This is a genomic window from Saccharopolyspora ipomoeae (assembly GCF_029952525.1).
GTDB lineage: Bacteria > Actinomycetota > Actinomycetes > Mycobacteriales > Pseudonocardiaceae > Saccharopolyspora > Saccharopolyspora ipomoeae.
Map to the genome: position 1 here is coordinate 1 of NZ_JASAOF010000032.1, position 57,671 is coordinate 57,671.

Consider the following 57,671-nt stretch of genomic DNA (forward strand, 5'->3'; position numbering starts at 1 on the left):
GAGTTCTCAAAGAACACACCCACACCATCCCTCACCACCCATTCCAGGGCCGCAAGATCCGGGGAGTCATTTCCTCGTTCTTGTGTTGATTACTCTAGCAGGCCCTCATTTCGGCGCTTTCAGGGGGGTCCCCTTTGCGATCTCGCCGGAAGAGCGAGCCCGTATTCGAGTTATCAACTGCCGGTTGGAGCAGGACCGAAGCCCTCGCCACTTCCAGCGACCGCCTTACGTTACCCGGTGCGCTTCGCGGTGTCAAACCCGCCCGCCCCGAACCGGTCTGCGCTGTCGCGGTGGTCCGAACCGAAGTCCGGCGCTTCGCGGCGCTCCCGGTGCCGTTCGCCGCGAGTGCTTCGCGTCGTTCGGCTTTCCGTGCGACGAAGAGAAAGTTACGCACACTCTGCGTCAAAGTCAAATCGCCTGCTCAGGCCTTGACGCCACCCGTTCGGCGCAGTGTCGATCACTTCTGCTTGGGCCGCAGCCAGAGCCGCACGGTGCTGCCGCTGCCCGCCGACTTGACGGCTTCCAGCAGGTCAGAGGCCTCGACCGGGCGGTTGCGGCCGACCGGGACGAGCTCGTACCCCCACGTGCCGAACTCACGGAGAGCAGCGGCCGGATCATCGCCCAGGGCGCTGATCGCGTCCGGTGTGAACGAGCACACGATCGAGGGACGATCGCGGCGCAGCATCCGGACCAGGCCGCCGAGAACCCGGTGCACCCGGCCCCCGACGTCGACGTGCACGACCGAGAGCTTGAGGTCCTCCAGCGAGGCGTGGTTCTCCAGCTCCTTGTCGAGCCGGAACGCCGGGACCTTCTCCTGCGGTTGTTCTTCGCCCTCGGCCGCGATCGGCTCGACCGACACGCCGCCGGCGAGTGCGGGCTCGGCGACCAGCTCACCCGGGCCGTCCCAGGCCGCGCCCTCGATGAGGAGCAAGCGGTGCGCCCACGCCGACGGGACGTTCATCTCGACGTTGTGCTTGAGCAGCGCGCGGGCCTGGGCGCTGGGCTCCACCGCGACGACCGCCCCGCTGTTGCCGAGCCTGCTGAGCACCCGAACGGTCTGGTAGCCGACGTAGGCTCCGACGTCGAGGAACACCCCATCGGGTTCCAGCAGCGAGTCGATGAGCGCGGAGACCTCCGCGTCCCAAGCCGGGTTCGACGACAGCCACGGCAGCATCAGCGGGTCGTCGGCGGGCAGGCGCATCAGGCCCGCGTCGCAGAGCACCGGCGTGGTCGTGCCGTCCCCGCTGCCGGTGGCGCGTTCGTGCTCGCGCAGCAGGATCCGCTGCAGCACGTCGGTGCGCTGCAGCGCGCTGGCCGCGTCACCCGCCGCGCTGCGGACACCGGCTTCGAGGTCGCGGTCCGGCTGGCGCGCTTCCATCGCGTCCATCCGGTCGAGCACCTTCTCCAGCGCGCCGGTCAGCCCGTCCATCCGCTCGGCGAGGGCGTCGACGCGCTGGTCCGAGCCGGTCACGTCGACCGGGACGCCCGACTCCTCCAGGCGCCGGAGCCTGCGGTGCTGGTCGGCGAGGTCGGCGCGGGCGCGGACCAGGCCGTCGTCGGTGCCGACGAGCTGGGCCCCGAACTGGTCCTGGCGGCGCAGCAGCTGCGCGAGCTCGGCGCGCATGGACTCGACGTCGCCGTCCCCGTCGGCCTCGTACTGGCGGCGCAGCAGTTCGCCCGCGGTCTGCTCGACGCCGTCGACCAGCGAGCGGAGCACGTCGCGGATGTGGTCGTCGTAGTGGCTGAGCGCGCGCAGCACGGCCTTGCGCAGGGCCGGCGCGATCGAGCTGCTCCCGCTCTGGCCGACGTCCGGGGCGCGGTGCAGGGCGTGCCGGGCGACGAGCAGCGGGCGCAGCGGGTCGTCGAACTGGCCGTGCTTGTCCCCCGCCCACTTGGTGCGCCAGTTGCGGTAGGCGTGCTCGACGCGTTCGCGCAGGCGGGCTCCCGCGCGCGCGACGGTGTGGGTGCCCAGCAGCGTTTCCCGGGCGGCGACGCCGAACGCCGCGGTGCCCTCGGGGTCGTCGGCGGCGTCCCGGATGATCTCTGCAGCCGCCTCGACGTCCGGTTCCCCGGCGCCCTGGCAGGGCACGAGCCGGGCGCACCGGGCGCCGAGCAGCTCGGCGACCGCGCCGTGCTCACCCGCGATGACCGGGACGCCGTGGGCGGCGACCTCCAGCAGGCGCAGCGCGTGCTCGTCGCCCGCGTCGCCGCGGTGCAGCGAGACGAAGCAGTCGGCGGCGGCGAGCAGCTTGTGCAGGTCGACGTCGGTTTCGACGAGCCTGATCCGGGAGTCCGAGGCGGTGGCCAGGCGGAGCCGTTCGGCGGCCTCCGGGTGGCGGGTCGCGCCCGCCACGCCCACCAGCAGGCGCACGTCGTCGCGCTCGGCGAACGCGGTGAGGAACGCCGAGACCAGGCCCAGCGCGTTGTCGGCGCGCTCGGCTGCGTGGTCGACGTGGGCGGCGAGGACGAACTCGTCGGACAGCTCGAACCGCGCGCGGGCACCCTTGCGGGTCGGCAGGTCGATGCGCTCGCGCTCCGGCGCGGGCAGCGTCACCACGCGGGTCCGGCTGCCGGTGCGGCGCACGGCGCTGCGGCTGCTCTCCGACAGCACCCAGGTCTCGGCCGCGTCCGCGTCGGTTCCTCCCCCGGTGTGCACGTCGATGACGTAGCGACCGGCGGGGACGGCCAGGCCGGGCGAGCAGCGCAGGACCACCGGGTAGTAGGCGGTGTCGGCCGAGGGCAGGCCCGAGGAGCCGACCGCGGTGCGCATCAGCTCGGCGAGCGGTCCGCTGCCGAGCACCGCGACGCCGAGCTGGTCGACGAGCGCGAGGTCGCCGCCGGTCCTGCGGTGCACGGCTTCGGCGGGCACGCGACCGCTGGCCACTCCCACGCCCGCGCACCACTCGTGGAACGCCTCGGCGTCCGCGCCGAACGGGTCCGGGTAGTCGCGGCGCAGCAGCTCGTCGTCCGCCCACACCGCGGCTGTCCAGCGGGAACCGCCGGAGGTGCGCTGCCGGTCGTCGGCCGGGGCGCACGCCCACTCCTGGAACGGGGCCGCGCCGTCGGGTTCGAACGGGCTCGGCGGCGCGTCGTCGCGGAGCCAGGCCTCCAGGTACTGGCGGCGCAGGCCGTCGGGCAGGCGCACGCCGTCGGCGAGTGCGTCGAAGGGGTGCGGTTGCTCGCGGCTGTAACCGGAGTCGACCAGCGCGGTGCGGTAGTTCGCGCACAGGCCCGCCAGCACCGGGTTCTCGGACAGCAGCAGTCGCGGGTTGTCGGCGTAGTCGGCCGAGAGCAGCCACGGGCGCTGCGGCTGGAACCCGTCGAAGTGCACGCTGCGCAGCGCCGATCCGTCCACGCGGTGCTCGCCGTCGGCGAGGTCGAGTTGACGCTGCGCGGCGTTGAACACCGACAGGCCCACGCCTGGATCGCGGATGACCTGGTGATCGACCAGGGCGGGGGCGCCGTCGAGGACCGGGGCGGTCATCGTCGGGTCGGCGCGCAGCTGCTCGATCCAGGTGGTGAGCAGGTCCTCGGCACCGGGCCGGACCGCGAAGGCGCTGGAGTCGAAGGTGCCGGATTCGGCCAGGTCGGCGGGTCCGGGGCGGAGTCCGTCTGCGGCCAGCGGGTGCAGCACCCGCGGCACCAGGGCCACCGGGCGTTCCGGGGTGAGGCCGGTGAGCAGGTCGTCGAAGGGGCCGAAGATCTGGACCCACGGTTCGAAGTGCACGACGGTCGAGCCCGAGCGCAGCAGGTGCTTGAGCAGGCGCGGGCGCAGCACGCCGCGCAGCTGCTCGGCGGTGCAGCCGATGGCCAGGCGCGCGAACTCCTGCGGGTCGACGCCGATGTCGGCGATCGACAGCGCGTCGGGCTCGTCCCGCACGGCCTCGGGCTCGTCGACGAGCAGCAGCACGAACCCGGCGCCCGGGTGGTGCTTGCGGAAGGTCGTGCGCAGCACGCGCGCGGCAGGGAGCTGATCGCGGCAGGCCAGGGTGCAGCCGAGCAGGGTTAAGGACGACGGCTGGGCGGCGGCCGGCTGCTCGGCGGGCCACTCCGGTTCCAACGACTCGGACGACTGCTCCAGAACGCCCGACTGCAGCTCGACGGCAGTTTCGCCGGAGCGCGTTTCGTCGTGCTCGGGGTGCGGCTGCGAATCAGTCACAGCCGCAACCTATCGCCCCAACTTCGAAGGGAGAACTCTGTGGTCCTTTTGCTTGGCGGTGCAGGCAGGGGAACCTGAGCGGCGCTGTGGACTCCGCGCGCCACGACTTATGTATGTCCAATACACATCGTCGCGGCGTGCTCGCCACAGCACCGCTCAGAACCCCCGGCGGTGCCAGCTGCTCAGGTGGGGCAAAGAGAAACCGGCTCCGCCGGTTGCCTGACGGACGGTTTCACAGCACCGGGAGCATCGAGGAGAGCTCGTACGGGGTGACGCGGCTTCGGTAGTTGTTCCACTCCTCGCGCTTGTTGCGCAGGAAGAAGTTGAACACCTCCTCGCCGAGGGTTTCCGCCACCAGCTCGGAGTTCTCCATCTCGCCGAGCGCCTCGGTGAGGTTCTGCGGCAGGTTGGCGTAGCCGGCGGCCTTGCGCTCGTGCTCGGTGAGGCTCCAGACGTCGTCCTCGGTGGCCGGCGGGAGCTCGTAGCCCTTCTCCACCCCGCGCAGACCGGCGGCGAGGATCACCGCGTAGGCCAGGTACGGGTTGCAGGCGGAGTCGGGGTTGCGGACCTCGACGCGGCGCGACGAGGACTTGCCCGGCGAGTACATCGGCACTCTGACCAGCGCGGACCGGTTGGCGTGGCCCCAGCAGACCGCGGTCGGGGCTTCGCCGCCGACGACGAGCCGCTTGTAGGAGTTCACCCACTGGTTGGTCACGGCGCTGATCTCGCGCGCGTGGTGCAGGATGCCCGCGAGGAACGCCCGGCCGGTCTCGGACAGCTCGTAGGGGTCCTCCGGGTGGTAGAAGGCGTTCTGGTCGCCCTCGAACAGGCTGAAGTGGGTGTGCATGCCCGAGCCCGGCTGCGCGCTGAACGGCTTGGGCATGAACGAGGCGCGCACGCCCTGGGTGATCGCGACCTCCTTGACCACGTACCGGAACGTCATGACGTTGTCGGCCATGGTGAGCGCGTCCGCGTAGCGCAGGTCGATCTCCTGCTGGCCGGGCGCGCCCTCGTGGTGGCTGAACTCCACCGAGATGCCCATCGCTTCGAGGGTCTCGATGGCGTTGCGGCGGAAGTGCGGGGCCGCGTCGTGGCTGGACTGGTCGAAGTAGCCGCCGGAGTCGGCGGGCTCCGGCTCGCTGCCGTCGCCGGGAAGCCCCTTGAGCAGGAAGAACTCGATCTCGGGGTGCACGTAGCAGGTGAATCCCGATTCGGTGGCGCGCGCCAGGGTCCGGCGCAGCACGTGTCGCGGGTCGGACCAGCAGGGCGAACCGTCGGGCATCTGGATGTCGCAGAACATCCGGGCCGAGTAGTGCTCGCCGTCGGCGGTTTCCCAGGGCAGCACTTGGAACGTGGTCGGATCGGGCTTGGCGACCATGTCGGACTCGTAGACCCGGGCGAAGCCCTCGATCGCCGAGCCGTCGAACCCGATGCCCTCGGCGAAGGCGCCCTCCAGTTCGGCGGGCGAGATCGCCACCGACTTGAGCATGCCGAGGACGTCGGTGAACCACAGCCGCACGAAGCGGATGTCACGTTCCTCCAGGGTGCGGAGCACAAACTCCTGCTGGCGGTTCATGCCCCGCACTCTAACTTCCTGGCCTCGTGCTCGGGGTGATCGGCGTGGCCGGTGACCGGCCACGCCGAGGCGGTCACCCGAAGCCGAGCGCGGCGACCATCAGCGGCAGCACCAGACCGATGACGACGGCACCGGCGGCGTCGAACACCGCGCCGGAGCGGATCATCTTGGTGATCGGCACCGCGCCCGAGCCGTAGACGACGGCGTTCTGCGGCGTCGACACGGGCAGCATGAACCCGAAGGACGCCGCGAAGGTCGCCGCCAGGGCGGGCACGAACGGGTTGGTGCCGGCGGCGAGGGCGACCGGGATGACGATCGGGACGACCACCGAGGCCGCGGCCGTGTTGGAGGTGGTCTCCGACACCAGCACTGCCAGCACGATCGCGAACAGCGTGATGGCGACGCCGCTGGTCAGGCCCAGCGTCCCGGCGGTGCCCTCGCCGATGGTCCGGGCCAGCTCGGTGTCGGCCAGCAGCGAACCGAAGATGATGCCGGTGCCGAACAGCACCACGGTCCCCCAGTCGATGCGGGAGGCCTCGGTCCAGGTGAGGGTGAAGCGGCGCTGGGACCAGTCGGTCGGCAGCACGAACAGCAGCGCGGCGCCGAGCACCGCCACGATGCCCTCGTCGAGCCGGTCGCTGACGGCGTCGTAGGCGGCCGAGTCGTTGCCGGCGATGAGCGCGACGAAGCCGGGCGTCACCCACAGCACGACGGTGACGGCGAAGGCGATGAGCGTGTTCTTCTCGGCGCGGGACAGCGGCCCGAGCTTGGCGCGCTCGCCCGCGACGTAGTCCTCGACCCCGGTGAGCCGGTTGATCTCCGGGCGGTTGAGCAGCAGTAGCACCACGGCCAGGACGGCGAACATGAGCAGGCAGACGGGCGCGGCCATCGCCATCCACTGCAGGAACGAGATGCGCTGGCCGGTGACCTCCTCGATGAGGCCGCGGCCGATGAGGTTGGGCGGCGAGCCGATCGGGGTGAGCAGACCGCCGACGCTGGCGCCGTAGGCGAGCATGAGCATCAGGGCCACGCCGACGCGCAGCCGCAGCGGGTCGAAGGGCTGTCCTTCGGGCAGTTGCGCGCGGACGAGCTCGGCGATGACGGCGAGGATGCCGACCGCGGTGGGCAGCAGCATCGCGACGGTGGCGGTGTTGGACACCACCGCCGACAGCACGGCGGTGATAGCGCCGAAGGCGACGATGACCCGCCAGGCGCTCTTGCCGACGCCGGGCAGCGACAGGATGGTGAAGGCGAAGCGCCTGGCCACGCCGTGCCGCAGCATCGCCTGGGCGAGGATGAACGCGCCGATGAAGGTGAACACCGTCGAGGATCCGAAGGGTTCGAGCACGTCGTCGGGCGGCATCACGCCGAGCAGCACCACCGCCGCGACGCCGATCAGGCCGCCGACGGGGATCGGCACCGGTTCGCACACCCACAGCACGATGACGCCGAGCAGCACGGCGGCGAGCTTGTGCTGGGCGGGTTCGAGCTGCGTCGGCAGCAGCAGGAACAGGACGGTCAGCGCCGGGGCGAGGAACAGTCCGGTGGTGCGGCGGGCGCGTTCGAAGCGCTCCTCCGCCGGGGAGAGGACCTGTTCACCGAGGCTCTTGTACGTGCTGCCGGACAGCAGCACCGACGTCACGCTCTGCTCCGCGGGCTTCCCGCCCGTTTCGTCCGCATGGTCCATGCGGCGACGATAGGCGGGATGTGACCTGATTCACCACAGCCGTGATCAGGAGAATCGATCAACCCGAGCAGCGGGTCCCGTCCTTCGGGACCTCCAGGTCCACGAGGTAGCTGGTGCCCGCGTCGTCGACGCAGCTCACGCCCTGCAGGAACACCGTGTGCTGGGTGCCCTCGTAGGTCAGCAGCCTGCCGTGCAGCGCCTGGGCCAGCTGCACGCCCGCCTGGTACGGCGTCGCCGGGTCGGCGGTGGTGGAGATGACCAGGACCGGCGGCAGCGCCCCGACCTGCGGCTGGGTGGGCTCGCCGGTGACCGGGACCGGCCAGAACGCGCACATGTCCCGGGCCGAGCTCGGCGGGTTGCCGTCGTCGAGGAACGGGGCGGCCTCGCGGTAGCGGCGGTCGGCGGCCCGGACCTCCTCCGGGTCCATCACGCGCTTGTCGTCGACGCAGTGGATCGCGTCGAAGGCGTCGGTGGTGTTGGTGTAGCTGCCGTTGGCCTCGCGGCCGAAGTAGCTGTCGGCGAGGCTCAGCAGGGTCTGACCGCGGCCCTGCTGCAGCTCGGCGAGCCCGGTGTCGAGGGCCTCCCACAGCGACGGCGCGTAGAGCGCCTGGATCGCGGCCATCGTGGCGTCCGAATAGGACAGCTCGCGGCCGTAGCCGGCCTGGACCGGCTTGTCGACCAGCGGGCGGGTGAGCTGCTGGAACCGGTGGACCGCCTGCTTCGGGTCCTGCCCCAGCGCGCACGTCGACTGCTCGGCGCACCAGCGGGCGAAGTCGTCGAAGGCGCGCTGGAACCCGGCGCCCTGCGCGACCAGCGCGTCCACTGTGGTCTGGCCGGGGTCGATGGCGCCGTCGAGGATCATCGCGCGGATGTTGCCGGGGAAGCTCTCGGCGTACTCCGAGCCGATCCGGGTGCCGTAGGAGTAGCCGAGGTAGTTCAGCTTCTCCTCGCCGAGCGAGGAGCGCAGCACGTCGAGATCCCGCACCACGTCGCGGGTTCCGACGTTGGCGAGCATGTCCGCGCCGGTGCGCTCGGCGCACTTGGCGGCGTAGTCGCGCTCCTCCTGCTCGGATTCGGCCACACCGGACGGTGACGTGTCGGCGTCGGAGTCGAGGCGTTCGGCGTCGCGCTCGGAGTCCGTCAGGCAGCGCACCGCGGGTTCGGAGGCGCCGATGCCGCGCGGGTCGAAGCCGACCAGGTCGAAGCGCTCCCCCACCTCGCTGTTGGCGACGCTGCCCGCCAGGCTCGCCGCCGCGCTCATGCCCGACGCGCCCGGACCGCCCGGGTTGACCATCAGCGAGCCGATGCGCGCCTGCGGGTCGCCGGCCGGTTTGCGCAGGACTCCGATCCGGATGGTCTTGCCGTCGGGGTGCGCGTAGTCCATCGGCACCTCCAGCCGTGCGCACTCCAGCTCCGGGTCCTGGAAGGCGGTGCGGTCGGCGGACGAGGTGGCGTAGTCGGAGCAACGGCCCCAGTCGATCGCCTGGCCGTAGAAGCGGTCCATGCCGGTGGGGATCGGGCCGACCGGCCCCTTGCGCTCCTGGTGCGGTTGCAGGGGCTGGGTGCTCGGGGCGCCGCAGCCTCCGGCGGCCAGCACGAGCAGGGCCATCGCGGTCAGCACTCGAAGTCGGCGGGCCATTCGGTGATCCTGACATGAACGTGCCCGTGTGATTCACGTCGGGCTGCGGCACACCACCCGGGTGGGTGCGCGAAGATGGGCGCATGCCCCAGCTGCGGATCGCACTCGCACAGGTCAACACGTGTGTCGGCGACATCGTCGGCAACAGCTCGCTCGTCCTGGACTGGACCCGGCGCGCTGTGCAGGACGGCGCCCACGTGGTGGCGTTCCCGGAGATGACGCTGTCCGGCTACCCGATCGAAGACCTGACGCTGCGCAAGTCGTTCGCCGCGGCGAACCGCGAGGCGCTGGAGCGGCTGGCGCTGGACCTGCAGGCCGAGGGGTGCGGTGACGCGCTGGTCATCGTCGGGCACCTGGGGCGCGACGACGAGGGACCGCGCAACTCCGCGTCGCTGCTCTACGGCGGCGAGGTCGTGGCGACCTACAACAAGCACCACCTGCCCAACTACGGCGTGTTCGACGAGGCCCGCAACTTCGCGCCCGGTTTCGACCTGCCGATCGTCAAGCTGCACGGCGTGGACGTCGGCGTGGTGATCTGCGAGGACATCTGGCAGAACGGCGGTCCGGTCGCGGCGCTGGGCAAGGTCGGCGTGGACCTGGTCGTGTGCATCAACGCCTCGCCGTACGAACGCTCCAAGGACGACCAGCGGGTGCCGCTGGTGTCGCGGCGCGCGGTGGAGGCCGGAGTGCCGCTGGCGTACGTGAACCTGGTGGGCGCGCAGGACGAGCTGGTCTTCGACGGCGACTCGCTGATCGCCGACGCCGCGGGCGAGATCATCGCGCGCGGGCCGCAGTTCACCGAGAACCTGCTGATCACCGACCTGGACCTGACCGCGGGCGGGCACACCTCGACGACCGTTCCGGCCGAGCCGGGCCCGATCCGGATGCCGGCGTTCGACGTGCACCGCTTCGTGCTGCAGCCCGAACCGCTGCCGAGCTACGAGCCGCGACCGCTGCCGCCGCCCTCCGAGCCGCTGTCGGAGGAGGCCGAGGTGTGGGGCGCGCTGGTCACCGGCCTGCGCGACTACGTGCACAAGAACGGCGCGCGGACGGTGACGTTCGGGTTCTCCGGCGGCATCGACTCGGCGGTGTGCGCCGCGCTGGCCGTCGACGCGCTGGGGCCGGACTCGGTCTACGGCGTGTCGATGCCGTCGGTGTACTCCTCCGAGCACTCGCGCTCGGACGCCGCCGATCTGGCGCAGCGGCTGGGCTGCCACTTCGAGACGCACGCGGTCGCCGACATGGTCGACACCTACGTGCGGCAGCTGGAGCTGACCGGGCTGGCCGAGGAGAACGTGCAGGCCCGGGTGCGCGGCGTGCTGCTCATGGCGCTGTCGAACCAGCACGGGCACCTGGTTCTGGCCACGGGCAACAAGACCGAGCTGGCGGTCGGCTACTCGACGATCTACGGCGACGCGGTGGGCGCGTTCGCGCCGATCAAGGACGTGCCGAAGTCGCTGGTGTGGAAGCTGGCGCGGTGGCGCAACGAGGCCGCGGAGAAGCGCGGTGAGGTGGCGCCGATCCCGGAGAACTCGATCAGCAAGCCCCCGTCGGCGGAGCTGCGGCCGGATCAGACCGATCAGGACTCGCTGCCGGAGTACGACGTGCTGGACGTGGTGCTCGACGGGTACGTCGAGGGCGACAAGGGCTACCAGGACCTGGTGTCGGACGGGTTCGACGCCGAGCTGGTGGAGCGGGTGCTGCGGATGGTGGACAAGGCGGAGTTCAAGCGCCGTCAGTACCCGCCGGGCACGAAGATCTCGTTCAAGGCCTTCGGCCGCGACCGCCGCCTGCCGATCACCAACCGCTGGCACGAGATCGCCCCGTAGGGGGTCTCGCGTCGGGTGTCTTGGGACCGCGGACGGTTCTAGCCATAATCGCCCATGATCAATGTCCGTTTTGCCGGGACAATTGTGGCTAAAACCGTCCTGCTCCAGCACCCGCCACCCGAACGGGTGCCGGGATGCCGGGCCTAGACTCGCCGGGAGTGGTTCCGGGGGATTGCGCGAGCGGGGTTCCGGGTTCGTCTCAGGTATCGGAGGCCGGCTGTGTGGGTTGTGCACGGGTTGTGCGACTCCGGGGGCCGGCTGCTGGTCTGGGCGGAGGACTCGGAGCTGCCCGCTCGGATTCCCGGGCGGGCTCCTGCCGGGGTGTTGGGGCATCCGTTCGCGGTCCCCGCTCACGAGCTGATCGACGTCGTCGACGGGGTCGCGGCCGCGAGCGTCGAGCTGGCGCTGCCGTCGTTCGCGTCGGCCCCGATGTCCTCGCCCGAGCTGGTGCGGGATCCGCTGACCGCCGGGAGCGCGCCGCGCGGCAAGCTGCGGCTGCGCCGCTGGCAGGTGCCCGCGGTGTCGCTGTACCCGGACGACCTCCCGGCGCTGCTCGGCGCCGAGCTGCCCGGCTGCCGGATCGGCTCCGACCTGCGATTCCTCGGTGAGCTCACCGACTTCGCCGACGACCTGATCACCGGCGGGCGCGTGCTGCCGACCCTGGTCTTCGAGGGCGATCGGCCCGCCGCTCGCTGGATCCCCGCCCTGTCCGGCTCGGACTCGGCGCGGTTCGTCGCGCTGCGCGACGCCATGCCGCACGCGCTGCGCGCCGCGAACGACGACGCACCCGAGACCGTCCTGCGCACGACGCTGAACGCGCTGGTCGACGACCGGGCCCGCAACCGGCTCGAAGCGGACCTCACCGACGCCAGGGGCACCGCGGCGGCCTGGCTCAACGCCCTGACCGGCGAAGCGCACTTCGACGGCGACCGGGCGCAGCTGCGCGCGCTGGCCCGCCGGCTGGAGACCTGGCACACCGGCGTGCCCGGGCAGAGCCCGCTGCGCACCTGCTTCCGGCTGCACGCCCCCGAGGACGACGACCCGGACTGGATCGTGGAGTTCCTGCTGCAGTCCGTCGACGACCCGGGCGTGCTGATCTCCGCGCAGGACGTGTGGGCCGACAACACGCAGGTGCTGCGCCGCTGGGTGGACCAGCCGCAGGAGCTGCTGCTCGCCGAGCTCGGCCGAGCGAGCCGCATCTGCCCGGAGCTCGACGGGGCGCTGCGCTCGTCGCACCCGAGCGAGCTGGTGCTCGACACCGAGGGCGCCTACGAGTTCCTCAGCCGCGCCGCCCACCTCGACCAGGCCGGGTTCGCGGTCCTGCTGCCGTCCTGGTGGGGCCGCAGCCAGCGGGAGCTGGGGCTCAAGCTCAACGCCACCAGCGCCGGGACCGCGGGCGCGGTCACCAAGGAATCCGGCATCGACAAGAACGCCCTGATCGACTACCGGTGGGAACTGGCGCTGGGCAACGAGACCCTCTCGAAGGAGGAGCTCGCCGAGCTGGCCGCCGCGAAGGTGCCGCTGGTGCGGATGCGCGGTCGCTGGGTGCAGGTGGACCGCAAGCGGCTCGCGGCGGGCCTGGCGATGCTGGAGCAGGACGCGACCGGCCGGATGAGCGCGCTGGACCTGATCAAGCAGGCCGGTGGCGAGGGCGAGCAGCAGCCGCTGCCGGTGGTGGAGGTCAACGCCACCGGATGGCTCGGCGACCTGCTGTCCGGTCAGGCCGACCAGCACCTCGAACCCGTCGACCCGCCCGCCGGTTTCGGCGCGACGCTGCGGCCCTACCAGCGGCGCGGGCTCGCGTGGCTGACGTTCCTGAGCCGGTTGGGTCTCGGCGGCTGCCTCGCCGACGACATGGGCCTGGGCAAGACCGTGCAGCTGCTCGCGCTGGAGGCGCTCACCCGCGCCGAGCGGTCGCGCCCGCCGACGCTGCTGGTGTGCCCGATGTCGGTGGTCGGCAACTGGCAGCGCGAGGCCGAGCGCTTCGCGCCGGGACTGCGGGTGCACGTCCACCACGGCGGCGGGCGGCTCAGCGGCGAGGACCTGCGCGACGAGGTGGAGCGCTACGACCTGGTGATCACCACCTACCCGCTGGCGGCGCGAGATTCCGAGGCGCTGCGCGAGATCCGCTGGGAGCGCGTGGTTCTCGACGAGGCGCAGAACATCAAGAACAGCAATTCCCGCCAGGCCAAGGCGGTTCGCGGCCTGTCGGCACGGCAGCGGCTCGCGCTGACCGGCACCCCCGTGGAGAACCGGCTGGCCGAGCTGTGGTCCGTGATGGACTTCGCGAACCCGGGAATCCTGGGTTCCCTGAGCACTTTTCGCGCGCGCTACGCGGTTCCGGTGGAACGCGACGGCGACACCGACGCGGCGGCGAGGCTGCGCCGGATCACCGGCCCGTTCGTGCTGCGGCGGGTCAAGACCGATCCCTCGGTCATCTCCGACCTGCCGGACAAGATCGAGATGAAGCAGTTGTGCAACCTCACCACCGAGCAGGCCACGCTGTACCAGGCGGTGGTGGACGACATGCTGGCGCGCATCGCCGACAGCGACGGCATGGAACGCCGCGGTCTGGTGCTGGCGACGATGTCCAAGCTCAAGCAGGTCTGCAACCACCCGGCCCAGCTGCTCGGCGACGGTTCCTCCCTGGCCGGGCGCTCCGGCAAGCTCGCGCGGTTGGAGGAGCTGCTCGACTCGGTGCTGGCCGAGGGCGACAAGGCGCTGGTGTTCACCCAGTTCGCCGAGTTCGGCGGGCATCTCGTGCCGCACCTGTCGGCGCGCTTCGACACCGAGGTGCCGTTCCTGCACGGCGGGACGCCGAAGAAGGCCCGCGACGCGATGGTCGAGCGCTTCCAGGACCCCGACGGGCCGCGGATCTTCCTGCTCTCCCTCAAGGCAGGCGGCACCGGTCTGACGCTGACCGCCGCCAACCACGTCATCCACCTCGACCGCTGGTGGAACCCCGCGGTCGAGGACCAGGCCACCGACCGGGCGTTCCGCATCGGCCAGCGCCGGGACGTGCAGGTCCGCAAGCTGACCTGCATCGGAACCCTGGAGGAGAAGATCGACCGGATGATCGAGGACAAGAAGGCGCTCGCGCAGCTGGTCGTCGGCAGCGGCGAGAACTGGCTGACCGAGCTGTCCACCCAGCAGCTGCGCGAGCTGGTCACGCTGGACGCGGAGGCGATCGGTGCCTGAGCAGTGGAAGTTCGACCACCGCGGCCCGATCCGGGTCGAAGGCGGCATCAGGGCGCGCAGCAAGCGCGGCACGATCGCCCAGACCTGGTGGTCGCAGCGGTTCATCGAGGTGCTGGAGTCCTTCGGCATGGGCGGCCGGCTGCAGCGCGGCAAGAACTACGCGCGCTCCGGTCAGGTGCTGAACCTGACGCTGTCGACCAGCGTCGTGGTCGGGCTGGTGCAGGGCTCGCGCGCCGAGCCGTACCGGGCGCGGATCGGGATCAAGGCGTTCAGCTCCCAGCAGTGGGCCCACATCGAGCGGGAACTGGCAGGTCAGGCGCTGTACGCGGCGAAGCTGCTGGCCGGTGAGATGCCCACCGATCTGGAGGGGGTGTTCGCCGAGCTCGGGCTGGAGCTGTTCCCGTCGACGATGCGCGAGCTGACGATGGACTGCTCGTGCCCGGACTGGGAGATCCCCTGCAAGCACCTGGCCGCGACCTGCTACCTGCTGGCGGAGTCCTTCGACGAGGACCCGTTCCAGATCCTGGCGTGGCGCGGCCGCAGCCGCGAGGAACTGCTCGACCGGTTGCGCGCGCTGCGCGGCACCCAGCAGGTCGTCGCCGAGGAGAGCTCCGGGGAAGCCCCGCTGTCGGAGCACCTGCACGACTTCTGGACCAGCCCCTCCCCCGCCCGCACCCCCGAGGCTCCGGTGTCGGGGACCCCGGTGCTCGACGAGCTGGAGCCGCTGCCGGTGACGGTGGGCGGCACGCCGGTCACCGACCTGCTGCGCCCGGCCTACCGCGCGTTCCGCGGCTAGGGAGCCGTTGAGCGATGCGGCGGGCCGCATCCTCCGCCACCACCCTGGCAGCTCGCACCGCCAAGCAGAGCAACTCCCAAACAGCCGTTGAGCGAGGTCGGGGAGGAGAGCACCCCCAGGTGGCTCCCCTCCCCGCCGCGGCACGGCTCCCACGCGCTCCGTCCGTAGGACGTCCGCCTCCCCGCGAGGTTGCGCGCCCGCTTTTCCCGTTTTTGCCGTTCCTCCGATCACCGGGGGCTGGCTTTCCGGTTCACGGCGGGATATGTCTTGTCCCGCACGGAGAATCGGAGGGCGCATGCGCTGGGTGAAGTTCGGCATCGGGTTGGTCATCGCGGCCGTGACGGTGGGGTGCTCGACTCCCCCGCCCGCGCCCCAACCGGCCCCGGACCGGCTGCAGGACGTGGCCCGGCGCGGTGAGCTGCGGGTCTGCAGCACCGGTGACTACCGGCCCTTCACCTACCGCGACGAGCGCGGCGCGTGGAGCGGCATCGACATCGACGTCGCCCACGACATGGCCGCGAAGCTCGGCGTGCGCGCCACGATCGTGCCCACCACGTGGAAGACGCTGATGGACGACTTCGCCGCGCGGTGCGACATCGCCGTCGGCGGGGTGTCGGTGACCCTGGAGCGGGCGCAGAAGGCGTTCTTCAGCTCGACGTTCGGGGTCGACGGCAAGACGCCGATCACCCGCTGCGAGAACGTCGCCCGGTTCCAGACGCTGGAGCAGATCGACCGGCCGGGCGTGCGCGCGGTGGTCAACCCGGGCGGGACGAACGAGAAGTTCGCCAAGCAGAACCTGAAGCAGGCCACGATCGTCGAGCACCCGGACAACAACACGATCTTCCAGCAGATCATCGACGGCCACGCGGACCTGATGATGACCGACTCCTCGGAGACCCGCTGGCAGGCGCGGCAGCACCCGGAGCTGTGCTCCGTGCACCCGGAGCAGCCGTTCACCTTCGCCGAGAAGGCCTACATGCTCCCGCAGGGCGACGTGGCGTTCCAGCAGTGGGTGAACCACTACCTCGACATCGCCCGCAACGACGGCACCTACCAGCGCTTCGCGCAGCCCTGGCTCGGTTGAGCCTGTGATGTGAGCCCGCAGTCATCGCCTCCCCGAGTTCGTCGTGCGAGGCTGGAAGGGCAACCATCCGCAACTACCCGGGGACCCGCACGGGCCTCGAGGGAACAGGACGGTCAACGATGACTGCTGCCCAAGATCAGGGTGCCCAGGACAAGGGCGAGACCGCGGCCCCCTACGGATCGGGGCCGACCCGCCGCAAGGTGCGCATCCACCACCTCCAGCAGCTCAAGGAGCGCGGCGAGCCGTGGCCGATGCTCACCTCCTACGACATGTACAGCGCCCGCATCTTCGACCAGGCCGGGATCCCGGTGCTGCTGGTCGGTGACTCGGCGGCCAACAACGTCTACGGCTACGAGACCTCGCTGCCGGTGACCGTGGACGAGATGCTGCCGCTGACCCGCGCGGTGACCCGCTCCGTGGAGCACGCGCTGGTGGTCGCCGACCTGCCGTTCGGCTCCTACCAGGCCTCGCCGCAGCAGGCGGTGGAGACGGCGACGCGGTTCATGAAGGAGGGTCGCGCGCACGCGGTGAAGCTGGAGGGCGGGCGCCGCTTCGCCCCGCAGATCGAGGCGCTGACCGCCTCGGGCATCCCGGTGATGGCCCACATCGGCTTCACCCCGCAGCACGAGCACGGCCTCGGCGGCTACCGGGTCCAGGCCCGCGGCGACCAGGCCGACCAGCTGCTCGACGACGCCCTGGCCGTGCAGGAGGCCGGCGCGTTCTCGGTGGTGCTGGAGATGGTCACCGCCGAGGCGGCCAAGCGCGTCACCCACGAGCTGCGCATCCCCACCGTCGGCATCGGCGCAGGTCCGGACACCGATGCGCAGGTGCTGGTGTGGACCGACATGGCCGGCATGAACACCGGCCGCACGGCCCGGTTCGTCAAGCAGTACGCCGAGCTCGGCAAGATCCTCGGCGGCGCGGCCGAGGAGTTCGCCGCCGACGTCCGGGGCCGCACCTTCCCCGGCCCGGAGCACTCCTTCCACTGATCACCGCGCGAGGAGCCGGGACGTGCTGGGCACGTCCCGGCTCTTCAACGCTTCGGGCAGCTCAGCGAGCCCGGTGGGCGAGGACGTCGGCGTGGCAGGGTTTCGGGGCGCACCAGCAGCCCAGGGCTCTGCCCGCGAGCTCCCCTTCGCGGAGGCGCTTCAGGAGACCGGGTTGGTCGTCGAGCCACTGCTCGTAGTGGCGGACCATCGCCTCGCGGTCGGTCTTGGCCTCCGAGACGAACGGGCTGGCGAAGTCCGACTGCGGCCAGCCGTGCCGGGGCCCGGAGTGGCCGACGTAGGTCAGCAGGTCCTGCTCGACCAGCCACGGGACCAAGTGCTTGTGCGGTCCGTCCTTGCGGACGTTGACCACCACGGCGTGCCCGTCGAGCAGCGCGTCCGCCCGCTCCCGCTCGTCATCGCTCCAACAGCTCGCTTCGTCCGGCAGCACCCCGCACCACCTCCGACCCCCACCGTGCCACGCCGCGACCGGAGTTTCAGGTGTGGAATTCGACTCGCGATCACACCACCGGCGCCATCACAACCCGGATTACCGCCGTATTCAGGTGACGGATTACCGGAGTATTCGGGTACCGGATTACCGGAGTAATCCGTTCACCACCCGGTCACCGGACGGATTACTCCGGTAATCCGGTGACGGAATACGGCGGTAATCCGTCACGGACGTGGTCGGGGTTCGGGGAGGGGTGGGGGGTCAGACGTCGGTGATGCGGAGGCCCGCGTGGGCCTTGTAGCGGCGGTTGATGGCGATGAGGTTGGCGGTGAAGGCCTCGACCTGGTGGGCGTTGCGGAGGCGGCCGCCGTAGATGCCCCGGACGCCGGGGATGACGTCGGCGAGCTCGCGGACCACGTCCGTGGCCTCGCGGTCGTCGCCGAGGACCAGGACGTCGAGGTCGACGTGGCCGACGGTGAGGTCGGCGAGGGTGACGGCGGAGACGTGGTGGAAGGCTGCGGTCACCCGCGAGTCGGGCAGGATCTGCTCCGCCTGCTGGGCGGCGCTGCCCTCGTCGACCGGGAGCGCGTAGGGGCCCTTCTTGTCGAAGCCGAGCGGGTTCACGCAGTCGATGACGATCTTGCCTGCGAGCTCGGCCTGCAGCGATTTCAGCGTCTCGGCGTGGCCCTCCCACGGCAGCGCCGCCAGCACCAGGTCCGAGGCCGACGCGCAGCCCGCGTTGTCGGCACCGGTGACGTCGCCGCCCGCGATCTCCTTGATCTCGTCGGCCGCCTGCTGCGCGCGCTCCGCGTTGCGGGACCCGATCACGACCTTCAGCCCGGCCTTGGCCCAGCGGATCGCCAGTCCCCGGCCCTGAGCTCCGGTACCGCCCAGCACCCCGACGGTCATCTCGCGCACGCTCGTCACCTTCACGGCCCCTCTCGTCGCCATCGACTTCCACGATCCACAATCGACCCGCGGCCCCGAGAATGCCACGAGGTGTGCGTCAAGCCACTTCGAAGCCGACGTCGCGACTGCTCGGGTCGGCGGTCACCAGCCGCACCCTGACCTGCTGCCCCTCGGCCAGACCGCTGCCGGTGCAGCGGGCGATGATCGGCGGGTCGGCGACGAAGACCTCGCCCGCCACCCCGTTGGGCACGCGCAGGACCGTCGCGGGGAACTCCTCGCCCACCCGCGACTCCAGCGACCACGCCTGCGCCTGGGCGATGCAGGTCCGCTCGACCTGCGCGGCGGTCCGGTCCGACCCGCCCATCGCCGACGGCAGCTCGCCCAGCGCCTCCAGCACCCACTCCGGGATCTCGCGGTCCGCCGCGACCGCCAGGCAGACCTCCGCGCTGTAGCGGTCGACCAAGCGCCGGATCGGGGCGGTGACGTGCGCGTAGGAGGCACCGATGCCGGCGTGCCCGGACTTGGCCGGAGCCCCCGCGCCGAAGGCCGTGTACCCGGCGCCGCGCAGCAGCCGCGTCGCGGCGACGTGCACCGCCAGCGCCTCCGGCCGGGCGGGGTCGAGCTCGGCGAGCGCCTCGGCGGGCGACAGGCCCACCGGCCAGTGCACGCCCAGCTGGTTGGCCGAGCGGCGCAGCAGGTCGACGGTGTCGGCGTCCGGATCGGGCACGGTGCGCAGGATGCCCACACCGGCTTCCAGCATGATCTCGGCCGCGCACATGCCGGTGAGCAGCGAGATCTCGGCGTTCCACTCCTCGACGACCAGCCGGGGCCGCAGCGCCAGCCGCCAGCCCCCGTTGCCGTCGGACTCCACCTGCTGCTCCGGCAGGCCCAGCTCGATCGCACCCCGCCGAAGCGCCTGCTCCCGGCGCAGCCTGCCGATCTCCGGCAGCAGGTCGATCGACGGGTGCGCGCAGCCCTGCACCAGCGAGCGGTGCACGCCCTCGTAGTCGAGGCGGGCCACCGAGCGCACCCAGGCCCGGCGCAGGTCCACGCTCTCCGGTGATCCGTCCGGGTCGAGGTCGATGGTCCACAACACCGCGGCGCGCACCTGGTCGGGCAGCAGGCTCGCGGCGTCCTCGGACAACCGGGTGGGGTGCAGCGGGATGTTGCCGTCCGGCAGGTACAGCGTCTGCCCGCGGCGCCGGGCCTCCCGGTCCAGCTCACCGCCCGGCGGGACGAACGCGGCGACGTCGGCGATCGCGTAGTGCACGCGGTAGCCGCCGTTCCGGCGGCGCAGCAGCACGGCCTGGTCGAGGTCCTTGGCGCCCGGCGGGTCCACCGTGACCAGCGGCAGCTCGGTGGCGTCGTGGCGATCACCGGTGGGCAGCGGCTGGGCGACGGTCTGCTCCACCTCGGCGAGGGCGCCGGTCGGGTAGTCCCGGGGAAGGTTCAGCTCGCGGCGGACCGCGGCGAAGTCCAGCCCCCACCGGGGCGTGGCAGCGGGAGGGACAGCGCGGACGCCGTCCGGGAACCTCTCCGCCGCCGCCACGAGAACTCAGTCCTCTTCTTTCCAGCGGCGGTCGGCCTCATCGGCCGCCTTGTTGCGCTCCTCGGCTATCTCCAGCGCGCGAGCGGCCGTCTGCTGATCCGGGTACGGGCCCAAGCGGTCGGCGGCGCGGCAGCCCGACTTGGGCTCCACCTGCCGATGCTTCAAACAGAAGTACCAACCTCCGCGGGCCATGACCCGAGCCTCGCACGCCGAGGCCGACCTGTCACGCCTGCCGAGCGGGAACGACCGAGATGTCCGAACGCGGTCACCCGCTCGTCACCGGGCGGCGTCACCAGGCGGACGGCCTCACCAGGCGGGCGGTCACCAGGCGGGCGGCGGTGGGGCGGCCGGCGGCTGCGCGCCGCGCGGCGGGATCGGGTCCAGGCAGGACACCAGCACCTGCTGCTGCTCCGGGTCCTCGATCCGGCGGCCGTCGCGCATCCGGTACTCCAGCTCGCCGTCGTCGCCGACCTCCACGGTGCAGCCGACCTCGGCCAGCTGATCGTCGTCCAGGTTGGCGAGCCGCTCGTAGCGGGACGGCACGACCCGGTAGACGGGCCACTGCACGTGGCCGAACGCCTGGTGGAACTCGGCGAGCAGGTTGCGCATCTGGTGCTGCCACGGCAGGGGCATCGCCTCGGCGAGCGAACGCGGTAACACGGCGTAACCCGCTGAACTTCCTGGCGGCGACTGGTTCAGGTAGTCACCGAGCGGCGTGCTCGACGCGGGCGGACCGGTCGGCCGCGGGATCGGGTCCGGCGTGAACATGTGCAACCCTTCCGGAGTTTCAGCAGGCCGCTGGCCTGGGTCTCACGCCATTGTGACCTACCGCGCGCCACCCGCGGCGGGTATCGCGCCCGGCGGCGCGGGCGTGTCCGCCGCGGGCCGCACGACCGTCGGCAGCAGTTGCCCGCCGTCCCACAGCTTCGTGACCTCGACTGATTCACCCGGCTGTGGAGCGTGCAGGAGCTGATCGTCGCCCAAGTAGAGCCCGACGTGGTGAATTCCGTGCGGATCCCGGCCGTATCCCCAGAACACGAGATCACCCGGTTGGGCCTGCGCCAGCGGCACGTGGACGCCGCCCTGGAAGTACTGGGTCTGCGAGTACTTCGGGATCTCGACCCCGGCCGCCTTCCACGCCTGCTGGGTCAGACCCGAGCAGTCGAAGGTGTCGGGACCGGCCGCGCCCCACACGTAGGGCTTGCCGAGCTGGGCCTTCGCGAACGACAGCGCCTGACCCGCCAGCACGCTGGAACCGGGCAGGTCGTCGCAGTCGGTGATGCCGGGGACGTTGCCCTCGACGCTGACCAGGTGCGCGGCCATCGGCTCCCAGCGGTGGTAGCGCAGCGGGAACGCCGAGCGCTCCACGCGCTGCGCGGCGGTACCGGGCCGCAGCTCCTCCCAGCCGGGCACGGCCAGCAGCACGTCGTAGAACTTGTTGATCTGGTAGTCGACGTCGGTGACCTGCGCGACCGTGCCCCAGCCCATCGAGGGCCGCATCTGGAAGATGCCGAGCGAGTCGCGGTCGCCGTGGGTCAGGTTCGCCAGGTTCGACTCGGTCTTGCCCGCCTGGATGGCGATCTGCCAGGCGCGCGGCGGGAGCCCGCGCTGCTTGCCGACGTCGATGATGCGCTTGGCCAGGCCGACCGACTCCGGGTTGAGCGAGCCCGCGTCGCTCTCACCGCGCCCGGCGCCATCACCCCACGGTCCGAGGTTCGCGCTGCAGTTGGACCAGCCCTGGTTGCCGCCGCTGCTGCTGATCAGCATCGTCAGCACGCCGAGACCGATCATTCCTGCGAAACCCGCGAGCACGATGAGGGCGACCACGAGCTTGCGCATCGTCAACCTTCCTTGTCGTACTGAGCCACCCGCCACCCGGCCGGGGTCCGGTTCACGGTCACGTTGAGCACGCCGATGTCGGTGGGCAGGCGCACGACCATCGAGCCCTCGGTGGAGGTCACCGCGGCCGGAGCGCCGGTGATCACGTTGCCCGCGTTCACCGGGTCCACGGTGGACAGCTCGGTGAGGAACTCATCGGTGGTCAGCGGGCGGAGACCGTTGAGCCACTGCTGCCGGTCGGCGCCGACCGGGTGGTTCACCCAGGCCTCGCCCCACTTCTCGACGATCGCGACGCCCGCCGGGTCCGGCGCGGTCGGCGTCGGACCGCCCTGCGGGACGGAGATCGTCGGCGGCTTGGCGGTCGTGGGCACCACCGCGGACTTCTGCGGCGGCAGCGTGTACGACGTGGTGCGACCGCCACCGGCGGCCTCGTTGCGGCTCGGCGGCGGCTCGGGGAGCAGGAGTCCGACGACCGTCGCCGCCGCACCCACCACGACCAGCGAGACCGCCAGGTGCTTGGGCGAGCGCAGCGGCCAGCCCCAGAACCTGCGGTACACCGCGGCTCGCCCGCGGTGCGTCCGGATCGGCATCAGCTCCCCCTCATCTGGTCGCCATCGGCCACCTCGAGCCCCCTGGAGGGCCGGTAGATCACGTGCACCGGACGTCCCTGCACGACCTCGCGCTCGGCGAGGCGCGGCGAGTCGGTCCCGGACGGCTGCTCCGACACCCGCTCCACCGTCGCGCGCGACGGGATCAACACCGGATCTTCGTCGGTCCCGTCCCACTTGGCATCCGCCACCGGGTTGGTATCGACCACCCGACTGGACGCCCGCGCCTCCGCGACGCCCTGCATCCCGCCCGGCCGGCGCGGTCCGGCTCCGCCGGACGGCAGCGCGCCCGCGGTCGTCCCGCCGGACGGCCCACCGGTCGGCAGCGCGCCCTGCGCCGCGTCGTCGTCGCGGTCGAGCCGCTGCGCGACCGCGGGCAGCAGCGCCTCCGGACGCTTCCTGCCCGGTCGGTCTCCGCCGTAGGCGGCGTCCGGGTCGTTCTCGCGGACCTGGTCCCAGAACTGCTCGCCGGTCGGGCTCTCGCCGCGACGCCCGAAGCGGGCGAAGATCCCGCCGGGCGAGCGCGGCACCGCGCGGCCGACCGTGCCCACCGACAGCTCGACCATCTGCGTGAGCCGCCGGACCGGCTTGGCGACCAGCAGGAACACGATGGTGATCAGCGCCGCGAGCAGGATCTGGGTGAGCGCCGAGAACCCGCGCGTCGGGTCGAAGATCCAGGTCAGGATCAGCGTGTGCAGACCGGCCAGCGCCGAGACCATGACGACGTTGAGCACCGCCGCCCCGGCGACGCGGCCGATCAGCCGCAGGATCTGGTGGTAGACCAGCGCGACCAGGCCGATCAGCGGCCCGGCCAGGATCAGCACTCTCAGCAGCACCTGGGCGAGCAGGATCGTGGCCTTGGCCAGCAGCTGGAACGAGGCGTAGGCCAGCGACTGGACGCTGGCCAGCACACCCGCGCCGACGCGGCTGCCGTCGATGCCCTGGAAGTAGCCGTAGGAGCTGCCCATCTTGCCGGCGACGTCCTCGAACGCCTGCTTCTTGGGCTCCGGCGAACCGGCGTCGGCCCCGGCGTTGACCTCCTGCTTCGTCCACGCCTGAGCGCGCAGCAGCTCCCGGCCCAGCTGCTGGGCCTGCGGGGTGTCGGGCGAGCCGAACTCGCCGCGCAGCCAGTTGCGGTAGACGACCTGGTCGTGCAGCAGCGTCGGCAGCGCGTTGGCCTCGTCCACCCCGACCTCGTGCAGGAAACCGGCCTGCACGGCCGAGGTCCCGGTGATCACGATCTCGTCGAGCGCGTGCGTGTAGACCAGCGGCGTCAGGTAGGTCGCCGAGGCGAACCACAGGCCCGCCAGCGCCCACATGCCGCGCTTGCCGATGCTGGCGAGGTCGCCCTGCCAGATGTAGCGGAACAGCACGACCGCCAGCACCAGCGCGACCAGCCCGAACCAGGGCGCGAACACGCTGTCGTAGAGCGCGACCGTGCCGGTGGCGATCACCTCGTCCAGCGGGTCCATCAGGTCGCCGTTGAGCAGCGCGTAGTGCAGCCCGTTGGTGGCGCCCACCAGGTTCTTGGCGAGGTTGAACAGCTCGTTGCCGACCCAGGTGTCGACCAGCGCGTCCGGGTTGGTGACGCCCTGCGGGCCGCAGCCGAGGTCGTAGGTGTGCCAGATCAGACCGGCGTAGCCGACCTCGTCGTAGGCGCTGCCCGGGTTGCCCGCGCCCATCGGCGCCGGGTCCAGCGCGCCGACCATGCCCGAGCCGGGGCGCTCCGGGTTCGGCGCCTCCTTGCAGTCCAGGCTCTGGCCCCACGCCGGGACCGCCATCAGGGACTGCAGCGCCAGCAGGCCCGCGACCAGCAGGTACGCCTTGCGGCGTCGCGGTGTGAGGACCTCAGCCGACCGCGTCCGGCGATTGACCACGAGCGTGCCGATCACCGCCGCGAGCGCAGCGGCGATCAGCACGACGCCCAAGACCGCCCCGCTCACCGCGCGTCGTCCCCACCCCGCTCGCCCGGCCGGCGGGTCGAGCTCTCGGTGCCGTCATCGAAACCGATGCCGACGCTTTCGAGTTCGAGCTCGTCGAACGCTTCGAATTCGTCCCCGTAGTCGTCCTCAGCCGGGTTCAGCGCCGAGGCGCTGGAGTCGGAGTTGACGCCGTCGCCGCCGACCGAGGGCGCCAGGGCGCGCGGTTCGGCGTCGGGTTCGGACGCCGGGGTGGTGTCGAGCGCGTCGCGCAGGTGCTCCAGGTGCGGGCCGGAGAAGTCGATGCGGATCTTCTCCACGCCGCCCGCGCCGTCGCCGAAGATGAACTGGCGCGGCGCGCGGTCCCGCTGGGTGGCGTTGCGGGCCGGGCCCGGGCGCCTTCCCAGCGCCGCGACGACCTGCTCGTAGCCGGCGTCGACCGGCACCTTGAGCAGCCGCAGCGCGTCGGCCTGGGCCTGCTCGTCGTCGAGGCGGCCGATGAACACCGAGTCCAGCAGCGACACGAAGCCCTGGATGCGCAGGAAGTCCGCCGGGATCTGGCTGGACAGCAGCACTCGCACGTTCCACTTCCGCGAGTCGCGCGCGAAGCGGTTCATCAGCACGCGACCGGTCGGGACCTCGGAGAGGAAGAACGCCTCGTCGATCCAGACGCCCTTGCGCTCGCCCTTGGGCCGCTCGTAGATGGAGCGCTGGGTCAGCCACGCGGCGAGGTTGAGCATCTCCACGCCGAGCGCTTCGGCGTCGGTCCAGTGCTCGCGGCCGACGCCGTCCTTGGGCAGCGTCAGCCCGGCCATCGTCAGGACCGTGAGCCGGTCGTCGCGGGTCTCGGAGTACGGGTCGGCGTCGTTCTCCGGGATGAGCAGCGCCATCCGCTCGCGGATCTCGTCGAGGAAGTCGGCGACGACCACCGCGTGCTCGTGGTGCTCGCTGGCGTCGCGCCGCAGCGCCTCGAAGACCATGCCGGGGTGCGCGTCGACCCGGCCGCCGACGGCGCGGACCGCGCGCAGCAGCACGATCCGGGTCTGCGGCAGCTTCGCGACCTCGTAGGGCAGCAGGCCGGTGAGCACGTCGAGCACCAGGCGTCGCCGGGTGGCGGCGGCCAGCGCGCGCTCGCGCCGCCAGCCGCGCTCGGGGTCCTCCTCGTCGACGAAGTGCTCCAGCTCCGGTTCGGCCACCACCCGGTACGGGTTGAGGATGCCGGGCTGGGCGTTGAGGAGGTTGATGTTGCGGGCGTAGGGCTTGATCTCCGGCAGGTTGCACAGCTCGGCGAGCGGCCCCGACGGGTCCAGCAGCGTCCAGTGCGCCCCGGCCCGCAGCGTCTTGTAGACGGTGCCGCCGCCGAGGAAGGACTTGCCACCACCGAGACCGGCGACCATCGCCGTCAGACCCGAGGCGTCGCGGACCTCCTGCGCCATCCACGGGTCCCAGGCGACGGGACGCCGGGTGGCGGTGCAGGTCTCGCCGAGCAGGATGCCGCGCCGGTCACCGACCTCCGCGGTGGCCTGCGGGACCGCCGAGGCGGCCCACACGACCGAGCCGCGCCGCAGGTAGGCGGTGTTGGCCAGCGGTTCGCCGGGGATGAACTCCCGCGCCATCGCGTACTGCGCCTCGGGGTGCTCGACGGCGACCTTCGGCTTGTACAGGTCGAGGATCTGCTGGGCGAGCTTGAGCGCGTCGCGCTCGGTCGGCCCGGACACCGCCATCCGCCACCAGGACTTGACCCGGGTGGCCAGGGCGGTGAAGCCGGAGGTCATCTCGTCGTCGATCTCCAGCACCCGGCCCGCCTGGCGGGCCAGCGAGGTCGGCGGCTCCAGGCCGTGCTCCTCGGTGTAGTGCCTGACCTGGGAGCGGACCTTGTTCATCTGCCGCTGCAGCTCGCCGCCGACGTCCTCGGGCCTGCGGACGTAGATCCGCGCCGACCACTCCACCGGGGCGGGCAGCCGGTCGGAGTGCTGCATCCACGGGTCGTCGATCTCGGGGATCTGCAGGCCGTGGGTCTGGCCGACGGTGAGCACCGCGACGTGCCGGGTGACGCCGGCGTTGGAGCCGGTGCGGCCGCGCACCGTCACCGTCGGCGAGTACGGGTCCTGGTGCATGTCGGAGGCGTCGGTGAACGACGCGAGGTCCTCGGGCTCCCACGGCGCGCCCGGCACGGCGGGCAGGTTGCGGGGTGCGGGCAGGCCCAGCGAGCAGGACCGGTGCATCAGCCAGGAGATCTCCTCGGCCGTGACGGGTCGCCCGTCCAGGCCGGCGGAGCCGATCACCTGGTCCAGGTGCTCGATCTCGCTGTCGAGCGCGATGAGCTCGGCGTCGACGGCTTCGGGGAAGACCTTCTGCAGCAGCGGCGCGGCGCGTTCCACGGCCCGGTCGACGACGTTGCGGGTCTGGACCTGGACGCCCAGGTAGACCTCCTTCTCCGCCATCGATCGGCCCATCAGCTGCTGCTGCTCGCCGACCATGTAGTCGTCGAAGCTCAGCGCGCCGTCGGCGTCCGGCAGCGGGTTGCGCGCGTTGTGCACGTGCGCCTCGGCCCACATCCGGATCGGGTAGGGCCTGTTGGTCACCCGCAGGTGCAGCCAGCGGCCCTGGAGTTCCGCGTACTGGCCCGCGATGGCGGCGACGAGGTCCTGGCGCTGCGAGTCGGAGCGGAAGGACCAGCGCTGCGGTGAGAGCCGGTACCAGGCGAAGACGTCCTGGCCGGTGCGCAGCAGGTGACCGTCGATGGTGCGCGCGGCGATCGACGGCGTGTAGGTCGGGATGGACTGCTCGTCACCCAGGCCCCGCGCCCGTTTGCGCGGCTTGCCGCTGCCCTTGGCGCCGCGGACCTTGCCGCTGGAGCCGCGGGGTACCTGCTGCGGCTGCTGCTCACCGCCTCGACGGCGACCGAACACCGCGAACCTCCTTGCTACGGGTGCGCCTGCTTCCGACCTGCTGGGTGGACCGGGCGGTGCGCGGCTGCTGCTGCGCCTGCCGGCCCTGCTGCCTCCGGGTCTGCGACTGCCGCTGGGTCTGTCGCTGGGACCGCTGGGGTTGTCCCTGCCGCGGCTGTCCGCGGCGGGAGCGCTTGTTCTTGGGCATGGGACGGCCCCGGCGCACGCGGACGCGGGCGGCGCTGGCCGCTCCGCCGGTGGCCTGCGATTTCTCGCGGGGTGCGGTCAGCTCGCGCGCCCACATCTGCATGACGGCGCCGAGCGGGCGCTCGTGCCCGATCTTCCCGCAGATCAGCCGGGTCAGCGCCACGGTGATCACCACGGCCCACGCCGTGGAGAAGAAGCCGAACCCGATGTTGACCTGCCGCTCGATGAACAGGATCAGCAGGAACAGCGCCGTGCCGACGCCCCACGCCACGTAGCGCGCGCGCCACGGGAAGGTCGCCTTCGGGGGGCCGAGCCAGACGGCGTCGACCCGGTACACCTCATCATCGGTGCGTATCCGCACTGGGCATCACCCGCTGGTGCTGAAGAGCTGTGCGATGAAGGTGCCGATGTCGATGCCCGCGTTGGTGACCGCGATGCCGACGATGGCCAGGGCGACGAGGACACCGCCGAGACGGCGCATCACACCCGCGTTGTCGCCCTTGCCGCCGCCGAGCCACAGCAGCAGGATCGCCACGGTCAGCAGCAGCAGCGGTAGCAGGTTGTTCAGGATCCAACCGCGAATGCCTTCGGTGCCCAGTTGAGTCTGCTGGGCGAGTACGTCCAGGTGCGCCAGTGTTTCCAGCGGCATGGCGGTCATCTCTTTACCCCTGAGTACGCGGAGTGTCGGCGGGCCGGTACCTCAACGCGTGGCGGTGATCCGCGACGCGCAGATACGAGTAGAACATGACATGGTCACCAGAAGTAGTGGTTGCGAGCTCGGGTGTGGCGGGTTACAGCGGGACGACACCACGGCCATCACGCGGCGAATAGGCCATTCGAGCAAGCCACCACCGGCTGGTCATCGCGGAATCGGCGCTCAGGAGGCCGGTTTCGAGCCTGGATCTCGTGGCTGTTCACCCGCTTGCGAGCCCCTTCGTAACGCACCGTGAACATCGCGGTGGTCCAGTGGATTTCCGCACATCGCGCCAGGAAGCACCCGACTGGATCACTCGACGTGATCGCCGAACCCGAAAGAACGAGGTGATCTTGGCGCGCACGAATCAGGGTAACGCCCCCAACACGAACAGTTCCCCCCAGGGCATGCATACCGACACCTAGCCCGAAAAGCCGAAAACCACTGAGACAAACGGACGAACCAAAGAACCCCGCGAGGCAACCGGCCCCCGTCAGGCAACCGGCGAAGCCGGTTTCTCCTTACCCCACCTGAGGCGCTTGCACCGCCGCGGGTTCTGACACGTCTTCTGGGGAGGACAGCCGACACGCCGTGTATTGGCATACATCAGTCTCGGATCCCGGAGCCAGAAGGCGTGTCAGGTTCCGCTTCTGGCACCGCCAAGCACAGGGACCACAGAGTAGTTGTCAGTACAACGAAACCACCCGAGAAACAGGCACCCCAGAATCCCAAAGACACCGAGGACCAGCAAAAACATGAAAAGAGAAAGCGGAAGAGTCGGTCTGTAAGCCGGATTCTGTTCCCGGGGGTCTCACGACCAAGCCCGTTCAGTGACCATCTATCTAGGCCCGCCGTCGCCGACGAGCTCGTGCGGCCTACCCGCGAACCTCGGGCGAGCAACCCTCAACCGTCCGCGCGGGCGCCGAGGCGCCCATCTTGGCCTTGCTCCGGGTGGGGTTTACCGAGCCACCTCGGTCACCCGAGGTGCTGGTGGTCTCTTACACCACCGTTTCACCCTTACCCGGCGCGTGCGCCGGGCGGTCTGCTTTCTGTGGCACTGTCCCGCGGGTCGCCCCGGGTTGCCGTTGGCAACCACCCTGCTCTGTGGAGTCCGGACTTTCCTCGACGGGTCGTCGCCCGCCGCGGTCACTCGACCGGCTCTTCCGCTCCGCCGATTTTACCGCTGGCCGGTTCGGCGCTCCGGCCAGGCCTGTTCAGGCCCAGTGGGAGATGTCGTTGACGAGGCGGACCGAGGCGTTGTCGTCGGGGTAGAACTCGACGATGGACAGCGAGGCGAGGTCGAGGTGCAGCCGGTAGAAGACCTCTGGTCCGACGCCCAGGCCCGTGCGCAGCAGGGACTTGATGGGCGTGACGTGGCTGACGACGATGATCGTCTGCCCGGCGTAGCGCTCCAGGAGGTCGTCGCGGGCGGCGGTGACGCGCTGGTGGACGGCGGCGAGGCTCTCGCCGCCGGGCGGCACGACTGTGGGGTCGCCGATCCACTTCCGGTGCAGGTCCGGGTACTTGTCGGCGGCTTCGAGGAAGGTGAGGCCCTCCCACTCGCCGAAGTCGGTTTCGAGCAGGCCGTCGTGGAATTCGAGCTCGCCGCCGGTGGCGTCGGCGACGGCCTGGGCGCTCTGCCGGGTGCGGGTGAGCGGCGAGGCGATGATGGGCGCCGCGCCGTCGGGGGTGACGACGCCGTCCATCGCGGCGAGGCGCTTGGCGGCGGCGTGGACCTGGCGCTGCCCGAGCTCGGTGAGTTCGACGTCGCCGCGGCCGGAGTAGCGCTTGTCGACCGACATGGGGGTCTGCCCGTGGCGGAGCAGCAGCATCTTGACCGGGGCGCCCCGGAGGTTCTGCCAGCCGGAGGGGCGGGTCCGCGCCGAGGCGCTCTCGGCCTCGCTGACCTGCCCCGATTCGGCCGCCGCGGCGCCCGGCTCGACGGTGTTGCCGTCCATCGCGTCGTTGGCGAGCTTGTCGGCGGCGGCGTTGTCGGCGCGCGGGATCCACTCGTAGTCGACGTGCTGGAAGTCGGCCGCGAGTTCGCGGGCGACGGCGTTGAGCGGCTGGAGGTTCGCGTGCTTGACCTTCCAGCGCCCGGCCATCTGCTCGATGACGAGCTTGGAGTCCATCCGCACGGAGACCTCGGTGGCGCCGAGCTCGGCGGCGGCGCGCAGCCCGGCGATCAGGCCCTGGTACTCGGCGACGTTGTTGGTGGTCTCGCCGAGGCCGATGGCGCGTTCGGCGAGGACCTCGCGGGTGTCGGCGTCGAGCACGACGGCGCCGGAACCGGCCGGTCCGGGGTTGCCGCGCGATCCGCCGTCGGCTTCGACGATGACCTTCACTTGCTCTCCCGGACCATGATCGCTCCGCACTCCTCGCAGCGGACCACGTCGTCGGGGGCTGCTTCGCGGACCTCGTTGAGGGCGTGCCGGTCGAGCTCGATGCGGCAGGCGCCGCAGCGAGCGCCCTGCAGCAGACCGACGCCGACGCCGCGCTGGCCGCGCACCCGCTCGTAGAGGGCGATGAGGTCGTCGGGCAGCGCCTTGGCGATGATGTCGCGTTCCTGCTGGCGACGGGCTTCGGCGGTGTCGAGCTCGGCGAGCGCTTCGTCGCGGCGCTCCTGGATGCCGGCGAGCTGCTGCTCGGCCTCGGTGACGGCCTCGGCGGACTTGGTCACGTTGGTCTCGAGCGCTTCGCGCTGCTCCATGACCTCCAGCTGCTCGTCCTCCAGGACGGCCTGGCGGCGGGCGAGGGTCTGCAGCTCGTGCTCCAGCTCCTCCTGCTGCTTGGCCGGCCCGCCTGCGGCCATCAGGTCGCGGTCGCGGGCTTCGCGCTTGCGGACGTTGTCGACCTCGTTCTCCAGCCGCTTGACCTCGCGGTCGAGGTCGTTGAACGCGGTCTGGGCGACCACCAGCTCGTCGCGCTTGGTCTGCACCTCGCGTTCGGCGGCACCGATCTGCTCGAGTTCCGGCAACGTGCGCCTGCGGTGCACGACGCGGTTGAGCTCCGCGTCGGCCTCCGCGAGATCGAGCAGCCGTCGTTGAACGGCGGGGTCGGCTTTCACGCGAGCGCCCTCCCTGGGTCTGGGTTCGCACCGGCGTGCACGGTCCACGGGTCGGTGCGTCGGGTGGAAACGAGGACTTCGACTGTATCGGGCAGGGCGGCGGACACGAGGTCCGCGGCCTGCTGGCACCAGGGCCACTCGCTGGCCCAGTGCGCGACGTCGACGAGCGCGGGCACGGAGGTGCCGGGCACGTCGGCCTGGGCGAGGTGCTCGCCGGCCGGGTGGTGGCGCAGGTCGGCGGTGACGTAGGCGTCGACGCCGGCTTCGGCGGCGGCGGTCAGGAACGAGTCTCCGGCGCCGCCGCAGACGGCGACGCGGCGGATCTCGCGGTCGGGGTCGCCCGCGCCGCGCACTCCCCACGCGGTGGTGGGCAGACCGTCGGCGACGCGGCGGACGAAGTCGCGGAACGGCTCGGGCTGCGGCAGCTCGCCGATGCGGCCGAGGCCGGTGTCGGCGGCAGGCGCGACGGGCATCAGCGGCCGGGTCCGGGTCAGGCCGAGCGCCCCGGCCAGGGCGTCGGACACGCCGGGGTTGGCCTTGTCGGCGTTGGTGTGGGCGCAGTAGAGGCCGATGCCGGCGCGGATCAGCCGGTGCACGACGCGTCCCTTGTGGTCGTCGACGGGCACGCCGTGGACGCCGCGCAGCAGCAGCGGGTGGTGCGAGACGAGCAGCTGGGCGCCGAAGTCGACGGCCTCGTCCACGGTGGCTTCGAGGGGGTCGACGCAGAACAGCACGCGCTGCACGACCGCGTCGGGATCGCCGCAGACCAGGCCGACCGCGTCCCAGTCCTCGGCGAGCCCGGTGGGGTACGCCTTCTCCAGCGCGCCGATCACGTCCCGAATCCGCACCGTTTCACCCACGTTCCACGACATCCTGAAAAGCCTTGACCAACAACGAGTTCTGCTCCGGGTCCCGGACGGCGACGCGGAGGTGGTCGGTGTCCAGGCCGGGGAAGGTGTCGCCTCGGCGCACCGCGATCCCGCGTTCCCGCAGCGCTTCTCGCACCCGCTGACCGTCGGGCACCCGCAGCAGCAGGAACGGCGCCTCGGCCGCGCCCACCACCTCGACCCCTGGCACTCCGGCGAGGCCGTCGAGCAGTCCGGTGCGGTTCTCGGTGAATTCCGCTGCGGCGCCTTCGGATTCGGCGATCGCGCGGGGTTCGCAGCAGGCGCGCACCGCGGTGAGCACCAGCGAGTTGACGGGCCAGTGGGGGCGGGCGCGGCCCAATTCGGCGAGCACCTGCGGGCTGCCCAGCGCGTAGCCGGCGCGCAGCCCGGGCAGGCCCCACATCTTGGTGAGGCTGCGCAGCACGAGCAGTCCGGGATCGGCGAGGTGCGCGACGGATTCGCGTTCGCCGGGGACGGCGTCGATGAACGCCTCGTCGACGACCACGATCCGGCCGGGCCGCAGCAGCTTGCGGATCTCCTCGGCCGGGTGCAGCACCGAGGTCGGGTTCGTCGGGTTGCCGAGCACGACCAGGTCGGCGGCCTCGGGGACCTGCTCGGCGCGCAGCCGGTAGCCGTCGGCGGCGTCGAGCACGACGCGCTCGACGGGGACGCCCGCGGTGCGCAGGGCGAGGTCGGGTTCGGTGAACGACGGGTGGATCAGCGCGGCGAGCGCCGGGCGCAGCGCGGGCAGCAGGGCGAAGCCCTCCGCCGCCCCGGCCAGCACCATCACATCGTCGGGGTGCCTGCCGTGCCGGTCGGCGACGGCGCGGCGGGCGGTCTCGTCGGCCTCGGCCGACGGGTAGGAGCCGAGGTCGTCGAGGGCCTCGGCGAGCCGGGCGCGCAGCCACCGCGGCGGCCGGTCGAGCCGCACGTTGACCGCGAAGTCGGCGAGCCCGCGCGCCGCGTCCACGTCGCCGTGGTGGCGCAACAGCTCCCGATCGTCCCCGCTCATCGTGGGCAGTCTAAACGTCCACGTCGGAGCGCTTCAGGTGGTCCGTACCCTCGGGGCGTGCATGTCTCCTTCATCTGTACGGGCAACATCTGCCGGTCGCCGATGGCGGCGTTGATCTTCGCCGACGAGCTGCGGCGGGCGGGCCTGGACTCGCGGGTCGAGGTCTCCAGCGCCGGGACCGGGCCGTGGCACGTCGGCGAACCCGCTGACCCGCGCACCGAGAAGGTGCTGGCCGCCCACGACTACCCGACCGAGCACGTCGCGGCGCAGATCGACGAGCACCACCTGGGCGCGGACCTGCTGGTCGCGATGGACGAGGGGCACCTGCGCGCCGTGCGGCGGCTGGTCGACGACCCGGAGAAGGTGCGGCTGCTGCGGTCGTTCGACCCGGACGCCGACGGCACCGAGGTGCCCGACCCCTACTACGGCGGCCCGAACGGGTTCGACGACGTGCTGGCGATGGTCGAGGCCGCGATGCCGGAGCTGATGGCGTGGGTGCGGGAACGGCTGTGATCGCCGCGGAGGTCGCCCGGATCACCGGGCGCGAGGTCGCCGAGGTCCGCCGGCTCTCCGGTGGGGACACCGCGGCGGCGTTCGCCGTGCGGCTCGACGACGGGACCGAGGTGTTCGCCAAGTCCGCTTCGCCGTCGATGCCGGGCGCGGCGGCCGCCGAGGCTGCGTCGCTGCGCTGGCTCGCCGAGCCGGGCGCGGTGCCGGTGCCGGAGGTGCTCGGCGAGGGCGAGGACGTCCTGGTCACCGAGCACGTCGCGGCCGCGTCGCCGACGGCGCGGGCGGCCGAGGAGCTCGGTCGCGGTCTGGCTCGGCTGCACGACGCCGGGGCTCCGGCGTTCGGCAGCGCCCCGCCCGGCGGGCCCGCCGACGCGTGGATCGGGCTGGCGCCGATGCGCGACGAGCCCGAGCGGGACTGGCCGACGTTCTACGCCCGGCACCGCGTGCAGCCCTACGTCCGGCGCGCGATCGATTCCGGCGCGCTGGAGGCGGAGTCGGCGCGGGTGCTGGACCGGGTGTGCGAGGCGCTGCCGGAGCTGGCCGGGCCCGCCGAGCCGCCGTCCCGGCTGCACGGCGACCTGTGGAGCGGCAACGTGCACTGGGGCCGCGACCGGGCGTGGCTGATCGACCCGGCCGCGCACGGCGGTCACCGCGAGACCGACCTGGCGATGCTGCACCTGTTCGGGTGCCCGCACCTGGAGCGGATCGTCGCGGCCTACCAGGAGGTGCACCCGCTGGCGGACGGGTGGCGGGAGCGGATCGCGCTGCACCAGCTGTTCCCGCTGCTGGTGCACGCGGTGCTGTTCGGCGGCGGTTACGGCACGCAGGCCGCCCGGGCCGCCGGACAGGCGTTGAGGTCACACTGAGACGGGGTCTCAGCCACCGCGCCGGTCGCGCGGCCTACCGTGGGGGTGTGCGTCTCAAGTTCTTGCTGCGGCCCGGGTGGCTGGGTGCGATCGCGCTGGTCGTGGTGTTCGCGGGGTTGTGCTTCACGACGCTCGCGCCGTGGCAGTTCGGGCGCAGCGAGGAGGCCGAGATCCGCAACAAGGCCATCGCCGAGTCCTTCCACGCCGCCCCGAAGCCGATCGACGAGGTGCTGCCCGCCGGGCGCACGCCCGACGTCACCACCGAGTGGTCGCAGGTGCTGCTGACCGGCGAGTACCTGCACACGTCGGAGACGCTGGCCTGGCAGCGCACCGTGCTCGGCGAGCCCGCGTTCGAGGTGATCACCCCGTTCCGGCTGGACGACGGGACGACGGTGCTGGTCGACCGGGGTTTCGTGCGGCCGGTCGACGGCACGCGCGCCCCCGACTACGCGGCCGCGCCGTCGGGCCGGGTGACGCTCACGGCCCGGATCCGCGCCGACGAGACCGACAGCAAGCAGCGGCCGCTGTTCGACCACGACGGGCACCGGTGGGCCTACGCCGTCAACTCCGGCACGATCTCCGAGGGCACCGGGCTCGCGCTGCGCCCGGGTTACGCCGCCCTCTCCGAGGGCCAGCCTGGCGTCCTCGGCGCCTTGCCGCTGCCGCGCCTGGAGTCGGGCCCGTACTTCTCCTACGCCCTGCAGTGGATCGCCTTCGGCATCATGGCGATCATCACCATCGGCTACCTGATCTACACGGAGCTCCGCCCGGACTCGGCCCCGGCCTGGCGCCGTCAGGACTCCGACGGGCCGGAGCCCGGCGCGCCGGAGCCCGACTCAGCGCACTCGAACTCCGAGGCAGGACGCCCGGACTCCGAGACAGGCCGCCCGGGCTCCGACGCAGCGCACGCGAACACGTCGAGCGTCCAGGGCTCCGCCCCGAGCCCGGCCACCTCCCGCTATGCGAGCTCCCGGAAGTCCGCTCCCAAGCGCCGCCGCAAGCTCTCCGTCGCCGAAGCCATCGCCGAGGAAGAGCGCCGCGAAGCCGAATCCTTCGAGCGCAACTCACGGGAGTCCTGACCCCGCCGCACCGAGGCCTGGGCAGTGGACAGTTTTAGCCATAACTGTCCAGACATTTCGGACATTGATCATGGGCAATTATGACTAAAACTGTCCACTGGCAACGACGCTCCCCCGAGCGAGGGGCCGACGCTCCGGGACGGGCGGCTGCGGGTTCGTCAGCGGTGGCGGAGGAGGGCGGTGGCTGCCGCCGCGGCGCCGGTGACCGTGCCGATGAGGCGGGAGAGCTCGACGCTGCGGGTGACGTCACCGGCATCGGCGGTGCGGCCCTCGCCCATGATCGGGCGCTGCTCGGTGACGTGGCCGTAGACGGTGCGGCCGCCGAGGCGGATCTCCAGGGCTCCCGCGAACGCCGCTTCGACCTGGCCCGCGTTGGGGCTCGGGTGCGCGGAGGCGTCGCGCCGCCAGGTGCGCCAGGCGCCGCCGCCGGACCCGCCGACGACGGGGGCGCAGACCGCGGTCAGCGCGGCCGCGAAGCGCGAGGGCACGAGGTTGAGCAGGTCGTCCAACCGTGCCGAGGCCCAGCCGAACTCGCGGTAGCGGGGCGAGCGGTGCCCCACCATCGCGTCGAGCGTGTTGGCAGCGCGGTAGGCCGCGAGCCCGGGGATGCCCGCCACCGCGCCCCACACCAGCGGGGCCACCACGGCGTCGGACGTGTTCTCGGCGATCGACTCGACGGTCGCGCGCGCCAGGCCCTGCCCGTCGAGGACCGCGGCGTCGCGGCCGCAGAGGTGGCCGAGGCGCTCGCGGGCGCCGTCGATCTCCCCGGCGTCGAGCAGCCGCGCCATCGCGGTGCCCTCGTCGGCCAGCGACGTGCCGCCGAGCACCGCCCAGGTGACCACTCCGGTCGCGGCCGCCTCCAGCACCGGGCTGCGGCGGACCGAGCGCTGCAGCAGCGCCCCGAGCACGGCGGTACCGCCGACGAGGACCCCGGTGTAGACGACCCCGGTGGAGCGCCGGTCCTGGTAGAGCGCCTTCTCCAGCTTCTGGGCGACGCGCCCGAACAGCGCGACCGGGTGCCCGCGCCGGGGGTCGCCCAGCGCCGCGTCCGCCGCCACGCCGAGCAGCAGACCGACCGCTCGTCCCGCGCTCACCCGCACCTCCACCACCGCTGAGAAGACGATCTCGAACACCTCGAAAGCAGCACCGCACGCTACCCCGACGGCGGCTGTGACCGATCACGGCATCCCAGGTGACCGGCTGTGCTCGGGCGACGGGATATCGTGGCGGACCGTGACGGCCCCTGATCACGAAGCCGATGTGCTGCGCGCCGGTGTCGCGGGAAACGCGACCGACGTGCCGCCCGCTGCTGCCGAGACGACGCCGGACGAGGCGCAGCGGCTGCAGCTGTTCGCCTACTTGCAGGCCCAGGAGCACCGCACCTACCTGGCGATCATGCGGTTGTTCACCTCGACGCTGCTGGCGGACCTGTCGGCCGGCGAGGTCGCCGCGGCCCTGGCCGCGGCCGAGCGCGAGGGCAGGGTCGCCCCCGGCGAGTCCGATGTGGACACGGTGATCGACCGGCTCAAGCAGCTGGTCAAGTGGGGCAACCTGGTCGTCGGTCGGCGCGAGACGATCGCCTCCAGCATCGCCGAGTTCCAGCACGGCAGCGTCCGCTACCAGGTCAGCAAGCTCGCCGTGCGCGTGCAGCGCGACGTCGACGCGCTGCTGCGGGTGCCGGAGGGCGCCCGCGAGGTCTCCCGCGAGCTGCTGCCCGCCATCGACCGCGGCCTGGCCGGCATCGGCAAGGCCCTGTCCGAGGCGCTGGCCGCCGAGCGCCACGACCCGCGCGGCAAAACCGCCCGCCAGGCGCGGGAACGGCTGGCCGAGCAGGTCACGACGGTGTTCCTGCAGCACGCCGAGCTGGCCGCCACGGTCCGCGACTTCTACGCCTACCTGGGCCAGGTCGTCACCCGCCACCAGCTCGCGCCGGACGAGATCTCGGGTTTCCGGAACCTGCTGGTCGAGTACATCCAGATGGTCGTCGAGGACGTGCTGCGGCACACCGAGACGATCGCCGGTTCGCTGGCCGGTCTGACCGGGGCGCGCGGTGAGCTGCTGCGGCTGCTGGGCCCGGCCGACCAGCTGGGCACCGACGTCGAGCGGGCGCGCGGCCGCACCCAGGCCGACTGGCAGGAGCTGACCGACTGGTTCGTCGACGCCCCCGGCCGCCCCAGCCAGGTCGCGGCGCTGCGCGAGGCCACCGCGCGCGCCATCGGATCGCTGCTGGCCAGCGTCAAGCGCGCCACCTCCGGCGGCGGTCTGGTGCCCGGCAGGCGCGGTGAGCTGCTGAAGCTGGCGAAGTGGTTCGACCGCGCCGACGAGCGCACCTCGCACCGGCTCTACGCGGCGGCGTTCGGCCTGCACTCGGCGCGGCACCTGCAGCCAGCGCCGGACTACGACTCCGACAACGACAAGGTGCCGTGGCGCGACGGACCGGTGCAGGACGTGACGGTCAGCGTCCGCAGCCGCGGCGACCGCGGCGCGCGCGGTCGCACGTCGCGGGTGCTCGACGACCCGATGACCGAGGAAACCCTGCTGCAGCAGGCCCGCCAGGCCGATCAGCGGCGCAGCGCCGCGGTCGCCGAGCTCGCCGAGGCGGGCGCCGACGTCGGGCGGCGCACGCTGTCGCCGGACGCGCTGGGCGTGCTGTGCGAGCTGCTGACGCTGGCGATGGCGCAGCGCGACGGTTCCGACGACGAGGGCACGGCGCTGGACCCGGTGCACCGGCTGCGCGTGACGATCCGCCCGGAATCCGGGCAGGAGACCAGGATTCGCAGCGCGGCCGGTGAGCTGACGCTGCGCGACACCGTCCTGGAACTGGTCGGGGACGGCGGTTTACCCGACTCCGAGGCACCGCTGCGAGGAGCCGCCCGATGATCTCGACGTTCGACGAGCTCCCCGACATCGACGCGGCGAACGTGGTGCGCTGCGCCCGGGTTCTGCTGCGCAGGCCGCTGCTGCGCGCAGACGGGCCGGACGGCGACCTGCTGCCGATGATCTACCGCCAGCGCGCCGCGCTGCAGGACGTCTTCGCGGGTCTGCTGGGGTACCGGCTGGTGGTGGAGCGCCGCTTCGCGCGGCTGTACAAGTCCGGTCCGGGCGAGGACGCGGGGCGCGGCGTGGAATCGCTGAGCCCGCGCGGTTACGCCTACTTCGCGCTGACCCTGGCCGCGCTGACCGGGATCGGCCGCCAGGTCCTGCTGTCGCGGCTGGTCAGCGACGTGCGCGCGGCCGCCGCCGAGGCCGGGATCGAGATCGCCGACGACCCGGCGGACCGGCGCGCGCTGACCGCGGCGCTGCGGCACCTGGTCGCGCTGGGCGTGATCACCGAGACCGAGGGCTCGGTGACGGCCGAGTCCGCCGCCGAGGCGCTGATCACCATCGACACCGACATGCTGGGCCAGCTGGTGGCGGGCCCGCTGGCCGAGGCCGAGGACCCGCAGCAGCTGGTCGAGCTCGCCTCCGCCGCCGGTCCGCGCCGGATCGAGCACGCGGTGCGGCGCAAGCTGATCGAAGACCCGGTGGTGCTCTACGCGGACCTGCCGCCGGAGCAGGCGAGCTGGCTGCGCGAGCACGTCATCAACGAATCCCGTTTGCTGGAGCGGTTCTTCGGCCTCGTCGGCGAGGCCCGCGCCGAGGGCGTGGTGGTGTGCGACCCGGAGGACTACCTCACCGACCTCGCGTTCCCGGGCCCGGGAACGGTCGCGCGGATCGCGCTGCTGGCGCTGCCGGAACTGCTGGACAAGGCCGAACCCGATTCGGCAGGGCGGCATCCGGTGTCCTGGCAGGACTTCGCAGACGTGTGCCAGGACCTGGTCGAGTCCTACCCGTCGGCGTGGTCGCGGGCTGCGACCGAGGACCACCAGGACCTGGTGCGCTCGGTCATCGACCTGCTGGGCAGGCTGGGCCTGCTCCGCGAGTCCGACGGGTCGTGGCTGCTCAGCCCGGCCGCGCACCGCTGGCTCCCGCAGCCCGACGCGACACCGGCGCAGCAGCAGCGCGAAGCGGAACCGCCGGCGCCCGAACCGCCGGGCCTGTCACTGTTCGACGAGATGGAAGAGGCAACGCGGTGAGCCCACACAGCACCGAAGCGGCCGTTGCGGAGTCCGCCCACCGGTGGCGCCTGCACCGCGGCGGGATCGTCAACATCTGGCAGTACGCCGAGACGACGTTCGACCTCGACGGCGGACGTGCGATCTTCCAGGGCACCAACGGTTCCGGCAAGTCCCGGACCCTGGAGCTGCTGCTGCCGCTGTGCCTCGACGGCGACCTGCGCCAGCTGGGGTCGAAGGGCTTCGACACGGTCAGCATCCGGCGGCTGATGCTCGACGAGTACCCGGGCGGGCCGAACCGCATCGGCTACGCCTGGATCGAGCTGCGCCGCGACACCCCGGAGGGCGGCGAGGAGTTCCTCACCTGCGGTCTCGGGGTGAAGGCGTCGAAGACCTCGCAGTCGATCAGCGACTCGTGGCGGTTCATCACGAGCCGCCGGGTGGGCATCAACCTGCACCTGGTGGGCGCCGACCGGGTTCCGCTGGGGGCGGCGCAGCTGCGCGAGCTGCTGGGCGCCGACTGCGTGCTCGACGACCAGTCGTTCCGCGCGAAGGTCGCGGCCTCGGTCTACGGCGTGCCTGCCGCGCGCTACGGCGACCTGCTGCACCTGCAGCGCACGCTGCGCAACCCCGACGTGGGCCTGAAGGTCCTGGAGGGGCAGCTGGAGCAGATCCTGTCCGACGCGCTGCCGCCGCTGGACGCGGGCCTGATCGAGCGGCTGGCGACCTCGTTCGACGACCTGGAGTCGATCCGCGAGAACATCGTCCGGCTCACCGGGGCGGACAAGGCCCTGACCGCGTTCCTGTCGACCTACTCCGGCTACGCGTTCGGCGCGCTGCGCGACCGCGCGGAGGCGATGCGCGCGGCGCAGCAGAAGCTGGCGGCGCTGCGCAAGGACCTGGCGAGGCTGGACGAGCAGTTCACCGGCAAGCGCGAGGAACGGGAGTCCGCGCAGCGCACCATCACCGAGCTGGAGCAGCGCGAGAGCGAGCTGGAGTCGAGCATCGACGCGCTGCGCTCGCACCCGGCCTACTCGGAGCTGCAGAACCTGCGCGACCGGGAGAAGCTGGTCGAGAGTTCCCGCGCCGCAGCGGTTTCCGCGCTCGACACGGCGACGCGGCACCGGGCTCAGGAGACCCGCTCGGCGGAGTCGGTGCTGGGCGTGCTGCGCAGGCTCGCCGGTGACGCCGAGGCCGCCGGGCAGGCCGCGACCCGCGCTGGTCAGCAGTTGAGCACCGCAGGTCTGGGCGGTGCGACCGTGCCGCAGCCGCCGCCGGTCCCGGCCGCCGAGCTGGTCGCCGAGACCGAGTCGGTGCGCACCTCGCCCGAGCCGGACGCCGAGCCGACCGAGGTGGAGCGCTACCAGCCGCCGCAGCTGGACGCCGACGCGCTGGCGGCCCAATTCCGCTCCGCGGTGGGCAGTTCCGCGCAGGCGGCGACCGAGGCGCGGGAGCGCGCGGCGCTGACCCTGGCGCTGCACCAGCAGGCCCGCGAGCTCGACTCCGAGCAGGCGCAGGTCGCCGAGATCCAGCGCAACGCCCGCCAGGCGCAGCTGACCTCCACCGAGGCCGCGGGTCGCCGCAACCAGGCGCAGCAGGAGCTCTCCGACGCCGCCGCGGTGTGGGTGGAGCTGGCGCGCAAGTGGGCCACCGAGTGGCCCGCCGCGACCGAGCAGGCCCCGCCGGAGCCGCCGACCGTCGAGGACCTGATCAACGACCGGGGTGCCAGCCGCACCTCCCGCGAGCAGGCCCGGCAGTGGGCGCGCCCGCAGCTGCACGAGGCGCGGCGCGCGGTGTCGGCGGTGGAGCAGGAGATCACCGAGCTGCGCGCGGAAACCCGCATGCGCGAAGGGGAACTCGCCGAACTGCGCGCGGGTCACGAGCGCCGCCCGGAGCTGCCGACGTGGGTGGAGGCCGAACGCGACCCGTCGCAGGGCCGCGCCTTCTACGAGCTGGTCGACTTCGCGCCGTCCCTGAGCGACGCCGACCGGGCGGGCCTGGAGGCGGCGCTGCAGTCCAGCGGGCTGCTCAACGCCTGGGTCACCGCCACCGGGCACGTGCCCGGCCTGACGGACCTGCTGGCCTCCCCCGCCGGCCCGGTCGACCCGACCACCGGCGGCACGCTGAACGCACTGCTCACCCCGGCCGCCGTGGCGGACTCGCCGGTGCCGCCGGAGCGGGTCGCCGGGCTGCTGACCACGGTCTCGACCGGTGGCGGCACCGGGCTGTGCGTGTCCACCGACGGGTCCTGGAAGGCCGGGGCGCTCAGCGGTTCCTGGCACAAGGAGGCCGCCGAGTACGTGGGCGCGGGCGCCCGCGAGGACGCCCGGGCGCGGCGGATCAGCGAGCTGGAGGACGAGCTCGCCCGGCTGCGCGAGGCGATCGGCGAGGCCGAGCGGCGGCAGGCCGAGGCCGGTGAGCACGCGTCGGCGCTGGAGCAGCACCTGGAGGTCTTCCCGGACGACGGGGACCTGCTGACCGCGCAGGCGAAGCTGGCGACGGCGATCGAGACGGCCGAGGACGCCGAGCGCCAGGTGGTGCAGCTGCGCGAGCAGCACCTGGAGGTCGAGCAGCGCTGGCAGGCCGCGCAGAGCGAGCTGGTCCGGGCCGCCGGTGAGGCGGGGCTGCCCGCCGAGACGCAGGCGCTCGACGCGGCGCACCGCGCGGCGGTGGACGCCCGCTCGGGCATCGACGCGCTGCGCGAGGCCGTCGAGTCGCGCTGCCTGCCGACGCTGGCGGAGCTGCGCGACATCTCGCTGCACCACGACGTCGCGGTGGCCGACCGGATGGAGGCCGAGGCGCAGGCCGAGCGCCGCTGCGCCGACTACGCCGAGCAGGCCGGTGGCCTGTCGGAGCTGACGTCGGCGGTGGGCGGTGCTGCGCAGGAGATCGCCGACAAGGTCAGCGGTTTCGAGCGCGAGCGCGCCGAGCTGCGGGAGAAGCTGCCGCAGGAGCGGGAGCGCATCAGCACCCTGCGCGAGGCCGCCGCCCGGCTGGAGACGCAGCTGGAGAACAAGCAGTCGCAGCTGGCCGGTCGGGAGCAGGACGCCGAGTCGGCGACGACCGCGTTCCGCCGGGCCCTGGAGATCCCGGGCCTGTGGGCGGCGGCCGAGGTCTCCGCGGAGCCGCCGGGCGAGCTGGAGGAGGCCGCCGAGCTGCTGGCGGGTTCGGACCGCAAGGGCTCCACCGAGTCGACGGTGCTCAACCGGTTGCAGACGCTGCAGCACGCGCTGAGCGGCAACTACGACATCACCGCCGCCGACCAGCACGGCCTGCTCACGGTGACCGTCACCGGTGAGGAGGGACCGCAGCCGGTCGCCGAGGCCGCGCGGCGGGTGTCCGAGCGGCTCGGCGAGCAGCGCGGGTACCTCAACGAGCGCTACCAGTCGATCTTCGCGGACTACCTGATCCGGGACCTGGCGGAGCGGCTGCGCGGGCAGATGACCATCGCCGAGGACCTGTGCAAGCGGATGAACGAGGTCCTCGACGGCGCCCGGTCCAGCCAGGGCGTGCACGTCCAGCTGGACTGGCAGCCGTCGGCGGCGCTGGGCGACGACATCAAGCAGGCCATCGACCTGGTGCGCACGCCGTTCGCGAACCGCAGCGAGGACCAGGACTCGCTGCTGCGGCGGGTGTTCACCGACCTCATCGAGTCCGAGCGGGACAGCGCATCGGGCGGGTACGCGGAGATCCTGGCGCGGGCGCTGGACTACCGGTCCTGGTTCGCGTTCACGGTGCGGGTGCGCGACACCGGCCCGGACGGCAAGCCGCGGGTGCGGCGGCTGCGGCAGCTGTCGTCGGGCGAGACGCGGCTGATCTCGTACGTGACGCTGTTCGCGGCCGCGGCGGCGTTCTACGACGCGGTGAGCGTGTCCTCGGACGGTCGCGGTCCGCTGCGGCTGGTGCTGCTGGACGAGGCGTTCGAGCGGCTCGACGATCCGACGATCGCGCGGATGCTGGGGCTGCTGGTGGACCTGGACATGGACTGGCTGATCACCTGGCCGAGCGGCTGGGGCGTCTCGCCGAAGATCCCGAAGATGCACATCTACGACGTGCTGCGACCGCGCAGCGGTCACGGCATCGCGACCACGCACACCACCTGGACGGGCACGGACCTGCAGCGTCCGGACGCCTGACCAGCAGTTCTCAATCGGAGGTATTCGCCGTGGCCGTCACGGACGAGATCCGGGAGGCCCTCGGCGTTCCGGAGTTGCGGGGCCTGTGGGAGGCGGCGCGCGAGGCGCTGTCGTCGTCGAAGCCGACGTTCCGGCTGGAGCTGCCCGACGACGCCACCCGCACCGCGGTGGGCGAGCTCTACGGGCGTCCGATGTGGGGCGAGGGCACCCGGATCAGTGTGTCCAAACTGGACGAAGCATTGCGGAACCGGTTCGGCGCCGGGCTCTCCCAGGTCGTCGAGGCGCTGAGCGGCGCGGTCGCCGAAGCCGATCCGGTCGCCGAGGAGGCCGACGAGCTGCTGGAGGTGCTCGACGAGCACGGGCTGGCCGGTGCGTCGTGGGCGGCGCCGTGGTTGCGGTGGGTGCGGCAGTACGGGCGGGTCGGCGAGGCCGAGCTGACCGGCATCGTCCACGCCGCCGCGCGGGTGCTGGCCGCGATGTCGCTGTCCGAGCCGCCGCGCTCCTGGACTTCGCGCGCGTCGCTGGCCGGGCGGATCGGGTTCCCGCACTCGCTGGACGACGGGACGGCGCTGAGCCGCGTCGTGCTCAAGGCCGCGGCGCTGGCGCAGGGCGTCGAGGCGCCGGGCAACGAGCGCGACCGCCGCGCCTTGTGGGAGCGCTGCGGTGTTTCCCCGGACGGGGTGTCGGCGACGGTGCTGACCTGGGCGCTGCCGGTTCCCGGCGACGACGCGTGGTCGGCCGGGATCCGCGCCCGCACCGAGCTGGGACTGCCCGCGCACCTCACGCACCTGGACCTCGGCGCCGCCCCGGCGCGGCTGGTGCCGGAGGGCACGGCGATCGCGGTGTGCGAGCACCCGCGCGTGGTGGAGGCGGCGATCCGGGAAGCCCTGCACCACCCGGTGCTCTGCCTGTCCGGCCTGCCGTCGACGGCGGCCCGAGCTCTCCTGGAGCGCCTCTCCGCCGACGGCGCGGTGCTGCACGTGCACGCCGACTTCGACTGGCCCGGCATCGCCGCCGCCCTCACGGCCCAGCGCCACGGAGCGGTGCCCTGGCGCATGTCCGGCGCCGACTACCGCTCGGCGCTCGACCGGGCGTCGCAGGACCGCACGGACCTGCCCAACCTCATCGGCACCCCGATCCCCACGCCGTGGGATCCCCAGCTGGCCGACCTCATGACCACCGCGGCCCGGGCCGTCGAGGAGGAGCACGCCCTCCAGCCCCTCCTCGACGACCTGCGCCGCGGCCTGTAGAGGTCAGAACCGCCGGTACATCACGTGGAGGCCGACGTAGCCCAGCGTCGGGTGGTGGAAGGCCTCCGGGAGGGTCGCGGCGATCTCCATGCCCAGGGACTCCCAGAGCGCCACCGCGCGGGTGTTGGTCTCCACGACGGCGTTGAACTGCATCGCCCGGTAGCCGTCGGCCTGAGCCCGGTCGAGCACGTGCTTGCCCAGCTCGCGGCCGACGCCGCGTCCGCCGGCGTCCGGGTCGACCATGAAGCTCGCGGTCGCCACGTGCGCGCCCTGGGCTTCCCGGTTCGGTCCGGAGATCGCCGTGCCCAGCACCCGGTCGCCCTCCACGGCGACGACGGTCCGCCAGGGCGGGGCCGGGAACCAGCGCTGGCGCGCCCGCTGCTCGTCGAGGTCCCGGTCCCACGCGTAGGTCTCCCCCGCGGCCACGATCCGTCTCATGAACGGCCAGATCCCGTCCCAATCGGCCGCCTCGGCCTCCCTGATCTCCATGTCCCCAGTCTCCACGACGTCGGCGATCGCCCGCACCGGGTTTTCGGGCTGGCCGATTCGTCCTGTTCCGGTAGCTTCCCGGTATGCCGTTGGTGGTGGAGTTCGCCGCGCAGGACCCCGCGCGGCTGGCCCGGTGGTGGGCCGAGGTGCTGGGCTGGACCGTCGTGGACGAGACCGGGGTGCGCCCCGACGGCCCCGGGGTGCCGCTGCGCTTCCTCCTCGCCGACCGCGCCAAGACCGGCCAGAACGACGTGCACCTGGACCTGCGCAGCGAGTCGCACGACGAGCAGACCCGCGTCGTGGAGCGGCTGTTCAACCACGGCGCCCGGTTCGCCGACATCGGCCAGAGCACCGAGGTCCCGTGGGTGGTGATGGCCGACGTCGAGGGCAACGAGCTCTGCGCCCTCGAACCCCGCAAGGCCTACGCCTGCACCGGCCCCCTGGCCGCGGTCGTCGTCGGCACCACCGACCCCCGCGAGCAGGCCAGGGCCTGGGCCGAGGAGCTCGACTACGACATCGTCACCGAGCAGCCCGAGTTCGCCGCCCTCCGCCCGCCCTCGGGCGAAGGACCCCACCTCGAATTCCTCCACGACGAGAACCCCCGTCCGGGAATGCTCCGCATCCTCCCGGGGTGACCGCCCCGAAGCGGTGAGCTCCGGGAGGACGACGGTTTCAGCCCGAACCGTCCCGACATTTCGGACGTCGATCATGGGTGATTCGAGGAAAGACAGTCCCCCTCCAGGGCCCTAAGCGGGCTCGATGACCTTCACCCCGTGGAGGCGGCGGATGAAGTCGGCCCCGAACGCCGTCGACGGGGTGTGGGCACCGGGTGCGGGCGGGTCGGCGCGCAGGGCGCTGACCGCGCGCAGGACCGAGTCCGCGGTCATGTCGTAGACGTCGGGGCCGATGAGCGCGGCGGAGACCGACCGCCCCCGGTCATCGGCGGCCTCGGCGTAGACCTCCACCCAGCTGCGCGAGCGGATCCCCCGCCCCGGGCCCTTGACGAAGGCGCCGATGGCGGCCTTGCCGAAGCGCTGAACCGGCGTCGAACCCAGCACCGCCTGACCCACCTTGCCGAGGCCGTCGCCGAGGTCCGGGATCGGGAGCCGGGCGAAGGTCGTGATGGTGCCGATGCCGGTGCTGCGGTAGGCGGTGGCGACATCGCCCCAGGGCAGCGAGGTCACCTGGCGCGGACCGGACGGGAACGCGACCTCGCGGCGGCGCCACGCGAGCGGCACCGCGCGCAGCTCGCCGTCGACGCGGGCGCGGCCGCCGATCGCGGCGCCCTCCAGGGCGCTCGCGAGCGTGCCGGGGCTGATCCGGCCGCCCGCCTGGAACGCCAGGTCCAGGCGGGTCGCGCCGGGCAGTTCGGCGGCGACCAGCGCGGCGAGGCAATCGGTGGGCACCACGTCGAACCCGGCGCCGGGCAGCAGCACCACTCCGGCGTCGCGGGCGTCGGGGTCCCGGGCGAAGATCGACTCGAAGACGTCGATCTCCCCGGTGATGTCCAGGTAGTGGGTGCCCGAGCGCAGGCAGGCCTCGACCATCGGTGCCGATGTCGCCGAGAACGGACCGGCGCAGTGCGCGACCACGTCGACGTCGTGCAGCATCTCGGCGACCCGGGCGGGCTCGGAGAGGTCGAAGATCCGCGACTCCAGCCCGCGCGGCGCGGCGAAGGCGGCGACCTCGCCGGGGTCGCGACCCGCGACCACCGGGCGTTCCCCGCGCTCCACCGCCAGGTCGGCCACCAGCCGTCCGGTGAACCCGTTCGCGCCGTAGATCATCCAGGTCATCGCGTTCCCTCCGCCGTGCCCACCCCGCTAACGAACACCCCCGGCAGCGGTCACGGGTTGCCCGGCGCGGCGGCGATCACCCGGTCAGACCTGGACTCCCGTCACGCCAGCAGCGCGAGCGCCGAGTCGATGATCAGCCAGCCGCCGAAGAGGACGAACAGCGCGGTCGCGCCGTAGCGCACGGCCTTCTCCGGCAGGTGACGCCCCAGCAGCAGGCCGACTCCGATGGCCAGCGCGTCGGCCAGGACCATGCCGACGGTCGAGCCGATCCAGGTGCCGAGCCAGTCGTGGTGGGTGGCCAGCGTGACGGTCGCCAGCATCGTCTTGTCGCCGAGCTCGGCGAGGAAGAACGCCAGCGTCACCACCATCACGGCCGAGGTGAACCCGCGGTGGGCCCGCTGCTTCTCCTCCTCGGTGAGGCGGTCGCCGCGCAGCGTCCAGGCCGCGAAGAACAGGAACGCGACACCGGCGACGAGCGCGATCCACTCGGTCGGCATCAGTTCGCCGAGACCGAATCCCAGCGCCACCGAAATGGCGTGCACGAGCGTGGTCGCGACGGTGATGCCGAGGAGAACCTGCCACCACCGGTATCGGGTGGCGAACGTCATCGCCATCAATTGCGACTTGTCGCCAAGCTCGGCGACGAAAATTGCTGCGGAACTCAGCGCGATGCTGCCCAGCACGATGCGAAACCACCTTCCGAGAACACGAAGGTCTCGCCCACCTCGAACGCAAGGCTCACGGCCGGGTGCGATGACGCCGCACCAGCATGTCGACCGCGAATTCTCGGACTACTCCCCTTCAACCGCGGAAGACATTACCGGAATCGATGAATGCGTCAAATATCGGGGAATGGAGGAATTCGCGTTTCCATTTCACCAAATGCGGGTTTCGGCGCACCGCAAAATCGAATGCGCCGGTGCGATGAGAGCGGGCTCACCTCCAGGGGTGGAACAACGCGGAACCGGGTGCCGTTGAACCGACCGGTCGATGCGTTCCGAGTCCCCGGGCCTCATCTACCGCCTTCGCGGAATACCGTCCGGCTGGAGCCGCGTCGCGCCACTCGCCGAGAGGCGACCGGCGCATCGACCCCTGCCCACGACGAGGGCCGTCGCTCCTTCTCCTCGGAGCGACGGCCCTCGCGTCGGTCCTCAGAACGGCTGCTCGTCCGGCCGGCAGACCTCACCTGGCCGCGGGACGCGCAGGTTGATCAGGTAGTCGGCGGCACGGCTGTCGGCGCACGAGCTGTCGCCGAGGATGGCGTGGCCGAAGGCGTCGACGCTGACGAGTCGCGCGTTGCCCAGCTCGCCCTCCATCCGCCGGGAGAACTCGTACCGGGTCGCCGGGTCGTAGAAGTTGCCGAACAGCAGCACCGGGTTGGCCCCCCGGTGCACCCAGGGGCCGCGGTGCACGTCGGGGCTGGTCGGCGGCCACTGCGAGCAGCCGGCGAGGTCGCTGAACGCCTGGTTGCGCCCGAAGGTCGGCGATTCCGACTCCCACTGCGCGGCGATCGCGGGCACCAGACCTGGCTTCTTCGGGAACGGCTTGTCTGTGCAGTTCACCGCGAAGTACGAGTCGTCCACATAGGACTTCTCGGCGTCGCCGACGGCGTCCTTGCGGTGCTTGTTCGCGGGCAGCTGCAGCACCCGCAGCAGATCCGGGATCAGCCCGGCCCTCGGGTGCAGCGTCAGGTGCAGGCCCTGCAGGTCGCTGCCCAGCTGCCGGAACTGCTCCGGGTCGTAGAGCGCGCTGCTGACGGCGTCGGTGAACTGGTCCAGGTCGATCTTCGTGCCGTCGGGCATCGCGATCGGCCCCCGCCGCAGGACGGTGCGGATCTCGTCGAACTTCGCCCGGGTGTCGCCCTCGCCGAACGCGCACTTGGTCGCCTCGGCGCCGCAGCGCTTCAGGTAGGCGTCCAGCGCGAGCTCGAAACCTGCGGCCCGCTCCCGGTCGTACTGCACGCCGTCGGCGGTGCGCAGCGCCGGATCGACGTTGCCGTCCAGGACGATCGCGCGGCTGCGGTCCGGGAAGATGTTGACGTAGGTCGCGCCGAGCAGCGTCCCGTAGGAGAAGCCGACGAAGTTCAGCTGCGCGTCGCCGACACCGGCCCGCATCAGGTCCAGGTCGCGGGCGACGTCAGCGGTGCTCATGTGCCGCTGCAGCTCACCGGCGTTCTTCGCGCAGGCGTCCCCGTAGTCGCCGTAGGCGCCCATCGTGGTGCCGATCTGCTCCTCGGTGACGGGCACCGACGACATCCGGCCCAGCACCGCGTCGGCCTGTTCGGCGTTGCGGAAGCAGCGCAGGCGGGTGCTGCGGTCGATGCCGCGCGGGTCGAACCCGACGACGTCGAAGCGCTTCAGCACGGCCGGGTCGAAGCGGTCCACGGCGCCGACCGGCATGTCGAACCCCGCTCCCCCGGGACCGCCGGGGTTGAGGAACAGCGAGCCGATGCGCTCGCCCGGTTCGCTCGCGGCCCGCCGCATCATCGCGATGTCGACGGTTCCCTTGCCCGGATCGGCGTGGTCGACCGGAACCGGGTACTTCGCGCAGCTGTACAGGTGGCGCTCGGTGAGCGGGACGTCCTGCAGCACGGCCTTCTCGCACGGCCCCCAGGTCACCGGCGACGCCTGCGCCGCCGAGGTTCCCGCGACCACCGCAGTGCCCGTGACCAGCACGCTCGCCGCCACGGCGAGCGTTCTCCGTAATCGCACGCGTCGCGTCGCCACGTGCATCCTCCTCGTGTCCGATCAGTGGGCGTTTCGCCGATCGAACAATCCGAAAAGGATCTTGGACACCGCAGAACGCACGAATCCTGTTTCCCGACAACACAGTTTGATAACCGCGCCGATAACCTCTTTCGGGTACCGATCAGGCCGAGGTGGTTTCAAACCGGTGATCCGCCCCTAGGATCACGCCGCGTGATGCCTCCGTTGAAAGCTGTTGCAGAGGGCCACCGGCGGCTGCTCGGCCTCACCGCCACGCTCACCGATGAGCAGGTGGCCGCCCCCTCACTGCTGCCCGGCTGGTCCCGCGGGCACGTGCTGGCACATCTGACCGACAACGCCCGCGCGTTCGCCCGCGTCTGCTCGCTGGCGCTGAACGGCGAGCTCGTCGAGGCCTACGAGGGAGGTCAGGCCGAGCGCGACGCCATCATCGAAGGGCTGTCGGGCGGCAACGCGTTCTCCCACCACGACGGCCTGAACCGCCACGTCGGGGTGCTCGAAGCAGTCTGGTCGCACGCCTCCCCCGCCGACTGGGAGCGCCCGGTGCGCTTCCGCAACGGCGACCTGGCCGGGATCGTGCTCATGCGCTGGCGCGAGGTCTGGATCCACCTGGTCGACCTGGATCTGGGCGTCGGGCCGCAGGAGTGGACCGAGGACTTCTGCCACCACGCCATCGAGTTCCTGCTGCCCCGGCTGCCCGCCGGCGTCGCGCTGCGGCAGACCGACGGCCCCCGCCGCTGGTCCGCCGACGGCGAGATCAGCCCGGTCGCCGACGTCGAGATCACCGGCCGGGCCCACGACCTCGCGGCCTGGCTGGCAGGACGCCCTCCCCAGCGCCTCCCCGCAGGCGACCTCCCGGAACTCGGCCCCTGGCCACCCCACCCAGCCCCAGCGGACCGCTCCCACCTGGCAGCGGGTTAGTCCAGGCCCGAGAACAAGTCCGTTTCCCAGTCGTGCGGCCCTTCTCCCGGGCCGCGGTCGCCGCGGACGAGCACGTAGTGCTCGCGGCCGAACTCCTCGTCGTTGACCATCTTGGCGAAGAAGCCGTCGTCGTCGACGTTGACCTGACTGCGATAGGTGCGCAGGGCCGCGAGCTTGTTCGCGTGGAACCGGCGGCCGTCGATCTGCGCGGTCAGCTCCTCGTCGGGAACCGTGCTCGGTTCGAAGGCGGCGACGGCGTCCTCGGCCAGGAACCCCTCCTCGACGGCGCGCGTGAGCAGTGAGCGCGGCATGGCCGTCCAGTACACCTTCGGCACGTCCCAGGGCTCGCCGAGGTCCGGCTCGTAGGACGGGTCGGCGGCGGGCTCCAGTGCGCCCATCAGCGCCTCGTGGGCGGCGATGTGGTCGGGGTGGCCGTAGCCGCCGTTGCGGTCGTAGGTGACGGCGACGTGCGGTCGCTCGGCGCGCAGCACCGCGACCATCGCGCGGGTCACCTCGGCCGGGTCGGCCTTGGCGAAGGCGCGGGGGTCGTCGTTGGAGTCCTCCCCGGCCATGCCGCTGTCGTGGAAGCGGCCGGGGCCGCCGAGCCAGTGCTGGCGGATGTCGCCGAGCTCGACCAGCGCGCGCTCGATCTCACCGCGCCGGTACTCGCCGAGCTCCTGCGGCTTGCCGCGCAGGTGGGCGAGGTCGTCGGCGATGACCTCGCCGAGCTCACCGCTGGTGCACGTCACGAGGCTGACGGTGGCACCTTCGGAGCTGTAGCGGGCCATGGTGGCGCCGGTCCCGGTGGACTCGTCATCGGGGTGGGCGTGGACCAGCAGCAGACGGCGATCGCTCATGTCTTCCGAGAGTAGCGACTGACACCGACAGCGGTCGCCGATGTGGCGTTCGTCGCCGTCCCGCCCGGGTTTCGCGATCTGTCACCGGGCCTGCGGCACCAGCACCACCCACACCTGCCCGGGCGCGAAGGTCATCGGTTCCCCGGCCTCGGTGGTGTAGGTCGTGCCGACCTCGGGCGCCGGGCGGTTCCAGTAGGAGTTGAACTTGTGGCCGTCGCGCAGCACCACGGCCCGCCCGCCGCCGACGGTCTCGGCGAACGGCGAGACGTTGCCGGAGACGTCCTGGAACGGCGAGCTGGACACCGGAACCTCTTGCAGCACAACGGTGCTCGCGGCGCCGCGACCGCTGTCGGTGGTCACGTAGGGCCGCCCGTCCATCGACACCAGCCAGCGCGCGCCGTCCCAGTCGAAACCGACGCGCGCGTGCGGGTAGGCGATCTCCTCGTGCCCGGTGGGCACGCCCCCGGCCGCCGGGGCCGGCCCGAACACCAGCGGGGCGGCGGGCGACCAGCCCGCGCCGGGCGGCAGCCGGTCGGTGCGGGCGAACAGGTTGTGCGGCATCACGCCGGGCCCGCGGTGGAACGCGCCGGGCAGCGTCTGCTGGGAGGCGTTGGTGAGCGGCGCGCGGCCGATCTCGGGCAGCAGCTCGGGCGCCGCTCCGGAGAAGGCGAGCGTGGGGTGGCCGAACTGGGCCAGCAACCGCAGGTCGGTCTGCCGCGCGCTGCGCACCGGCCCGACCACGGGCGGCGTCCGGGAGGCGAAAATGCCGATCAGGCGGCTGATCCCGGCTTCGACGGGCTCGACGTAGACGATGTCGGCGGCACCGGTCCCGGTGTGCGGGCGGGCCTGCGGCGCGTTGTCGATCTTGACCGCGAGCACCGGCGGTCCGGGCGGCGGTGGCGGTGGAGGCGGCGGTTCAGGTGCGGGTTGCGGCACCGGGTCGATGATCGGCAACGACACCGTCCCGGTCGGCTGCACGGCCATCGCTCCGGCCACGAGCACGACCATCGACACCAGTGTGCCGACCACGCGCAGAACCCACATCGCCCCTCCACCGCGTAGCCTCACCCGGCGCCCGGGCGAGAACAAGCGGCCGAACGGCCCAGCTTCAGGACTGGCCGCGGACGATGTCGCCGATGACGGCCGTGATCCGCTCCTCCGCTGCGGCCTTGTTCAGGCCGAGGCCGGAGAGCAGGCCGTCGCCGCCCTCGTGCTCCAGCAGGGCGAGCAGGATGTGCTCGGTGCCGACGTAGTTGTGGCCGAGCCGCAGGGCTTCGCGGAGCGTCAGCTCCAGCACCTTCTTGGCGTCGGCGTCGAAGGGCACGAGCGCGGGCAGGTCGTCGACGGCGCCGGGCAGCGTCGCGGTCGCGGCCTCGCGGATGGCGTCGAAGGTGACGCCCTGGTCCTCGATCACCTTGGCGGCCACGGCATCCGGCTCGCCGAGCAGGCCGAGGACGAGGTGCGCGACGCGGATCTCGTCGTTGCGCGCCTCGTGCGCGGCGGTCTGCGCGAGCACCACGACGTTGCGCGCTCGCGGGGTGAACCGGCTGAACCCGTTGCCGGAGTCGTCGTCGAATCCCTTGGTCACGGAGCGCTTCTGCGCGGCCTGCTTCGAAACGCCCATGCTGCGACCGATCTCGGTCCAGGAGGCGCCGGATCGGCGCGCCTGGTCGACGAAGTGGCCGATGAGGTGGTCTGCGAGGTCGCCGAGGTGGTCGGCGACGATCACGGCGCCTTCCAGCTGGGTCAGCGCGTCGCCGTTGGACTTCTTGATGCCGTCGATGAGGTCGTCGAGGCGGATGGTGGGTGGGATGTTCTCAGCCATGCGTCAACCATAGGTTGACGAACGAGCATCGTCAACCACTGGTTGACGAAAGTGACGTGCCGGTCGTCCGGCGGTAGCGTCGCGGCGACGGAGGTGAGGACGTGCCCGAGGAGGAGAGCTCGGAGTGCCGGGGCTGCGACGGCACCGGGAACATCAAGGTGGCCCGCCGATTCATGTCGGTCGACACCGGCAAGGTCTCCACGGTGATGTCGTTGGCCCGCTGCCCGCACTGCCGGGAAAACCCGGGGCGACAGCGGGGTGGCGGACCGCCCGTGTGAGGATCGACCCATGTCGGACGAGGGTGGCGACAACGCCGGTATCGAGGCCAACGGCCCCAACGCCCTGTGCTTCACCTGCGGCGGCCTCAAGAAGATCAGCGAGCCGCGCCTCTACATGATCCAGGCCACCGAGGAGATGCAGACCGGCATGACCATGGCCGAATGGCGAACCTGCCCCCACTGCACGGGCAAGGGCTACCACCGAGGCATCAACCCCCCGGCGTGAAGCCGCAACCGGCGAAGCCGGTTTCTCCTCAGCAACCCGCACTGCCGAGCAGGACCGCAGAAGGTGAACGGGCCGACGGAGTTGGGGGGATCTCCGTCGGCCCGTTCAATCCCCGTTCGGGGATGCGCGAGGCGGGAACCCGGGGGAACAGGGTCCCGGCTCGCTCCCTCTCCGGCCGGGGGTCCGACTGGGGGTTCGGTCCGCGCCCGGCCGGGGCGAGCCGCGGGAGCGACTCGCGTCTGGAAGTGACGGGGTGGTGCGCGGTTCGCCGCTATCGGGGCGCGGCGAACCGCAGGTGGAGAAGTTCTCGTGGTGACGGCGGGGGCGGCGTTGCGCACCTGCCCGGGTGGCCGGCTCCCCGCGGAGCGCTCCCGACTGCGTCGTGGAAGCTTCAACCATTATGTCGGAGATGACGCGCGGTTGTCAGCGTCGGCTACGGATAGTCACATCACACGTCATGCCCGCCACACCCGCGTAACACCCGATCGACGTCTCGCGAACACGTGCCGTTCTCCTGCCGGTGCAGCGCGGGCACCCGGCGAGGACCGGGTGCCCGCGGCGTGAGAACGCCTGTCAGATCCCGCAATCGGGGGCCGACCAGGTGTCGGCGCCACCGGCGACGTGGACGTGGTCGTCGTGCCCGGGGTAACCGGGGCCCAGGATCTCGCCGAAGCCGTGGTCGCGGGCCTGCTGCGCCAGCGCGCAGAAGCCCTGGGAGCCCGCGCCGAGGTCGGCGGCGTCGCCGTAGAGGTGGCGGCTGTCGGGCGCGCCGCCGACGGAGTCGTTGCAGGTCACGCTGCGGAAACCGCCGTTGACCTGGATCGGCGCGTCGCCCATCGCGTGCCGCATGGCCTGCAGCTTCCACATGGTCACCAGCGCGTTGGACTTGGCCTCGTCGGCCGAGACCTTGCCGCCGGACCAGTCGGAGTTGCAGTTGTTGATCTCGGAGTAGTCGAAGTTGACGGGCGAGCAGTCGTCGTCCTGCAGCTCGTAGATCTTGGCGAACGTCGACTCGCCCGCGACTCCGTCCGCGCTCAGGCCGTAGGCCTCCTGGAACCGGGCGACGGCGTCCCGGGTGCCTGCGCCGTAGACGCCGTCGATGGCGAGCCGCCCGCCGTTCCCGGGATATCCGGCCACCCGGATCTGCAGGTTGCGCACCTCATCACCGGACGCGCCTTCGCTGAGCGGCTGGCTCCAGGTGTAGCAGCCGTCGGCGGCGGGCGCGGGAGTCGCGGGGACGGGAGTCGCGGGGGCGGCGACCGCGACGGGTGCGACGAAGGACGCGGCGGCACCGGCCACGAAAGCGGCGGTCGCGCCGGCTAATCGGGTCTTCATGCGGGGACACCTCTCGCTGCGGGGGAAGTTCTGCGCAGCGGATGCTCCCGGAAGAACCCCACGAAGAAGTGACCTTGTCAGGAATTCACCAAAAAAGCCGCACAGCGGTCGAATCCCGCCGCCCAGAAGGCCGATCCGCCGCACCACCGGCGGCCGTCGCCGACCCCCGCAGCAACCCCTAGCTCACGTCGTCAGCGGGCGGACGGTGAGGATCTGCTCGGCGTGACCGACCGGGCCGGTGACGTCGTGCAGGTCGGTGCTGGTCAGACCTTGGCCGCGGGAGCCGAAGGTGACCTTGGTGTCCAGCCCGGTCCAGTCGCCCTCGGGCTCGCGGTAGAGGTGGATGGTGAGGTCGACGTTGGGGAACATCCACTTGGTGGGTTCCTGGCGCACGGCGATGCCGTTGGCGGTGTCGATGAGCGCGACGAACGACGCCAGCGAGCTGACCTGCTCCCCGGCGACGAGGTCGTAGCCGGTGGACACCCACGCGGTGGTCCGGCCGGGCTGCGGCTCGCCGATGACGCGGGTGCTCAGCGATTCGATGAAACCGCCGGACCACACCGAATCCATCGGCCACGGCGGCACCTGCTCCGGCGGGGTCAGCCTCTCGGGCTCCCCTCCGGCGACGATCCCGGTGTCGACCTCGGCCAGCAGCCACGCGCGCGCCCGCACGACGGCCCGGCCGCCGATCACCACGGTCGCCTCGACGAGCTCGATGGTCCGCCCCGGGCGGACGATCTCGACCTGGACCTCGAACTCCTCCAGCGCGATCTGCCCGAGGATGTCGAAGCTGATCCGGCTCATCACCAGCTCAGGACGGCCTTCGGCGGCACGGGCCCGCTCGATCGCGTGCACGATCAGCCCGCCGAGCGGGCTGAAGTGCTGCTCGTCGACCCGCCAAGCCCCGCCGACGTGCGCGGTCGGCTTGTACCGACCGTCCCCGACGCGCTCGAAGTACCCGGTCCGGACCGTCTCACCCAACGAACTGCACTCCCCCGTTCAGCGGAACAACCGCCCCAGCATATGAGCCCCCAATCCCCGCGAAACCCGAACAGGACCGGAATCACGACCGACGCCGACGCGGCGAGAACTACGAGGTCGGTGCGGCGCTCGCCCCATCCGGATGTAGTTTTCGCTGCATCAGAGGTGCTCCTCGTGCCGCTTCGGAGAACGACGTCGGAGGGAATCGTCACAGATGTTGGGTGATCAGCAGCTTCCCGAGCGCAGTCGCATCGTGCAGGAGAGCTTGATCGAAGCGGGGGTGACCGCGCAGGTGCGGGAGCTGCCGGACTCCACGCGCACCGCCGCCGAGGCGGCTTCGGCGCTCGGGTGCGAGGTCGGCGCGATCGCCAGCAGCCTCGTCTTCCTCGCCGACGAGCAGCCGGTTCTGGTGATGACCAGCGGGCGGCACCGGGTCGACACCGACCTGCTGGCCCGCAACATCGGCGCCGACGAGGTCCGGATGGCCTCGGCGAAGCAGGTCCGCGCCGCCACCGGCCAGGCCATCGGCGGAGTGGCCCCGATCGGACACCCGGCCCCGCTCCGCACGTTCGTCGACGAAGCCCTCGACGACTACCCGACGATCTGGGCGGCCGCGGGCACCCCGCACACCATCGTCCCCCTCGACGTCGACCGGCTCGTGAAGCTCACCGACGGCGAGAAGATCCGCGTCGCCGCGGACTGACGTGCCGGGTCGTCACCCGACCCCCTCCCCCACGAGGGCGCGGATCGTGGCACGGGCTTCGTCGAAGGCGCCGGTCATTCCCCCGACGGTCAGGTTGACCATGGCGCCTTCGTAGACCATGTGGACCCGGGCGCCGAGGGTTTCGGCGTCGGGGACACCGGTTTCGGCGAGCAGGGCGATGAACTTCGCGCGGGAGCGGCGCTTTCCCTCGCGCAGCACCTCGTGCCCCGGGTGGTCGCTCTCCCCGAGCTCGGCGTGGGCGTTGACGAACGCGCAGCCGCGCCTGCTGCCCGCCCACCACGCCTCCTCCGCGTCGAGCACGGCGAGCACCCGATCGAGCCCGGACCTCGGCGCGCGGGTCCGCATCCACTCGTCGAGGAACTCCTCCCACCGCTCCTCGCGCCGCCTGAGGTAGGCCGCGACCAGCGCGTCCTTCGACCCGAACCGGTCGTAGAGCGTCTTCTTGGTCGTCCCCGCCTCCTCGGCGATCAGATCGACGCCCACGGCACCGATCCCCCGCTCGTAGAACAACACCCCGGCGACCTCGAGGATCCGCCGCCCAGCAGGCGTGTCCGGATTCGCAGTGCGCGCCACCACAACCCCCTCCGATCGGGCACTCCAGTCGAGAACCGCGGTACTCGACTGGAAGGACAC

General features: G+C 72.0%; 47 protein-coding genes and 1 other RNA gene. 17 read left to right on the plus strand and 31 right to left on the minus strand.

The features are described 5' to 3' along the window. Window positions 1-457: 457 nt before the first annotated feature. The 4 genes from QFW96_RS28425 to QFW96_RS28440 all read right to left on the minus strand — a co-directional run bounded on the left by QFW96_RS28425 (window position 458) and on the right by QFW96_RS28440 (window position 9,061). The gene (locus QFW96_RS28425) at window positions 458-4,159 is read right to left on the minus strand and encodes an FkbM family methyltransferase (protein ID WP_281458825.1); all 3,702 of its coding nucleotides are present in this window, start codon (window positions 4,157-4,159) and stop codon (window positions 458-460) included. 232 nt (window positions 4,160-4,391) lie between these two features. Further along, window positions 4,392-5,735: a glutamine synthetase family protein gene (locus QFW96_RS28430; RefSeq protein ID WP_281458826.1), complete on the minus strand. Its 1,344-nt coding sequence runs from the start codon at window positions 5,733-5,735 to the stop codon at window positions 4,392-4,394. Window positions 5,736-5,808: 73 nt separating this feature from the next. Further along, a complete protein-coding gene (locus QFW96_RS28435) occupies window positions 5,809-7,422 on the minus strand; it encodes an SLC13 family permease (protein ID WP_281458827.1) in 1,614 nt (537 codons plus the stop codon). A 58-nt stretch (window positions 7,423-7,480) separates the two neighbouring features. Next, window positions 7,481-9,061 carry an alpha/beta hydrolase gene (locus QFW96_RS28440; RefSeq protein ID WP_281458828.1) on the minus strand — a complete coding sequence of 527 codons (1,581 nt, stop codon included), beginning with the start codon at window positions 9,059-9,061 and terminating at the stop codon, window positions 7,481-7,483. An 83-nt stretch (window positions 9,062-9,144) separates the two neighbouring features. On the opposite strand from QFW96_RS28440, the gene QFW96_RS28445 reads away from it, so the two are divergent. From QFW96_RS28445 to panB, 5 genes are all read left to right on the plus strand, one after another. Beyond that, window positions 9,145-10,890, plus strand: a complete 1,746-nt coding sequence (locus QFW96_RS28445; protein WP_281458829.1) for an NAD+ synthase — start codon at window positions 9,145-9,147, stop codon at window positions 10,888-10,890. Window positions 10,891-11,109: 219 nt separating this feature from the next. Continuing rightward, window positions 11,110-14,088, plus strand: coding sequence for a DEAD/DEAH box helicase (locus tag QFW96_RS28450; RefSeq protein ID WP_281458830.1), 2,979 nt, complete (start codon window positions 11,110-11,112; stop codon window positions 14,086-14,088). After that, window positions 14,081-14,884 carry an SWIM zinc finger family protein gene (locus tag QFW96_RS28455; RefSeq protein ID WP_281458831.1) on the plus strand — a complete coding sequence of 268 codons (804 nt, stop codon included), beginning with the start codon at window positions 14,081-14,083 and terminating at the stop codon, window positions 14,882-14,884. Before QFW96_RS28450 ends, QFW96_RS28455 begins: the two co-directional genes overlap by 8 nt. Before the next feature lie 295 nt (window positions 14,885-15,179). Then, window positions 15,180-15,968 carry a transporter substrate-binding domain-containing protein gene (locus tag QFW96_RS28460; RefSeq protein ID WP_281458832.1) on the plus strand — a complete coding sequence of 263 codons (789 nt, stop codon included), beginning with the start codon at window positions 15,180-15,182 and terminating at the stop codon, window positions 15,966-15,968. A 119-nt stretch (window positions 15,969-16,087) separates the two neighbouring features. After that, the gene (panB, locus tag QFW96_RS28465) at window positions 16,088-16,957 is read left to right on the plus strand and encodes a 3-methyl-2-oxobutanoate hydroxymethyltransferase (RefSeq protein WP_281458833.1); all 870 of its coding nucleotides are present in this window, start codon (window positions 16,088-16,090) and stop codon (window positions 16,955-16,957) included. Window positions 16,958-17,018: 61 nt separating this feature from the next. Here the strand turns inward: panB and QFW96_RS28470 are convergent, their stop codons facing one another. The 16 genes from QFW96_RS28470 to cobC form a co-directional block, all read right to left on the minus strand. Next, window positions 17,019-17,405, minus strand: coding sequence for a DUF4326 domain-containing protein (locus tag QFW96_RS28470; protein ID WP_281458834.1), 387 nt, complete (start codon window positions 17,403-17,405; stop codon window positions 17,019-17,021). 264 nt (window positions 17,406-17,669) lie between these two features. Continuing rightward, complete coding sequence (npdG, locus tag QFW96_RS28475; protein WP_281458874.1) at window positions 17,670-18,335, minus strand: NADPH-dependent F420 reductase; 666 nt, start codon at window positions 18,333-18,335, stop codon at window positions 17,670-17,672. Between the two features lie 79 nt (window positions 18,336-18,414). Continuing rightward, window positions 18,415-19,866 carry an RNB domain-containing ribonuclease gene (locus tag QFW96_RS28480; RefSeq protein ID WP_425524811.1) on the minus strand — a complete coding sequence of 484 codons (1,452 nt, stop codon included), beginning with the start codon at window positions 19,864-19,866 and terminating at the stop codon, window positions 18,415-18,417. A 6-nt stretch (window positions 19,867-19,872) separates the two neighbouring features. Next, a complete protein-coding gene (locus tag QFW96_RS28485; protein WP_343231412.1) occupies window positions 19,873-20,016 on the minus strand; it encodes a hypothetical protein in 144 nt (47 codons plus the stop codon). Window positions 20,017-20,187: 171 nt separating this feature from the next. Beyond that, window positions 20,188-20,526 carry a hypothetical protein gene (locus QFW96_RS28490; protein ID WP_281458836.1) on the minus strand — a complete coding sequence of 113 codons (339 nt, stop codon included), beginning with the start codon at window positions 20,524-20,526 and terminating at the stop codon, window positions 20,188-20,190. Between the two features lie 165 nt (window positions 20,527-20,691). Continuing rightward, window positions 20,692-21,705, minus strand: coding sequence for a C40 family peptidase (locus QFW96_RS28495; RefSeq protein WP_281458837.1), 1,014 nt, complete (start codon window positions 21,703-21,705; stop codon window positions 20,692-20,694). Window positions 21,706-21,707: 2 nt separating this feature from the next. Further along, a complete protein-coding gene (locus QFW96_RS28500; RefSeq protein ID WP_281458838.1) occupies window positions 21,708-22,295 on the minus strand; it encodes a hypothetical protein in 588 nt (195 codons plus the stop codon). Further along, window positions 22,295-24,256 (minus strand): hypothetical protein, encoded by a 1,962-nt coding sequence (locus QFW96_RS28505; RefSeq protein WP_281458839.1) that lies wholly within the window; start codon window positions 24,254-24,256, stop codon window positions 22,295-22,297. Before QFW96_RS28505 ends, QFW96_RS28500 begins: the two co-directional genes overlap by 1 nt. Next, the gene (locus tag QFW96_RS28510; protein WP_425524812.1) at window positions 24,253-27,144 is read right to left on the minus strand and encodes an ATP-binding protein; all 2,892 of its coding nucleotides are present in this window, start codon (window positions 27,142-27,144) and stop codon (window positions 24,253-24,255) included. Before QFW96_RS28510 ends, QFW96_RS28505 begins: the two co-directional genes overlap by 4 nt. Next, window positions 27,119-27,691, minus strand: coding sequence for a hypothetical protein (locus tag QFW96_RS28515; RefSeq protein WP_281458840.1), 573 nt, complete (start codon window positions 27,689-27,691; stop codon window positions 27,119-27,121). The genes QFW96_RS28510 and QFW96_RS28515 overlap by 26 nt, the downstream gene beginning before the upstream one ends. A 6-nt stretch (window positions 27,692-27,697) precedes the next feature. Beyond that, the gene (locus tag QFW96_RS28520) at window positions 27,698-27,988 is read right to left on the minus strand and encodes a hypothetical protein (RefSeq protein ID WP_281458841.1); all 291 of its coding nucleotides are present in this window, start codon (window positions 27,986-27,988) and stop codon (window positions 27,698-27,700) included. Window positions 27,989-28,793: 805 nt separating this feature from the next. Further along, window positions 28,794-29,186, minus strand: an RNA gene (rnpB, locus tag QFW96_RS28525) — RNase P RNA component class A. 52 nt (window positions 29,187-29,238) lie between these two features. Beyond that, complete coding sequence (locus QFW96_RS28530) at window positions 29,239-30,369, minus strand: bifunctional RNase H/acid phosphatase (protein WP_281458842.1); 1,131 nt, start codon at window positions 30,367-30,369, stop codon at window positions 29,239-29,241. Then, window positions 30,366-31,091, minus strand: coding sequence for a zinc ribbon domain-containing protein (locus tag QFW96_RS28535; RefSeq protein WP_281458843.1), 726 nt, complete (start codon window positions 31,089-31,091; stop codon window positions 30,366-30,368). The genes QFW96_RS28530 and QFW96_RS28535 overlap by 4 nt, the downstream gene beginning before the upstream one ends. After that, complete coding sequence (locus QFW96_RS28540) at window positions 31,088-31,963, minus strand: Nif3-like dinuclear metal center hexameric protein (RefSeq protein ID WP_281458844.1); 876 nt, start codon at window positions 31,961-31,963, stop codon at window positions 31,088-31,090. Before QFW96_RS28540 ends, QFW96_RS28535 begins: the two co-directional genes overlap by 4 nt. Next, window positions 31,944-32,990 (minus strand): Rv2231c family histidinol phosphate aminotransferase CobC, encoded by a 1,047-nt coding sequence (cobC, locus tag QFW96_RS28545; protein WP_281458845.1) that lies wholly within the window; start codon window positions 32,988-32,990, stop codon window positions 31,944-31,946. Before cobC ends, QFW96_RS28540 begins: the two co-directional genes overlap by 20 nt. A 57-nt stretch (window positions 32,991-33,047) precedes the next feature. On the opposite strand from cobC, the gene QFW96_RS28550 reads away from it, so the two are divergent. From QFW96_RS28550 to QFW96_RS28560, 3 genes are read left to right on the plus strand one after another with little or no spacing between them, the layout of a single operon-like run. Next, on the plus strand, window positions 33,048-33,503 hold the full coding sequence (locus QFW96_RS28550) for a low molecular weight protein-tyrosine-phosphatase (protein WP_281458846.1): 456 nt from the start codon (window positions 33,048-33,050) through the stop codon (window positions 33,501-33,503). After that, entirely contained in the window at window positions 33,482-34,366 is an 885-nt protein-coding gene (locus QFW96_RS28555) for a fructosamine kinase family protein (protein WP_281458847.1), read from the plus strand. Before QFW96_RS28550 ends, QFW96_RS28555 begins: the two co-directional genes overlap by 22 nt. Before the next feature lie 47 nt (window positions 34,367-34,413). Next, the gene (locus QFW96_RS28560) at window positions 34,414-35,445 is read left to right on the plus strand and encodes an SURF1 family cytochrome oxidase biogenesis protein (RefSeq protein ID WP_281458848.1); all 1,032 of its coding nucleotides are present in this window, start codon (window positions 34,414-34,416) and stop codon (window positions 35,443-35,445) included. Window positions 35,446-35,603: 158 nt separating this feature from the next. Here the strand turns inward: QFW96_RS28560 and QFW96_RS28565 are convergent, their stop codons facing one another. Continuing rightward, window positions 35,604-36,539, minus strand: coding sequence for a cobalamin biosynthesis protein (locus tag QFW96_RS28565; protein ID WP_281458877.1), 936 nt, complete (start codon window positions 36,537-36,539; stop codon window positions 35,604-35,606). Between the two features lie 139 nt (window positions 36,540-36,678). On the opposite strand from QFW96_RS28565, the gene QFW96_RS28570 reads away from it, so the two are divergent. From QFW96_RS28570 to QFW96_RS28585, 4 genes are read left to right on the plus strand one after another with little or no spacing between them, the layout of a single operon-like run. Then, window positions 36,679-38,325: a TIGR02677 family protein gene (locus tag QFW96_RS28570; RefSeq protein WP_281458849.1), complete on the plus strand. Its 1,647-nt coding sequence runs from the start codon at window positions 36,679-36,681 to the stop codon at window positions 38,323-38,325. Then, a complete protein-coding gene (locus QFW96_RS28575; RefSeq protein ID WP_281458850.1) occupies window positions 38,322-39,521 on the plus strand; it encodes a TIGR02678 family protein in 1,200 nt (399 codons plus the stop codon). Before QFW96_RS28570 ends, QFW96_RS28575 begins: the two co-directional genes overlap by 4 nt. Beyond that, a complete protein-coding gene (locus QFW96_RS28580; RefSeq protein ID WP_281458851.1) occupies window positions 39,518-43,636 on the plus strand; it encodes a TIGR02680 family protein in 4,119 nt (1,372 codons plus the stop codon). The genes QFW96_RS28575 and QFW96_RS28580 overlap by 4 nt, the downstream gene beginning before the upstream one ends. Before the next feature lie 29 nt (window positions 43,637-43,665). After that, on the plus strand, window positions 43,666-44,886 hold the full coding sequence (locus QFW96_RS28585; RefSeq protein ID WP_281458852.1) for a DUF2399 domain-containing protein: 1,221 nt from the start codon (window positions 43,666-43,668) through the stop codon (window positions 44,884-44,886). A 3-nt stretch (window positions 44,887-44,889) separates the two neighbouring features. On the opposite strand, the gene QFW96_RS28590 is transcribed toward QFW96_RS28585, so the two are convergent. Continuing rightward, complete coding sequence (locus QFW96_RS28590; RefSeq protein WP_281458853.1) at window positions 44,890-45,375, minus strand: GNAT family N-acetyltransferase; 486 nt, start codon at window positions 45,373-45,375, stop codon at window positions 44,890-44,892. An 83-nt stretch (window positions 45,376-45,458) separates the two neighbouring features. Between QFW96_RS28590 and QFW96_RS28595 the strand changes: the two genes are divergently transcribed. Continuing rightward, window positions 45,459-46,010 carry a VOC family protein gene (locus QFW96_RS28595; protein ID WP_281458854.1) on the plus strand — a complete coding sequence of 184 codons (552 nt, stop codon included), beginning with the start codon at window positions 45,459-45,461 and terminating at the stop codon, window positions 46,008-46,010. Window positions 46,011-46,121: 111 nt separating this feature from the next. Here the strand turns inward: QFW96_RS28595 and QFW96_RS28600 are convergent, their stop codons facing one another. From QFW96_RS28600 to QFW96_RS28610, 3 genes are all read right to left on the minus strand, one after another. Then, a complete protein-coding gene (locus QFW96_RS28600; protein ID WP_281458855.1) occupies window positions 46,122-47,168 on the minus strand; it encodes a saccharopine dehydrogenase family protein in 1,047 nt (348 codons plus the stop codon). 101 nt (window positions 47,169-47,269) lie between these two features. Beyond that, entirely contained in the window at window positions 47,270-47,851 is a 582-nt protein-coding gene (locus QFW96_RS28605; protein WP_281458856.1) for a TMEM165/GDT1 family protein, read from the minus strand. A gap of 468 nt (window positions 47,852-48,319) precedes the next feature. Then, window positions 48,320-49,900 carry an alpha/beta hydrolase gene (locus QFW96_RS28610; protein WP_425524813.1) on the minus strand — a complete coding sequence of 527 codons (1,581 nt, stop codon included), beginning with the start codon at window positions 49,898-49,900 and terminating at the stop codon, window positions 48,320-48,322. 189 nt (window positions 49,901-50,089) lie between these two features. Between QFW96_RS28610 and QFW96_RS28615 the strand changes: the two genes are divergently transcribed. Further along, on the plus strand, window positions 50,090-50,812 hold the full coding sequence (locus QFW96_RS28615; RefSeq protein ID WP_281458878.1) for a maleylpyruvate isomerase family mycothiol-dependent enzyme: 723 nt from the start codon (window positions 50,090-50,092) through the stop codon (window positions 50,810-50,812). Here QFW96_RS28615 and mshB read toward each other — a convergent pair. The 3 genes from mshB to QFW96_RS28630 form a co-directional block, all read right to left on the minus strand. Next, window positions 50,809-51,651, minus strand: a complete 843-nt coding sequence (gene mshB, locus QFW96_RS28620; protein WP_281458879.1) for an N-acetyl-1-D-myo-inositol-2-amino-2-deoxy-alpha-D-glucopyranoside deacetylase — start codon at window positions 51,649-51,651, stop codon at window positions 50,809-50,811. The two genes, QFW96_RS28615 and mshB, sit on opposite strands and share 4 nt — an antisense overlap. A gap of 99 nt (window positions 51,652-51,750) precedes the next feature. Then, on the minus strand, window positions 51,751-52,713 hold the full coding sequence (locus QFW96_RS28625) for a DUF3048 domain-containing protein (protein ID WP_281458858.1): 963 nt from the start codon (window positions 52,711-52,713) through the stop codon (window positions 51,751-51,753). 64 nt (window positions 52,714-52,777) lie between these two features. Next, window positions 52,778-53,494 carry a Clp protease N-terminal domain-containing protein gene (locus tag QFW96_RS28630; protein ID WP_281458859.1) on the minus strand — a complete coding sequence of 239 codons (717 nt, stop codon included), beginning with the start codon at window positions 53,492-53,494 and terminating at the stop codon, window positions 52,778-52,780. 101 nt (window positions 53,495-53,595) lie between these two features. Here QFW96_RS28630 and QFW96_RS28635 point away from each other — a divergent pair, with 101 nt between their 5' ends. Together QFW96_RS28635 and QFW96_RS28640 are read left to right on the plus strand one after the other, a co-directional pair. After that, on the plus strand, window positions 53,596-53,772 hold the full coding sequence (locus tag QFW96_RS28635) for a hypothetical protein (protein WP_281458860.1): 177 nt from the start codon (window positions 53,596-53,598) through the stop codon (window positions 53,770-53,772). Between the two features lie 10 nt (window positions 53,773-53,782). After that, window positions 53,783-53,998 carry a hypothetical protein gene (locus QFW96_RS28640; RefSeq protein ID WP_281458861.1) on the plus strand — a complete coding sequence of 72 codons (216 nt, stop codon included), beginning with the start codon at window positions 53,783-53,785 and terminating at the stop codon, window positions 53,996-53,998. Between the two features lie 573 nt (window positions 53,999-54,571). Here the strand turns inward: QFW96_RS28640 and QFW96_RS28645 are convergent. Both QFW96_RS28645 and QFW96_RS28650 read right to left on the minus strand, forming a co-directional pair. Beyond that, window positions 54,572-55,333 (minus strand): D-Ala-D-Ala carboxypeptidase family metallohydrolase, encoded by a 762-nt coding sequence (locus QFW96_RS28645; protein ID WP_281458862.1) that lies wholly within the window; start codon window positions 55,331-55,333, stop codon window positions 54,572-54,574. 183 nt (window positions 55,334-55,516) lie between these two features. Continuing rightward, on the minus strand, window positions 55,517-56,314 hold the full coding sequence (locus QFW96_RS28650; protein ID WP_281458863.1) for a thioesterase family protein: 798 nt from the start codon (window positions 56,312-56,314) through the stop codon (window positions 55,517-55,519). A gap of 214 nt (window positions 56,315-56,528) precedes the next feature. Between QFW96_RS28650 and QFW96_RS28655 the strand changes: the two genes are divergently transcribed. After that, window positions 56,529-57,017, plus strand: coding sequence for a YbaK/EbsC family protein (locus QFW96_RS28655; protein ID WP_281458864.1), 489 nt, complete (start codon window positions 56,529-56,531; stop codon window positions 57,015-57,017). Between the two features lie 12 nt (window positions 57,018-57,029). On the opposite strand, the gene QFW96_RS28660 is transcribed toward QFW96_RS28655, so the two are convergent. Then, window positions 57,030-57,611 carry a TetR/AcrR family transcriptional regulator gene (locus QFW96_RS28660; RefSeq protein WP_281458865.1) on the minus strand — a complete coding sequence of 194 codons (582 nt, stop codon included), beginning with the start codon at window positions 57,609-57,611 and terminating at the stop codon, window positions 57,030-57,032. Window positions 57,612-57,671: the final 60 nt, after the last annotated feature.

What these genes read in the sequence shown, in the direction of transcription:
- QFW96_RS28445 (WP_281458829.1), top strand. Translation starts at nt 9,145, where the DNA reads ATGCCCCAGCTGCGGATCGCACTCGCACAGGTCAACACGTGTGTCGGC.
- panB (WP_281458833.1), top strand. Translation starts at nt 16,088, where the DNA reads ATGACTGCTGCCCAAGATCAGGGTGCCCAGGACAAGGGCGAGACCGCG.
- QFW96_RS28500 (WP_281458838.1), bottom strand. Translation starts at nt 22,295, where the DNA reads ATGCCGATCCGGACGCACCGCGGGCGAGCCGCGGTGTACCGCAGGTTC.
- QFW96_RS28645 (WP_281458862.1), bottom strand. Translation starts at nt 55,333, where the DNA reads ATGAAGACCCGATTAGCCGGCGCGACCGCCGCTTTCGTGGCCGGTGCC.
- QFW96_RS28430 (WP_281458826.1), bottom strand. Translation starts at nt 5,735, where the DNA reads ATGAACCGCCAGCAGGAGTTTGTGCTCCGCACCCTGGAGGAACGTGAC.
- QFW96_RS28600 (WP_281458855.1), bottom strand. Translation starts at nt 47,168, where the DNA reads ATGACCTGGATGATCTACGGCGCGAACGGGTTCACCGGACGGCTGGTG.
- QFW96_RS28460 (WP_281458832.1), top strand. Translation starts at nt 15,180, where the DNA reads ATGCGCTGGGTGAAGTTCGGCATCGGGTTGGTCATCGCGGCCGTGACG.
- cobC (WP_281458845.1), bottom strand. Translation starts at nt 32,990, where the DNA reads ATGAGCGGGGACGATCGGGAGCTGTTGCGCCACCACGGCGACGTGGAC.
- QFW96_RS28590 (WP_281458853.1), bottom strand. Translation starts at nt 45,375, where the DNA reads ATGGAGATCAGGGAGGCCGAGGCGGCCGATTGGGACGGGATCTGGCCG.
- QFW96_RS28630 (WP_281458859.1), bottom strand. Translation starts at nt 53,494, where the DNA reads ATGGCTGAGAACATCCCACCCACCATCCGCCTCGACGACCTCATCGAC.
- QFW96_RS28435 (WP_281458827.1), bottom strand. Translation starts at nt 7,422, where the DNA reads ATGGACCATGCGGACGAAACGGGCGGGAAGCCCGCGGAGCAGAGCGTG.
- QFW96_RS28640 (WP_281458861.1), top strand. Translation starts at nt 53,783, where the DNA reads ATGTCGGACGAGGGTGGCGACAACGCCGGTATCGAGGCCAACGGCCCC.
- QFW96_RS28540 (WP_281458844.1), bottom strand. Translation starts at nt 31,963, where the DNA reads ATGTCGTGGAACGTGGGTGAAACGGTGCGGATTCGGGACGTGATCGGC.
- QFW96_RS28610 (WP_425524813.1), bottom strand. Translation starts at nt 49,900, where the DNA reads ATGCACGTGGCGACGCGACGCGTGCGATTACGGAGAACGCTCGCCGTG.
- QFW96_RS28520 (WP_281458841.1), bottom strand. Translation starts at nt 27,988, where the DNA reads ATGACCGCCATGCCGCTGGAAACACTGGCGCACCTGGACGTACTCGCC.
- QFW96_RS28655 (WP_281458864.1), top strand. Translation starts at nt 56,529, where the DNA reads ATGTTGGGTGATCAGCAGCTTCCCGAGCGCAGTCGCATCGTGCAGGAG.
- QFW96_RS28625 (WP_281458858.1), bottom strand. Translation starts at nt 52,713, where the DNA reads ATGTGGGTTCTGCGCGTGGTCGGCACACTGGTGTCGATGGTCGTGCTC.
- QFW96_RS28495 (WP_281458837.1), bottom strand. Translation starts at nt 21,705, where the DNA reads ATGCGCAAGCTCGTGGTCGCCCTCATCGTGCTCGCGGGTTTCGCAGGA.
- QFW96_RS28595 (WP_281458854.1), top strand. Translation starts at nt 45,459, where the DNA reads ATGCCGTTGGTGGTGGAGTTCGCCGCGCAGGACCCCGCGCGGCTGGCC.
- QFW96_RS28615 (WP_281458878.1), top strand. Translation starts at nt 50,090, where the DNA reads ATGCCTCCGTTGAAAGCTGTTGCAGAGGGCCACCGGCGGCTGCTCGGC.
- QFW96_RS28575 (WP_281458850.1), top strand. Translation starts at nt 38,322, where the DNA reads ATGATCTCGACGTTCGACGAGCTCCCCGACATCGACGCGGCGAACGTG.
- QFW96_RS28440 (WP_281458828.1), bottom strand. Translation starts at nt 9,061, where the DNA reads ATGGCCCGCCGACTTCGAGTGCTGACCGCGATGGCCCTGCTCGTGCTG.